At 37.6% G+C, this 57,671-nt stretch carries 56 protein-coding genes and 5 tRNA genes; 35 read left to right on the top strand and 26 right to left on the bottom strand.

Going from position 1 to position 57,671, the window contains the following annotated elements; all coding sequences use genetic code 11:
• Positions 1–11 precede the first annotated feature (11 nt).
• The gene (gene gloB / locus E2R67_RS11305) at positions 12–779 is read left to right on the top strand and encodes a hydroxyacylglutathione hydrolase (protein ID WP_134291065.1); all 768 of its coding nucleotides are present in this window, start codon (positions 12–14) and stop codon (positions 777–779) included.
• A 56-nt stretch (positions 780–835) separates the two neighbouring features.
• On the top strand, positions 836–2,437 hold the full coding sequence (locus tag E2R67_RS11300; protein ID WP_134291064.1) for a LysM peptidoglycan-binding domain-containing protein: 1,602 nt from the start codon (positions 836–838) through the stop codon (positions 2,435–2,437).
• A 52-nt stretch (positions 2,438–2,489) separates the two neighbouring features.
• Here E2R67_RS11300 and E2R67_RS11295 read toward each other — a convergent pair whose 3' ends face one another.
• From E2R67_RS11295 to E2R67_RS11250, 10 genes are all read right to left on the bottom strand, one after another.
• Positions 2,490–3,008: a hypothetical protein gene (locus tag E2R67_RS11295; RefSeq protein WP_134291063.1), complete on the bottom strand. Its 519-nt coding sequence runs from the start codon at positions 3,006–3,008 to the stop codon at positions 2,490–2,492.
• A gap of 55 nt (positions 3,009–3,063) precedes the next feature.
• A complete protein-coding gene (locus E2R67_RS11290; RefSeq protein WP_134291062.1) occupies positions 3,064–3,687 on the bottom strand; it encodes a tetratricopeptide repeat protein in 624 nt (207 codons plus the stop codon).
• 120 nt (positions 3,688–3,807) lie between these two features.
• Positions 3,808–4,572 carry a phosphoadenylyl-sulfate reductase gene (locus E2R67_RS11285; protein WP_134291061.1) on the bottom strand — a complete coding sequence of 255 codons (765 nt, stop codon included), beginning with the start codon at positions 4,570–4,572 and terminating at the stop codon, positions 3,808–3,810.
• Positions 4,565–6,316, bottom strand: a complete 1,752-nt coding sequence (gene cysI / locus E2R67_RS11280) for an assimilatory sulfite reductase (NADPH) hemoprotein subunit (RefSeq protein WP_134291060.1) — start codon at positions 6,314–6,316, stop codon at positions 4,565–4,567. The genes E2R67_RS11285 and cysI overlap by 8 nt, the downstream gene beginning before the upstream one ends.
• On the bottom strand, positions 6,316–8,115 hold the full coding sequence (locus tag E2R67_RS11275) for an assimilatory sulfite reductase (NADPH) flavoprotein subunit (RefSeq protein WP_134291059.1): 1,800 nt from the start codon (positions 8,113–8,115) through the stop codon (positions 6,316–6,318). Before E2R67_RS11275 ends, cysI begins: the two co-directional genes overlap by 1 nt.
• 243 nt (positions 8,116–8,358) lie before the next feature.
• Positions 8,359–8,979: a porin family protein gene (locus E2R67_RS11270; protein WP_134291058.1), complete on the bottom strand. Its 621-nt coding sequence runs from the start codon at positions 8,977–8,979 to the stop codon at positions 8,359–8,361.
• Positions 8,980–8,997: 18 nt separating this feature from the next.
• Positions 8,998–9,444: a copper chaperone PCu(A)C gene (locus E2R67_RS11265; protein ID WP_134291057.1), complete on the bottom strand. Its 447-nt coding sequence runs from the start codon at positions 9,442–9,444 to the stop codon at positions 8,998–9,000.
• A complete protein-coding gene (locus E2R67_RS11260; protein WP_134291056.1) occupies positions 9,441–9,650 on the bottom strand; it encodes a hypothetical protein in 210 nt (69 codons plus the stop codon). Before E2R67_RS11260 ends, E2R67_RS11265 begins: the two co-directional genes overlap by 4 nt.
• A 77-nt stretch (positions 9,651–9,727) precedes the next feature.
• A complete protein-coding gene (ilvN, locus tag E2R67_RS11255) occupies positions 9,728–10,228 on the bottom strand; it encodes an acetolactate synthase small subunit (RefSeq protein ID WP_134291055.1) in 501 nt (166 codons plus the stop codon).
• Positions 10,221–11,945, bottom strand: coding sequence for an acetolactate synthase 3 large subunit (locus E2R67_RS11250; RefSeq protein ID WP_134291054.1), 1,725 nt, complete (start codon positions 11,943–11,945; stop codon positions 10,221–10,223). The genes ilvN and E2R67_RS11250 overlap by 8 nt, the downstream gene beginning before the upstream one ends.
• A 501-nt stretch (positions 11,946–12,446) precedes the next feature.
• Here E2R67_RS11250 and prfB point away from each other — a divergent pair.
• The 4 genes from prfB (at position 12,447) to E2R67_RS11230 (ending at position 16,555) form a co-directional block, all read left to right on the top strand.
• Positions 12,447–13,545 (top strand): peptide chain release factor 2 gene (gene prfB, locus E2R67_RS11245; protein WP_134291053.1). Its coding sequence is split into 2 segments (ribosomal slippage): positions 12,447–12,521 and positions 12,523–13,545, totalling 1,098 coding nucleotides; the frame shifts between segments, so codons are not numbered across the junction.
• A 39-nt stretch (positions 13,546–13,584) separates the two neighbouring features.
• Positions 13,585–15,102, top strand: coding sequence for a lysine--tRNA ligase (gene lysS / locus E2R67_RS11240; RefSeq protein WP_134291052.1), 1,518 nt, complete (start codon positions 13,585–13,587; stop codon positions 15,100–15,102).
• Positions 15,103–15,381: 279 nt separating this feature from the next.
• On the top strand, positions 15,382–15,678 hold the full coding sequence (locus E2R67_RS16770) for a hypothetical protein (RefSeq protein WP_208379514.1): 297 nt from the start codon (positions 15,382–15,384) through the stop codon (positions 15,676–15,678).
• A gap of 97 nt (positions 15,679–15,775) precedes the next feature.
• The gene (locus E2R67_RS11230) at positions 15,776–16,555 is read left to right on the top strand and encodes a DUF6969 family protein (protein WP_134291051.1); all 780 of its coding nucleotides are present in this window, start codon (positions 15,776–15,778) and stop codon (positions 16,553–16,555) included.
• A gap of 71 nt (positions 16,556–16,626) precedes the next feature.
• Here the strand turns inward: E2R67_RS11230 and E2R67_RS11225 are convergent, their stop codons facing one another.
• Together E2R67_RS11225 and msrC are read right to left on the bottom strand one after the other, a co-directional pair.
• The gene (locus E2R67_RS11225; RefSeq protein WP_134291050.1) at positions 16,627–16,938 is read right to left on the bottom strand and encodes a zinc ribbon domain-containing protein; all 312 of its coding nucleotides are present in this window, start codon (positions 16,936–16,938) and stop codon (positions 16,627–16,629) included.
• Between the two features lie 107 nt (positions 16,939–17,045).
• Entirely contained in the window at positions 17,046–17,507 is a 462-nt protein-coding gene (gene msrC / locus E2R67_RS11220; RefSeq protein ID WP_134291049.1) for a free L-methionine (R)-S-oxide reductase MsrC, read from the bottom strand.
• A gap of 303 nt (positions 17,508–17,810) precedes the next feature.
• On the opposite strand from msrC, the gene E2R67_RS11215 reads away from it, so the two are divergent.
• From E2R67_RS11215 to E2R67_RS11205, 3 genes are all read left to right on the top strand, one after another.
• Positions 17,811–18,095 (top strand): EF-hand domain-containing protein, encoded by a 285-nt coding sequence (locus E2R67_RS11215; protein WP_134291048.1) that lies wholly within the window; start codon positions 17,811–17,813, stop codon positions 18,093–18,095.
• Positions 18,096–18,239: 144 nt separating this feature from the next.
• Positions 18,240–19,724, top strand: a complete 1,485-nt coding sequence (locus E2R67_RS11210) for an ATP-binding protein (protein ID WP_134291047.1) — start codon at positions 18,240–18,242, stop codon at positions 19,722–19,724.
• Between the two features lie 36 nt (positions 19,725–19,760).
• Positions 19,761–20,438 (top strand): response regulator, encoded by a 678-nt coding sequence (locus E2R67_RS11205; protein WP_134291046.1) that lies wholly within the window; start codon positions 19,761–19,763, stop codon positions 20,436–20,438.
• 91 nt (positions 20,439–20,529) lie between these two features.
• Here the strand turns inward: E2R67_RS11205 and rplI are convergent, their stop codons facing one another.
• The 6 genes from rplI to rnr all read right to left on the bottom strand — a co-directional run bounded on the left by rplI (position 20,530) and on the right by rnr (position 26,188).
• Positions 20,530–20,982: a 50S ribosomal protein L9 gene (gene rplI / locus E2R67_RS11200; protein ID WP_134291045.1), complete on the bottom strand. Its 453-nt coding sequence runs from the start codon at positions 20,980–20,982 to the stop codon at positions 20,530–20,532.
• Between the two features lie 16 nt (positions 20,983–20,998).
• The gene (gene rpsR, locus E2R67_RS11195; RefSeq protein ID WP_019613652.1) at positions 20,999–21,226 is read right to left on the bottom strand and encodes a 30S ribosomal protein S18; all 228 of its coding nucleotides are present in this window, start codon (positions 21,224–21,226) and stop codon (positions 20,999–21,001) included.
• Positions 21,227–21,235: 9 nt separating this feature from the next.
• Positions 21,236–21,541, bottom strand: coding sequence for a primosomal replication protein N (gene priB, locus E2R67_RS11190; RefSeq protein WP_134291044.1), 306 nt, complete (start codon positions 21,539–21,541; stop codon positions 21,236–21,238).
• Between the two features lie 14 nt (positions 21,542–21,555).
• A complete protein-coding gene (gene rpsF, locus E2R67_RS11185) occupies positions 21,556–21,954 on the bottom strand; it encodes a 30S ribosomal protein S6 (RefSeq protein ID WP_134291043.1) in 399 nt (132 codons plus the stop codon).
• A gap of 885 nt (positions 21,955–22,839) precedes the next feature.
• The gene (rlmB, locus tag E2R67_RS11180; protein WP_134291042.1) at positions 22,840–23,580 is read right to left on the bottom strand and encodes a 23S rRNA (guanosine(2251)-2'-O)-methyltransferase RlmB; all 741 of its coding nucleotides are present in this window, start codon (positions 23,578–23,580) and stop codon (positions 22,840–22,842) included.
• A gap of 91 nt (positions 23,581–23,671) precedes the next feature.
• Positions 23,672–26,188 carry a ribonuclease R gene (rnr, locus tag E2R67_RS11175; RefSeq protein ID WP_134291041.1) on the bottom strand — a complete coding sequence of 839 codons (2,517 nt, stop codon included), beginning with the start codon at positions 26,186–26,188 and terminating at the stop codon, positions 23,672–23,674.
• A gap of 207 nt (positions 26,189–26,395) precedes the next feature.
• Here rnr and E2R67_RS11170 point away from each other — a divergent pair.
• The 11 genes from E2R67_RS11170 (at position 26,396) to E2R67_RS11125 (ending at position 32,320) form a co-directional block, all read left to right on the top strand.
• A tRNA-Arg gene (locus tag E2R67_RS11170) sits at positions 26,396–26,472 on the top strand.
• Positions 26,473–26,548: 76 nt separating this feature from the next.
• Positions 26,549–26,624 (top strand) — tRNA-His (locus E2R67_RS11165).
• A 27-nt stretch (positions 26,625–26,651) separates the two neighbouring features.
• Positions 26,652–26,728: transfer RNA gene (locus E2R67_RS11160), tRNA-Pro, on the top strand.
• A gap of 417 nt (positions 26,729–27,145) precedes the next feature.
• Positions 27,146–27,241, top strand: a tRNA-Met gene (locus E2R67_RS16650).
• A gap of 71 nt (positions 27,242–27,312) precedes the next feature.
• Positions 27,313–27,408: transfer RNA gene (locus E2R67_RS16645), tRNA-OTHER, on the top strand.
• Positions 27,409–27,945: 537 nt separating this feature from the next.
• Positions 27,946–28,494, top strand: a complete 549-nt coding sequence (locus E2R67_RS11150) for a hypothetical protein (RefSeq protein WP_134291039.1) — start codon at positions 27,946–27,948, stop codon at positions 28,492–28,494.
• Between the two features lie 85 nt (positions 28,495–28,579).
• On the top strand, positions 28,580–29,218 hold the full coding sequence (locus tag E2R67_RS11145; protein ID WP_134291038.1) for a hypothetical protein: 639 nt from the start codon (positions 28,580–28,582) through the stop codon (positions 29,216–29,218).
• Positions 29,208–29,915, top strand: coding sequence for a class I SAM-dependent methyltransferase (locus E2R67_RS11140; protein ID WP_134291037.1), 708 nt, complete (start codon positions 29,208–29,210; stop codon positions 29,913–29,915). Before E2R67_RS11145 ends, E2R67_RS11140 begins: the two co-directional genes overlap by 11 nt.
• Positions 29,916–30,245: 330 nt before the next feature.
• Positions 30,246–30,536 carry a type II toxin-antitoxin system ParD family antitoxin gene (locus E2R67_RS11135; protein ID WP_243837003.1) on the top strand — a complete coding sequence of 97 codons (291 nt, stop codon included), beginning with the start codon at positions 30,246–30,248 and terminating at the stop codon, positions 30,534–30,536.
• Complete coding sequence (locus E2R67_RS11130) at positions 30,523–30,813, top strand: type II toxin-antitoxin system RelE/ParE family toxin (protein ID WP_166739374.1); 291 nt, start codon at positions 30,523–30,525, stop codon at positions 30,811–30,813. The genes E2R67_RS11135 and E2R67_RS11130 overlap by 14 nt, the downstream gene beginning before the upstream one ends.
• A 451-nt stretch (positions 30,814–31,264) precedes the next feature.
• Positions 31,265–32,320 (top strand): hypothetical protein, encoded by a 1,056-nt coding sequence (locus tag E2R67_RS11125; RefSeq protein ID WP_134291035.1) that lies wholly within the window; start codon positions 31,265–31,267, stop codon positions 32,318–32,320.
• 145 nt (positions 32,321–32,465) lie between these two features.
• Here E2R67_RS11125 and E2R67_RS11120 read toward each other — a convergent pair whose 3' ends face one another.
• Positions 32,466–33,368 carry a LysR family transcriptional regulator gene (locus E2R67_RS11120; RefSeq protein ID WP_134291034.1) on the bottom strand — a complete coding sequence of 301 codons (903 nt, stop codon included), beginning with the start codon at positions 33,366–33,368 and terminating at the stop codon, positions 32,466–32,468.
• A 93-nt stretch (positions 33,369–33,461) separates the two neighbouring features.
• Here E2R67_RS11120 and E2R67_RS11115 point away from each other — a divergent pair, with 93 nt between their 5' ends.
• The 3 genes from E2R67_RS11115 (at position 33,462) to E2R67_RS11105 (ending at position 35,521) form a co-directional block, all read left to right on the top strand.
• Positions 33,462–33,941 carry a GNAT family N-acetyltransferase gene (locus E2R67_RS11115; protein WP_134291033.1) on the top strand — a complete coding sequence of 160 codons (480 nt, stop codon included), beginning with the start codon at positions 33,462–33,464 and terminating at the stop codon, positions 33,939–33,941.
• Positions 33,942–34,347: 406 nt separating this feature from the next.
• Positions 34,348–34,683 carry a hypothetical protein gene (locus tag E2R67_RS11110; RefSeq protein WP_134291032.1) on the top strand — a complete coding sequence of 112 codons (336 nt, stop codon included), beginning with the start codon at positions 34,348–34,350 and terminating at the stop codon, positions 34,681–34,683.
• Positions 34,684–35,029: 346 nt separating this feature from the next.
• On the top strand, positions 35,030–35,521 hold the full coding sequence (locus E2R67_RS11105; protein ID WP_134291031.1) for an outer membrane beta-barrel protein: 492 nt from the start codon (positions 35,030–35,032) through the stop codon (positions 35,519–35,521).
• 239 nt (positions 35,522–35,760) lie between these two features.
• On the opposite strand, the gene E2R67_RS11100 is transcribed toward E2R67_RS11105, so the two are convergent.
• On the bottom strand, positions 35,761–36,582 hold the full coding sequence (locus tag E2R67_RS11100; RefSeq protein WP_134291030.1) for a 2-keto-4-pentenoate hydratase: 822 nt from the start codon (positions 36,580–36,582) through the stop codon (positions 35,761–35,763).
• 352 nt (positions 36,583–36,934) lie between these two features.
• Here E2R67_RS11100 and sbmA point away from each other — a divergent pair, with 352 nt between their 5' ends.
• Both sbmA and E2R67_RS11090 read left to right on the top strand, forming a co-directional pair.
• Positions 36,935–38,197: a peptide antibiotic transporter SbmA gene (gene sbmA, locus E2R67_RS11095; RefSeq protein WP_134291029.1), complete on the top strand. Its 1,263-nt coding sequence runs from the start codon at positions 36,935–36,937 to the stop codon at positions 38,195–38,197.
• Positions 38,198–38,319: 122 nt separating this feature from the next.
• Entirely contained in the window at positions 38,320–40,170 is a 1,851-nt protein-coding gene (locus tag E2R67_RS11090; protein ID WP_134291028.1) for a cation:proton antiporter domain-containing protein, read from the top strand.
• Positions 40,171–40,247: 77 nt separating this feature from the next.
• Here the strand turns inward: E2R67_RS11090 and E2R67_RS11085 are convergent, their stop codons facing one another.
• The 3 genes from E2R67_RS11085 to E2R67_RS11075 form a co-directional block, all read right to left on the bottom strand.
• Positions 40,248–41,591 (bottom strand): MATE family efflux transporter, encoded by a 1,344-nt coding sequence (locus E2R67_RS11085; protein WP_134291027.1) that lies wholly within the window; start codon positions 41,589–41,591, stop codon positions 40,248–40,250.
• Between the two features lie 227 nt (positions 41,592–41,818).
• On the bottom strand, positions 41,819–42,187 hold the full coding sequence (locus E2R67_RS11080) for a diacylglycerol kinase (protein WP_134291026.1): 369 nt from the start codon (positions 42,185–42,187) through the stop codon (positions 41,819–41,821).
• 18 nt (positions 42,188–42,205) lie between these two features.
• Entirely contained in the window at positions 42,206–44,173 is a 1,968-nt protein-coding gene (locus tag E2R67_RS11075; RefSeq protein ID WP_134291025.1) for an LTA synthase family protein, read from the bottom strand.
• Positions 44,174–45,020: 847 nt separating this feature from the next.
• On the opposite strand from E2R67_RS11075, the gene E2R67_RS11070 reads away from it, so the two are divergent.
• From E2R67_RS11070 to E2R67_RS11060, 3 genes are all read left to right on the top strand, one after another.
• Positions 45,021–45,290, top strand: coding sequence for a bacteriocin immunity protein (locus tag E2R67_RS11070; protein ID WP_134291024.1), 270 nt, complete (start codon positions 45,021–45,023; stop codon positions 45,288–45,290).
• 169 nt (positions 45,291–45,459) lie between these two features.
• On the top strand, positions 45,460–45,681 hold the full coding sequence (locus E2R67_RS11065) for an SDR family NAD(P)-dependent oxidoreductase (protein WP_166739373.1): 222 nt from the start codon (positions 45,460–45,462) through the stop codon (positions 45,679–45,681).
• Positions 45,682–45,692: 11 nt separating this feature from the next.
• Entirely contained in the window at positions 45,693–46,010 is a 318-nt protein-coding gene (locus E2R67_RS11060) for a hypothetical protein (RefSeq protein ID WP_134291022.1), read from the top strand.
• A 92-nt stretch (positions 46,011–46,102) separates the two neighbouring features.
• On the opposite strand, the gene E2R67_RS11055 is transcribed toward E2R67_RS11060, so the two are convergent.
• Positions 46,103–47,740 (bottom strand): methyl-accepting chemotaxis protein, encoded by a 1,638-nt coding sequence (locus E2R67_RS11055; RefSeq protein WP_134291021.1) that lies wholly within the window; start codon positions 47,738–47,740, stop codon positions 46,103–46,105.
• 256 nt (positions 47,741–47,996) lie between these two features.
• Here E2R67_RS11055 and mobB point away from each other — a divergent pair, with 256 nt between their 5' ends.
• Entirely contained in the window at positions 47,997–48,548 is a 552-nt protein-coding gene (gene mobB, locus E2R67_RS11050; RefSeq protein ID WP_134291020.1) for a molybdopterin-guanine dinucleotide biosynthesis protein B, read from the top strand.
• Here the strand turns inward: mobB and E2R67_RS11045 are convergent.
• Positions 48,539–49,276 carry a tRNA-uridine aminocarboxypropyltransferase gene (locus E2R67_RS11045; protein ID WP_134291019.1) on the bottom strand — a complete coding sequence of 246 codons (738 nt, stop codon included), beginning with the start codon at positions 49,274–49,276 and terminating at the stop codon, positions 48,539–48,541. The two genes, mobB and E2R67_RS11045, sit on opposite strands and share 10 nt — an antisense overlap.
• Positions 49,277–49,487: 211 nt before the next feature.
• On the opposite strand from E2R67_RS11045, the gene ansA reads away from it, so the two are divergent.
• The 6 genes from ansA to E2R67_RS11015 all read left to right on the top strand — a co-directional run bounded on the left by ansA (position 49,488) and on the right by E2R67_RS11015 (position 56,725).
• Complete coding sequence (ansA, locus tag E2R67_RS11040) at positions 49,488–50,507, top strand: asparaginase (RefSeq protein WP_134291018.1); 1,020 nt, start codon at positions 49,488–49,490, stop codon at positions 50,505–50,507.
• A gap of 287 nt (positions 50,508–50,794) precedes the next feature.
• Positions 50,795–51,754, top strand: a complete 960-nt coding sequence (locus E2R67_RS11035; RefSeq protein ID WP_134291017.1) for a sensor domain-containing diguanylate cyclase — start codon at positions 50,795–50,797, stop codon at positions 51,752–51,754.
• Between the two features lie 217 nt (positions 51,755–51,971).
• Positions 51,972–53,120 carry an iron-containing alcohol dehydrogenase gene (locus E2R67_RS11030; protein WP_134291016.1) on the top strand — a complete coding sequence of 383 codons (1,149 nt, stop codon included), beginning with the start codon at positions 51,972–51,974 and terminating at the stop codon, positions 53,118–53,120.
• Positions 53,121–53,603: 483 nt separating this feature from the next.
• Positions 53,604–54,011, top strand: coding sequence for a hypothetical protein (locus tag E2R67_RS11025; RefSeq protein ID WP_134291015.1), 408 nt, complete (start codon positions 53,604–53,606; stop codon positions 54,009–54,011).
• Between the two features lie 459 nt (positions 54,012–54,470).
• Positions 54,471–56,099: a methyl-accepting chemotaxis protein gene (locus E2R67_RS11020; RefSeq protein ID WP_166739372.1), complete on the top strand. Its 1,629-nt coding sequence runs from the start codon at positions 54,471–54,473 to the stop codon at positions 56,097–56,099.
• 206 nt (positions 56,100–56,305) lie between these two features.
• Positions 56,306–56,725 carry a hypothetical protein gene (locus E2R67_RS11015; protein ID WP_134291013.1) on the top strand — a complete coding sequence of 140 codons (420 nt, stop codon included), beginning with the start codon at positions 56,306–56,308 and terminating at the stop codon, positions 56,723–56,725.
• 79 nt (positions 56,726–56,804) lie between these two features.
• Here E2R67_RS11015 and E2R67_RS11010 read toward each other — a convergent pair whose 3' ends face one another.
• Positions 56,805–57,443, bottom strand: a complete 639-nt coding sequence (locus E2R67_RS11010; RefSeq protein WP_134291012.1) for an NAD(P)H-dependent oxidoreductase — start codon at positions 57,441–57,443, stop codon at positions 56,805–56,807.
• Between the last annotated feature and the right edge of the window lie 228 nt (positions 57,444–57,671).

The raw sequence follows: 57,671 nt of genomic DNA, 5'->3' as shown, positions 1-57,671 counted from the left end.
TGAGATAGATTATGTTTAGTGTTTTAACCATTCCAGCATTCGATGACAACTATATTTGGCTTATCAAAGATAGTCAAAGCCAAGGATGTATTGTTGTTGACCCTGGCGATGCAACTCCCGTTTTAGCTATTTTAGCGTCTCAGAAATTAACACTTGAAGCGATACTTATTACACATCATCACCATGATCATACGGGTGGAGTTAAAGGTTTATTAGCGGCTAACCCTGAGTGCCAAGTTTTTGGTAAAAATGCATTGTTTGATAATGTGAATTTAGTTGATGAAGGAGACTCGCTTCACTTCTTTGATAACAGATTAACATTTAATGTTTGGCAGGTCGCTGCTCATACATTAGATCATATTGCTTATTTTAATGATCAAATGCTTTTTTGTGGCGATACTCTGTTTTCTGCTGGATGTGGCCGTGTTTTTGAAGGCACGCATGAACAAATGCATACTGCGTTATCTCGATTAGCGAGTTTACCGCCAGAAACTAAAGTCTACTGTGCGCACGAATATACACAAAATAACCTTGTTTTTGCTTTGCATGTTGACCCAAACAATTCGGCATTAATTGCTTATGTTAAAGAAGTTGCTAAATTACGTCAGCAGGGGTTGCCTTCGATTCCAACAACAATCAAAAATGAAATTGCTATCAATCCCTTTTTAAGATCTTCTGATGAACAATTAACCAATAACTTACAAAATTTATTGGCGAAGCCTATTACCAAGGGAATGCAGTGTTTTAAAGAATTACGCGTTTATAAGGATAATTTTTGATTGATTTCATAAAAAAGAATAGAATGTGCGGCTTACTTTTTACAAATGGTCGTACTATGAAATTGCTTTCGTCTTTGTTTTTGATTTTATCTTTGACAGCCTGTCAAAGCATTATGCCTCAAACAACTGAAATTCAAGAAGTTTCAGAAGTGCCTGAAGAAATTTTAATTTCAGATGAGCTCTTAGTCGACGAAGAAGAAGGTCTAATTCACCTTGTTGAAGAAGAAGTTATCAGTGAGCCTGAACAGGAAATCCCTAAAGGCTATGACAATTTATGGCTTAAATTAGCAAATGAATTTACCTTTGAAGTGCCAGATAACGCTCGAATTATCAAACAACGTAACTATTACTTACGTCACCCTAATTATTTAAAGAAAGTATCAAAACGCGCAGAACCATTTTTATGGTTGATCGTAGAGCAAATCGAACAAGGAAATATGCCATTAGAGTTAGCGTTATTTCCTGTCGTAGAAAGTACATTTGATCCCTTTGCTTTTTCCCCTGTAGGTGCCTCTGGTTTATGGCAATTTATGCCAAAGTCAGGCGCACGTTTCGGTTTACATCAAGACTGGTGGTATGACGGTCGTCGAGATGTTTATGCCGCGACGCGTGGTGCGCTTAACTATATGCAATTCTTACATGGTTACTTAGATGAAGACTGGTTATATGCCTTTGCGGCTTATAACTCAGGAGAAGGGCGAGTAAGACGAGCAATTAATAAAAATAAAAAACATAAAAAACCTTTAGATTATTGGAGCTTGAGCTTACCTAAAGAAACAGAAAACTATGTACCTAAGCTTTTAGCGCTGATTGATATTTTGCGTAACCATGAAAAATATGGCGTTGAACTACCTTATATCCCGAATAAAAAGGTACTAAGTTATGTTGATATTGGTTCGCAAATTGACCTCGCTTATGCGGCTGAATTGGCCGATTTAACCGTTGCTGAAATTCAATTGATCAATCCTGCTTTTAATCATTGGGCAACGTCACCATCTGGTCCACATAAGCTTTTAATCCCAACTGTGTCAGCTGATCAATTCTCTGAAAAACTAGCGAATGCTGATAAAGATAAGCGCATTCAATGGGATCGTTACACTGTTAAATCCGGTGATAGTTTAAGTGTGATTGCTCAGAAACACGAAACAACTACCAGTGTTTTAAGACAGATTAACGATTTAGATGGCTCTTTTATTAAAATTGGACAACCTCTTTTAATCCCTATAGCAAGTAAATCTCAGCAGCAATATTTATACAGCCAAGCAAAACGTTTTGAACGTCAGGAATCTAAATATGGCGTCGGTAAAAAGAAAGTTGTCTACACCGTTGTCGAAGGCGATACACTTTGGGATATTAGCCGTGCTTACAAAGTGACATCAAAGCAAATTGCAAAGTGGAATGGTTTTCAACCTAAGAAAACGTTGCGTCTAGGCCAGAAATTAACGATTTGGAAAACAGCACGTGTTGTTAAAACCAACGTAACCACTCGTCGAGTGACTTATCACGTTCGAACGGGGGATTCCTTGGCTCGTATCGCTAGTAAATTTAACGTTAAAACCGCTGATCTAGTACGTTGGAATGATTTAGAAAACACAAAATACATTAAACCTGGACAGAAAATTAAAGTTTACGTTGATGTATTAAAATCTCGGACTTAATAGAGAAATTTTACTTCGGCTTTTTAGTTAGTTTTGTCGAGTGTAAGTCTTTTTACTCTTTAAATTCTTCAGGTAAAACCACTGTTAACTTAATACCAGCGTGTTTGTAGAGCTGCACAATTTTCTCTATGTTATAAGCAACATTATCTGACTCTCTGATATTTTCAATCCCAATTATATAGCCTAAGTCAAGCATTCCTGCATCTTCTGCTGGATGAAAGTATATAATATAAGACCTATGACTGTGATTATCCTTTTGTGTATGCTCCACCACTTTAATATTATCATTCTCAGACATCGGAGTGCTCTTTGAATAAGTATAAAATATATGTTTGTTAGATGTTGACCAGCTCTTTGTATCCAAATCAAATGTGAGTTGTGGTTTACGCTTAATTAACCATAATGCAATTATGCCAGTGATAAAAGCTGTTGGTGGAATACTCAAACTGAGTAGAAAACCAATAAAAATAAACCAGCCAAAGACTTTAGTGATACTAGTGAGGTTAATTACAACTTTATTTTTAGTTACTTGCCAGGATTTAAAGTAATTAAGGCTCATGGTATCTTCCATTAGTTATCTGTTTTTAAGTCTCAGTAAATATTGTTAGGTTGGGTCGTTTATATTTTTAATTATTGTCTGGTTTTTGTGCTCGCTGAATCACGTATTCTGGCATGTTTTTACTTAAGTTAGCTAATAACACTTTTGCCTTTTGCTTTGTTTGTGAGTTTGAGATGACATTATTATAAAGCACTCTGTAGGCATCTTCATAATCATGTGGGCTACCATAACCTTCATTTAATAATGTGATGTAACTAATTTGTGCCTGTAAGTGACCTTGTAAAGCAGCTTCTCTAAAATAGGTAAGGGCTCTGTGCTTATCTTCAAAAACTAAGATACCTTTATTGTAATAGCGGCCTAGTTGCTCAAGGGCAGCCAGTAAACCTTGCTCTGCAGCTTGGTTTATATAATACATTCCTAATTTTGCATCACGCTCAACACAAACGCCCCAAGCAAGCATATCGCCCCAAAGGAAAACGTAAGAGGGTTCTTGGACTTTTAAGGCATGGGCTTCAATATCTTGAACTAACTGACACTCATCGGCCTTTACGCGCTGTAGATGCTGGTTCTTGCTTATTAAAAGGTTAAGTTCATCTTGAGTATAAACCTGTATCACTTCGTATTCTTCAGCGATCGCATTGATATTACTTAATAAACTAAATGCTAATAGTGTTTGTATTATCTTTTTCATAAATAAACCCTTGATGTAGATATTAAGTTATCGGCAGAAATTTGCTTTTCTTAAACAAAAAATGAGCAAAAAAAAGCCTCTAATGAATTAGAGGCTAGTATAGTTCGGTAAGATGGTAAATTAAATACCGCTACCTTGTTCTTCAATAGGATCTTCATGTAATCCACATTCACGTTTAAGCCCGAAGAAACGTGTTTCTTCTTCACTCATTCCCACTTCAAGTGGACGTGATGTTTGCACATCTCCTACAGAAACATAACCTTGTTCCCATAAAGGGTGGTAGCTTAACCCATTCTCTTCAAGGTAATAATGTACGTCTTTATTACTCCAATCGATGATAGGTAAAAACTTAAAGCAGCCATTTTGTAGACTTAAAACAGGTAGATCGCCACGACTTGAAGATTGTGAACGACGCAATCCAGAGAACCATGTTTTGGCATTTAATTCCTTTAATGCACGTTTCATTGGCTCTACTTTATTGATCAAGTTGTACTGTGTTAACCCATCAACGCCTTGCTCCCATAATTTTCCATAGCGTGCTTCTTGCCATGCAGCGCTGTGCTCTGCGCTATAAATTTTTAGGTTCAAGTTAAGTTGTTTAGTTAAGTCATCAATAAACTGATAGGTTTCAGGGAATAAATACCCTGTATCAGTCAAAATAATCGGTGTATCTGCTTTTACTGTGGTGATTAAATGTAAACACACAGCCGCTTGAATACCAAAGCTTGATGACAATACAAATTCACTTTCTAAGTTCTCGACAGCCCATTGAACACGTTCTAATGCAGTCATTGTTTCCAATGATGCATTAATTTCTGTCAGCGCAGCAGTTTGCTCCGCCTTAGAAAGTGTTAATAAATGAGCAAGATCTAACTTATTAGGCATGGAAATCCCTAGCTGAAATGACGACTTCAGCAACAATACCTGCGCGGATAACAAAATCACCGAAAGCTTCACCTTCGTTACGTTCTGCTGACCAACGAGCGCTTAATGCATCTATTTCGGCTAAAATTGTGGCTTCATCAACATTCTCTTTATAGATTTTAGGTACACGCGTACCGGCTAAATCTGCACCTAGGTACATGTTGTATTTGCCTGGACCTTTACCGACTAGGCCGATTTCTGCCAACATCGCGCGACCACAACCGTTTGGACAACCCGTCACACGTAGAATGATACTTTCGCCAGCTAAATTGTTCTTTTCTAGAATCGCTTCAACATCATCAACAAGACCTGGTAAATAACGCTCTGCTTCAGCCATGGCTAATGGACAAGTAGGGAAAGCAACACAAGCCATTGAACTCATACGTTGGTTCGATACTTTATCGCTAATTAAGCCGTGTTCACGTGCGATTTTTTCGATTGTCGCTTTGTTTTTAGGATCAACGCCAGCAACAATTAAGTTTTGGTTTGCTGTTAAACGGAAATCACCTTCGTGAATTTTAGCGATTTCTCGCATACCTGTTTTTAGCTGCTTACCTGCAAATTTATCGGCAGGGAAGTCAAGAATACGACCGTTTTCGATAAATAACGTTAAGTGCTCTTTACCATCAATCCCTTTTACCCAACCAAAGCTATCGCCACGGTGTGTAAATTTATACGGACGAGAATCTTCAAATTTAATACCGGCACGCGCTTCAACTTCTTCGCGGAATGCATGTGCTCCTACACGGTCTAATGTGTATTTAGTTTTAGCATTTTTACGGTTAACGCGGTTACCCCAGTCACGCTGTGTCGTTACAACAGCGGCAGCGATGTCTAATGCTTTCTCTTTAGGAATAAAACCAAAGTCATCAGCACAACGTGGGTAAGTGGCATTATCACCATGCGTCATGGCTAAGCCACCACCCACAAGTACGTTAAAACCAATTAATTTACCGTCTTCACTAATGGCAACAAAGTTTAAATCGTTAGCATGAAGATCGATGTCGTTATTTGGTGGAATAACAACCGTTGTTTTAAATTTACGCGGTAAGTAATTACTACCTAAAATTGGCTCAATCACTTCATCTTCAGTAGTTTCAACACGTTCTTCGTCTAGCCAAATTTCAGCGTAAGCACGTGTTTTTGGTAGTAAGTGTTCACTTAGTTTCGTTGCCCACTCGTAAGCTTCTTGATGCAGTTCAGACTCAACTGGGTTAGAAGTACAAAGTACGTTACGGTTAACATCACCCGCTGTTGCAATTGAATCAAGACCCACACTATTCAGTGTTTGGTGCATTAATTTAATGTTTGGCTTTAATACGCCGTGAAACTGGAACGTTTGACGCGTCGTTAAACGGATGCTGCCGTAAGATGTGTAATCATCTGCAAACTTGTCAATTGCTAACCATTGCTCAGTATTAATAATACCGCCAGGTAAACGCGCTCTTAACATTACGTTGTGTAATGGTTCGAGTTTTTGCTTTTGACGCTCAGCACGAATATCGCGATCATCTTGTTGATACATACCGTGAGTACGAATCAATTGGAAGTTATCTGCTGTGAAACCACCTGTCATACGATCTTGAAGATCTTCTAAAATAGTACCGCGCAGATAATCACTCTCAGCTTTTAAGCGCTCATTGTCGGCGTGTTTACCTTCAACAATCAGTACAGGGTTTTCAACTTTTGGTAAATCGTTGCTCATTAGTAAACATCCTTCTGGTAACGCTTGTTAGATCTAAGTGACTTTAAGTAGTCTTCTGCTTGTTCTGTGTTTAATTGACCGTGCTCAGCAATAATGTCTAATAAAGTTTGGTGAACATCTTTTGCCATACGGTTTGCATCGCCACAAATGTATAAGTGTGCACCACGCTCTAACCATGCAAACACTTCGCTAGCGTTTTCTTTTAAACGGTCTTGTACGTAAATTTTTTCAGCTTGGTCGCGCGAGAAAGCCACGTCCATTTTCGTTAATAAGCCCGATTTTAAGTAATTCTGCCATTCAACTTGATATAAGAAGTCTTGTGTAAAGGTTTGGTCACCAAAGAACATCCAGTTATCACCTGTTGCGTCACGTGCTTCACGCTCTTGCATGAATGCTCTAAACGGCGCAACACCAGTACCAGGACCAATCATAATAACGGGAGTGTCATCTGACGCAGGTAGACGGAAGTTATCGTTATGCTCAACAAACACGCGTACTTTTTGACCTTCTTCTAAGCGGCTCGCTAAGAAACCAGAAGCGCCACCAGTGCGTGTTTTATCGTTAGCGTCATAGCTAACAACACCAACGGTTAAATGTACTTCTTCTTCAACTTCCGCTTGTGCAGAAGCGATTGAATATAAGCGCGGTGTAATTTTACGTAATGCGTCAACGAATGTTTGTGCGTCGACATCGGCTTTGGCTTGGTTAACGACATCAATAATTTGATGGTTACCCGAAAATTCACGAGCTGTGTTTTTATCACTCGCAATCGCTTTTAATTTATCGTCACCAGACTTTTCTGCCCAGAATTCAACAAATGAAGGCGCTGTTTGGGTAATTTCTAGTTGCGTCAATAAAGCTTCTTTTACGCTAAACTCTTTGCTTTCACCTGAAATGGTTAAATTGACTTTTTGATCGGCGTTGTAACCTAATTCTGCAATGAGTTCATCAACCAACGCTTCATCGTTTTCAAACCAAACACCTAATGCATCACCTGTTTGATAAGTTAACCCTGAGTCACCTAAATCAATTTCGATGTGGCGAACATCCTTCGCTGAATCACGCCCGGTAATTTTTTGGCTTAAAGAAAATTCAGCCGCATAAGGGTTTTGTTTAGAGTACTGACTTGTTGAACTTGCAACAGTCACACCTGCAGCTGGCGCTGCTGTTGTTGCTTGTGTCATGTCATCTTTTAAGGTTGCCACAACACTTGCGATCCAAGCTTCACTGTCGCTTTCATAATCGACGTCACAATCCACGCGAGGGGCTAATTGATTCGCGCCTAAGGCTTTTAAACGCTCGTCAAAATCTTTACCTGTTTGGCAGAAGAATTCGTAACTACTGTCACCTAACGCTAATACGCTATATTTTAGTTCAGGTAATTTAGGGGCTTTTTTGCCTAATAAGAATTCGTGGAATTCAATCGCATCATCTGGAGCTTCACCTTCACCATTAGTACTTGCAACCATTAATAGGTGAGTTTCATTCTTTAATGCTTTTGCTTTGTAGTCAGCGGTGTTTTTAAGCACGACGTTAAGACCCGCTGCTTTTGCGCTCTCAGCAAGTTTACTTGCAACGCCTTTCGCGTTACCTGTTTGCGATGCGTAAAGAATAGTTAACGTTTGACCTGCACTTTGCGTAGGCGCTTGTGCTGTTACGGGGCCTTGGCTTACGCCTGCTAGATAACCACTAACCCATGCAGTTTGTACTGCATCTAGACCAGCCGTTGCTTGTTGCAATTGAGCCAATTGAGACTCAGATAAAGGCGATGTTAAAGCCGATAAATTGTTAAGTGCCATGAAGTCATTTCCACTATTTCATTAAGATAAGCGGAGTTTACGCGACCTTTTTCATGTGACAAAAGATTAAAAGCTAATCTTTTATAACTAAATGGCATTTAAAAGGTGTGGTTAATAACCATTATCATTTATAAGAAGAGAAAGGTGTTTTTGAAGTGGAGGTAATATGGCACCTTATTGATTAACTTTATTCATCCGATGGTCTGGTAAGAAGTTATTTTACAAGATGCCTTTAGGCTCGTGTTAGAAGAGTGTTTTTACACCAATGAATAACCCTTCGCTAATACGGTCGGTTGAAGCGTTATCAAATTTAACGGTTTGTGAATAATAGCCTGCTCTTACTGCTACTTTAAGTAATATGTTGCGAGGAATAAAACGGTAAGCAACCCCAATTTCAGTTTGCGATGAACCATCGTTAACCAATGAACCTTGTACGACTTCACCGAATACATTCATTTGAGTATTAGGGATAAAAAAGCGACCTGAAAAATAAGTTTGCGGAATCGAAGCGTTGTCATCTGCTGTTTTTATATTGGTGTAAGCAATACCAGCATCCGCTTCAATAAAGCCGTTGTCATAGAATCGGTAATATAAAATGGTATTGGTCGCTGAATTACCATCGCTATTACCATTTAAAAATGCAGTTTTAAACTTTAGGTTCGGCACCATCGGGATATAGTTTTCAAATGCGATATAACCAGAAAGATGATTGGTATCAGTTTCATTAAAGTCACTACTCATGGTGCGAAAATCAACGCCCACATAAACATCAATGGGTTCAGAACTTCCATTAATATTATCAGCCATGCTCGCCATGCTGATACTGATAGTTACAAAAGCTGTTAATATCTTTTTTATCATCATAAAAGTTTCCTTTATAGATTAATGATGCATTGTCTTATGTGACATACTTATTTTTTGTACGGGTGCATCAATATTGACTTCATTACCGTTGTCAAAATATAGCGTAATGTTAACATTTTGGCCTTCTTTTAAGTCATTTTTTAAGCCTAAGAACATAACATGGTAGCCACCAGGTTGTAATGTTACCTTGCTATTTGCATTAATAACCACTTCTTTTACTTGGCGCATTTTCATCAGGCCATCTTCTTTAATATGGTTATGTAATTCAACACGATCAGCAATATCGCTGCTCGCTGCAATTAACTTAACAACTTTATTGCTATGATTTGAAATACTTAAAAATGCGGCACTATTTTTTGCATGAGGCGGTGTCGCTCGCACATATTGTCCACTTACCATGAGTTCACTCGCCATACTATTTACAGAGAATATTAATGAAAATAGTAAAATAAATAACGATTTCATGACTTATCCTTATTGTATTGAAAGAAGTAGTAATAGATAAGATAAGCTAACAATATCCAAAATCCAAACTTAAATATAAAAGATAAGGTGCTTATCAAAATAAAACTAAGGATCATAATTGCAGCAATGACCATTAAGCTCATTACTGAAACGCCAAACATAAACAGTACAAAAGCAGACATCAATAAAGCAAATAGTTCGAACATTTTATTCTCCTATAAATAAAAAATGCAAAGCTCAGGTTACCAAACTTTGCATTAATAGTGATTACGACATGATAATTTTAGCCACGCAGTGCTTTATCACCACGAGCAATACCACAAACACCCGATCTTACTACTTCGACTATTTCGCTAGTTTCATCCATAGTTGCAACAAATGCATCTAATTTTGAACCTGAGCCAGTAAGCTGAATCGTGTAAAGGGATTGTGTGATATCAACAATTTGACCACGGTAAATATCACAAGTACGTTTTACTTCTTGGCGTGTTTCCGCATTAGTAGTACGTACTTTTAATAGTAATAATTCACGCTCAACATGCGCACCTTCAGTCAGTTCTGATACGCGTAAAACATCAACTAGTTTATGTAGTTGCTTCATCATCTGTTCAAGCGTTGCTTTGCAATCTACTTCCGTTGTAATTGTCATTCTTGATAAAGTGACATCGTTAGTAGGTGAAACTGTTAATGATTCAATGTTATAACTGCGTTGAGCAAATAAACCAACAACACGTGCCAGTGCACCTGCTTCATTTTCTAATAATACTGAAATAATACTACGCATCAGTTCTCTCCGTTTTACTCAGGTACATATCTTCCATACTGCCAAACTTAACTTGCATTGGGTAAACGTGCTCTTCAGGATCTATCGCTACGTCAACAAATACAACGCGCTCTTTTAATTCAAAAGCACGTACTAATGCAGGTTCAAGTTCGTCAATAGTATCGACCTTAATACCAATATGGTTATAAGCTTCAGATAACTTAACAAAATCTGGCACACTATCCATATAAGAGTGAGACTGACGGCCACCGTAAAACATTTTTTGCCATTGTTTTACCATACCTAACGAGCGGTTATTTAATAATAAGATAACCACTGGAATGTTGTATTGCATACAAGTTGATAGTTCTTGAATATTCATTTGAATAGAACCATCACCGGTTACACAAACAACAGGGCGATCTGGGTGCGCTATCTTACAACCCATTGCCGCAGGTAAACCAAAGCCCATTGTGCCAGCGCCACCAGAGTTAATCCATTGGCGAGGCTCTTTAAATGGATAGTATTGCGCAGCAACCATTTGATGTTGGCCAACATCAGATGTCACAATCGCATCACCTTTAGTCACTTTATATAAACACTCAATAACTTGTTGCGGTTTAATATGCGTATCAGAAGTTTTGTAAGCAAGGCAATCTTTAGCGCGCCATTCATTAATCTGATCCCACCAAGCATTGATGCTTTCACTGTCATTGGTGGCTTTAGTTTCTTCCATCAGATCTAACATCTGCTGTAATACCACTTCAACACTACCTACAATCGGCAAGTCTGCATGGATATTTTTTGAAATCGAAGTTGGGTCAATATCAATATGCATGATTTTTGCGTTTGGACAGAACTTCTCTACATTATTGGTTACGCGATCATCAAAACGTGCACCACAAGCAAAAATCAAATCTGCATTATGCATTGATTTATTGGCTTCATAAGTTCCGTGCATGCCTAGCATACCGATGAATTGTTTGTGCTCACCTGGGAACGCACCTAAACCCATTAATGTATTGGTTACAGGTAAGTTTAATTTTTCAGCTAACGCTAATACTTGCTCTGATGCATTAGCAATAATGGCACCACCACCTACATATAAAACAGGTTTTTTAGCACTTGTTAATGCAGTCACCGCACGTTTTATTTGCCCTTTATGCCCACTTAACGTTGGGTTATATGAACGTAAACTGACACTTTCAGGGTATTCATAAGGGAATTTGTTTAACGGGTTTTGTACATCTTTTGGCAAGTCGATAACCACAGGGCCAGGTCGACCTGTTGATGCAATGTAAAATGCTTTTTTAATCGCAATTGGAATTTCTTCAGCGGTACGACATGAAAAACTGTGTTTTACAACTGGGCGAGAAACACCAATCATATCAGTTTCTTGGAAGGCATCGTCACCAATCCAGAATGTCGGTACTTGACCTGATAAAACAACAAGAGGGATGGAATCCATGTAAGCCGTTGCAATACCTGTAATACAGTTTGTTGCACCTGGACCCGCTGTTACTAATACACAGCCTACTTTGCCAGTTGAACGAGAATAAGCATCTGCCATGTGTACTGCAGCTTGCTCGTGGCGTACTAGATAATGCTCAATTTTATCAGATTGAAAAATCGCATCGTAAATATCTAAAACTGAACCGCCTGGGTAGCCAAAGATATGTTCTATACCTTCGTCCTGTAGAGAGCGCACAACCATTTCTGCGCCTGAGAGCATTTCCATAATTTGTATCCTTATACAATCGGTTAATTGCGTCGTTTTCTATCTGTATCGGATAGAAGCGAACCTTTGTGTAAAACGAGCTTTTAACTTTACGTTATTGAAAATAAAATGCACCCCTAAAAGATTAAAAAAAACGCTTTTTTTAGTACTTATTTATCACTTATCTCATTTTTAATGAACGAAGTGCCTCTAAACACCTATTTCAATGTTGGCTGCTATTTTAAATGAGCATTTTTAAGCACGAGTAAAAACAAAATTATGATGACTTTTGTTGATGATATTTACTTTAAATAAACAGACAGACAATGAAGAAAAAAGGCTTCTGAATCTCGAATTACCCTTGAAAAAGCACTCCTTATTTTGTTTAAAAACAATAAAGACATGTAAAGCCGTTATTTTTACACTAGATCCAATGAATAATTGCAAATGCTCTCTATTTATTTGGTTGATAATTGGTTAAAATTCGCCTCCTTTTTATGAATAAACAAATAGCGAGTCTTGATGTTTGAAGTAAATCCAATTCTGAATCAACTTAAAGATCTAACTGAGCGCGCAGAAATGCTTAGGGGGTATCTTTGACTATGATGCAAAAGTTGAACGACTTGAAGAAGTAAGTCGAGAGCTTGAATCGCCAGAAGTATGGAATAATCCAGAACACGCGCAAGCATTAGGTAAAGAGCGTAGTAGCCTTGAGTTAGTAGTAAAAACAATTGATGCCTTAACAGAAGGCACAGAAGAAATTGAAATGCTGCTTGAGATGGCGGTCGAAGAAAGCGATCAAGATAGTTTTGATGAAGCGATCAAAGAAGCCAATGATCTTGAAAAACAATTAGAAGTATTAGAATTTCGTCGTATGTTTTCAGGACAACAGGACGCTTGTTCTTGTTATCTTGATATTCAATCTGGCTCAGGCGGTACTGAAGCGCAAGATTGGGCCAATATGCTATTACGTATGTATTTACGTTGGGGTGAAGCAAACGGTTATAAAACCGAATTAATGGAAGCGACACCGGGCGATGTCGCTGGCATTAAAGGCGCAACGATTCGTTTTAGTGGTGAATATGCTTACGGTTGGTTACGTACTGAAACAGGCGTGCATCGTTTAGTGCGTAAATCGCCGTTTGATTCATCAGGTAAACGCCATACCTCATTTGCTTCTGCGTTTATTTATCCAGAAATAGATGACAATATTGATATTCAAATTAACCCTGCTGATTTACGTATCGATGTGTATCGTGCATCAGGTGCTGGTGGACAGCACGTTAATACAACAGAATCAGCGGTACGTATTACTCACGTACCAACCAATATTGTGGTGCAGTGTCAAAATGACCGCTCACAACATAAGAATAAAGATCAAGCAATGAAGCAGCTTCGTGCAAAACTTTACGAGCATGAATTGCAGCTACAAAATGCTGAAAAACAGATTAATGAAGACGGAAAATCAGATATTGGATGGGGGAGTCAAATACGCTCCTATGTTTTAGATGATTCTCGTATCAAAGATCTAAGAACTGGTGTTGAAAACCGCAATACACAAACAGTATTAGACGGTGATTTAAACAAGTTTATTGAAGCGAGCCTGAAGTCAGGCTTATAAAAAGTTATAGTTACAGAAATTAAACCGATAGGAACTATCATGTCAGAGCAAAACCAAGCAGAAGCACCGCAAGAAGAGTTGAACGATATTTTAGCTGCGCGCCTAGAAAAACTAGATGCAATGCGTGAAAAGGGACAAGCATTCCCAAATGACTTCCGTCGTAAGAATATCTCAGATGAACTGCATAAGCTTTATGGTGAAAAGAGCAAAGAAGAGCTAGATGAATTAGCTGTTGAAGTAAGCGTTGCTGGCCGCATGATGACTCGTCGTATTATGGGTAAAGCAAGTTTTGCGACTATCCAAGATATGGGCGGTCAAGTTCAGGTTTACGTAGCACGTGATAACCTAGCCGAAGGCTTTTACAATACTGAATTCAAAAAATGGGATTTAGGCGATATCGTTGGTGCAACGGGTGTTTTATTTAAAACTAAAACCGATGAACTAAGTATCAAAGTGTCTGAGATTCGTATTCTAACCAAAGCATTACGTCCTTTACCTGATAAATTCCACGGTTTATCTGATACTGAAGCATGTTACCGTCAACGTTACCTTGATTTAATTGCTAATGAATCTTCTCGTAAAACATTTATTTTACGTAACAAAATCGTGAATGCGATCCGTACTTACTTAAATGATCGTAACTTTATGGAAGTTGAAACGCCAATGTTACAGGCGATCCCAGGTGGGGCGACAGCTAAGCCATTTGAAACATTCCATAACGCTTTAGATTTACCTATGTTTTTACGTATTGCGCCAGAATTAAACCTTAAACGTTTAGTGGTAGGTGGTTTTGAACGTGTATTCGAAATTAACCGCAGCTTTCGTAACGAAGGTGTTTCAACGCGTCATAACCCAGAATTTACTATGATTGAATTCTACCAAGCGTACGCTGATTACATCGATCTAATGAACTTAACAGAAGATATGTTACGTACCATTACAGAAAACGTATTAGGCTCAAGCATTGTTAAATACGGCGAAGAAGAGTTTGATTTTGGTAAACCTTTTGTACGTCTTACAATGAAAGAATCAATCCTTGAATACAATGAAGGGATTGAAGCGTCTGAATTAGAAAGCATGGAAGGATTAAAAGCCTTAGCGAAACGTTTAGATATTCATTTAAAAGATAGCTGGGGCGAAGGTAAAGTGTTAACTGAAATCTTTGAAGAAACGGCTGAGCATAAACTAATGCAACCAACATTCATTACTGCTTACCCTGCAGAAGTTTCACCATTAGCACGTCGTAATGATGAAAATCCAGAAGTAACGGACCGTTTTGAATTCTTCGTGGGTGGACGTGAATTAGCAAACGGTTTCTCAGAGCTAAATGACTCACAAGATCAAGCGCAACGTTTCATGGATCAAGTTGCACAAAAAGAATCGGGTGATGATGAAGCAATGTTCTACGATGCCGATTACATTACGGCACTTGAGCACGGTTTACCACCCACTGCCGGTGAAGGTATTGGTATCGATCGTCTAGTCATGTTATTTACTGACAGCCACACTATCCGTGACGTTTTGTTATTCCCACACATGCGTCCACAAGCTAAATAATTGTTAGTTTAACTACTAACTATTAGTCAATTTGAAGCCTCGTTTTTAACGGGGCTTTTTTATAAGCAAAAAAGACATTTTTTAAACCTAAAAGTACTAATTAACGCTGATATGTTTTTGTAAACAATATAAAAAACACATGGCAAATTTATCTTTATTCATGTTTTTTCTGAAATTTTACATTAATGCTATGGGTCTGTTGGAAGGACAATAACTTGAATTAACGCTGAGATTATTGTTCGAACTTACTTTTAATCCATTACATTGAGGTCAATCATAATGAAAAAGATATTAAAGAATAAACCTGCAGTTATTGCAGCTAGCGTCGTTACTGCCATGTTAGCAATCACTCCTGCGCACGCTTCTTGTGATGCTTCTTGCAGTGCTTCTTGTGATGCCCATAAGACTAAAGCTTACCAATTTGTAGCGAATCCATGTGCCGCTAAAAATCCATGTGCCGCTAAAAATCCATGCGCAGCAAGTAATCCATGTGCAGCAAGTAATCCGTGCGCTGCGAAGAATCCTTGTGCAGCAAGTAACCCTTGCGCAGCAAAGAACCCATGTGCTGCTAACTAAAGTATTTTAAACCGTATTGATAAATGGCGTATTCTAATAAGAATTTACCAGAATACGTTTTTTTATTTATTTCATCTCTAATATTAAGCTTTATATTATGAATAAAATTTCTTGGTCTGCTTGTGAAACTGATGTTCCCCTTGAAGCCCCATCAATTGATTCGATTGATAATATTGATGAGCTACTAACCGCCGCCAAAAAAGTGCAAGAGTGTCATCGATTGCTAACCAAAGCGGGTATAAACGTGGTGAGTGAATTATTAAAAGGGCAGGGGACATTTTATCAACTAAATCATTATCCAGAAGATGATGTTTATGATGATGAAACTCATAGCCAATATTATTATCATAATCACCGTGGTGTCGATTTTGAGCATGGGCATTTCCATACTTTTTTACGCTCTCCAGCTATACCTGAATCAATCCAACCTATGGATGGGTTTATGCAAACAGAGGCATGGCCGTCAGGTGATAAAGCTTTAGCGCATTTTGTGTGTATTTCAATGAATGATGAAGGTTTTCCGATCGGCTTATTTGCTATTAACCGATGGGTTTGTGCGCAAACTTGGTATTCAGCAGAGGATACCATTGCATTATTAGACCATTTCTATATCGATCATGCTTATCCTAATTTAGTGGTAAATCAATGGTTATCGGCAATGTTTGTTTTATTTCGACCGCATATTGTTGCGTTACTAAAGCATAGAGATAAAGTCATTGAGTTTATGCAGCAAAAAAATCCACAACTTGATGTATTAGAAGATCGTTCGTTAGATATGACGGGCTCATTCTCTATTACTGCAGATGAGTGGATAGAGCAAATAATTGAAAAGGCAGGGATCACAGATAAAAGCACAAAACTTAGATCAGCTATTTAATACAATTGCTATAACCTGATAAGTCCCGTTATATAACGAGGCATCGAGTTAATAACCACTAAGACTTGAGTCTATGACTTTGGTGGCGCTGGGATTTTTTCTTGTTGGCCATAAAAAGTGATGATCAATGCCATTAAAATGCCTACAAAACCAGTCGCCGATAATAAAAGATAAGTATTACTATCAGTGACCATAAAGTTGCATAAGCTTGTCATTAATAGCAACACTATGCCTACTATTTTCAATTTATTTTGTAATGGTTTTAAACGAAACCATGCTTGGCAAGATGTGCATTGCCTTTGAATATGTATGCCTTGAGGTATGGTCACCGGAATTTTTTTAACGTCAAGATTCACTTGGCAGTGCGGGCATGTGACTTTCATATTATCCTTGCAGAGCTTTGCTCTATTATGCGCTTTCAGCTTGTTTATTGAGAATAGTGTTAGTTACATAACTAACACTATCCATCATGATCAAAGAGGGATAATAACTAGAAGTTAAGTTTCTCTTCTATTTGCTTAACGAACTCATTTAAACCTGCTTCATCAATTTCATTAAAGCGATTTGTTATTGGACTATCAATGTCTAATACGGCAACCGTTTTGCCTTTATTGTTCATTGGCACCACTATTTCTGATTGGCTGGCTGCATCGCAGGCAATATACCCTGGGAAGTCGTGTACATCGGCAATACGTTGAGTGCTATTGGTACTAAAAGCTTTACCACATACGCCTTTATCCAAGTCGATACGTACACAGGCAACATTACCTTGAAAGGGACCCAATACAAGTTGCTCATCTTTTAGTAAATAAAAACCGACCCAATTGATATTATCTAAGTTCATATTCAGTAATGCACTAATATTAGAAAGGTTAGCAATCAAATCTTTTTCATCTTCAATTAATGCTAATGCTTGCGCTGTCAGTAATTGGTAATCTTTTAATGTTTTCACTGTTATCTACCGTTTTAAGTTTTCTTGTTTGTTGGAAGCTATAAATCATACCGCGATTTAAAAAAGATTAAATCATTAAATAAAGGCAGCGTAAGAAAGAACTGCCATAAAGATTGAATTCGCTTTTACTTCTCTCACTTAAGCATAAATAATCGCCATCTTTTTCGTGGAAATTAATCTTTTAATCAATACGTTAGTGAGTAGTAAAACTAATTGTTTATCTTCCCTTTTTCTTACACATTCGCTGCACATTCAATTGCTATCTTGCTGCTACTAATATTAATTAACTAGGAGCATTACTTCATGAAAAATAATTTTAAAATCGCTTTAATCAGTACATTATTTGTAGGACTCGTTGGTTGTTCTCATGCGGATGATAGACAAGGCCCACCTCGAGGTGAACGTCCTGATTTTGCATCGGTTGATACCGATGGAAATGGATATATTGATCTTGAAGAGTTTTCGGTACAGAAATTACCAGGTGGCGATCACCAAACTGTATTTGATAGTATTGATACAGATAGCGATGGGCAAATTACAGAACAAGAGTTTAATGATCATAAGCCACCGCGTCCTCCTCGCGACTAATGTTTTTTGAAGACAGGCGTTATTTAACGAATGTCTAAAGAAATGATTTGATTAGCCTGCTATTCTCTTTACTAAGAGGTAGCGGGCTATTTTGCTTTTTATCAAACTGTTTATTTAATATAAGTATATTGCGAGATTCAATTCATGAAGATTCATAACAAACTTTTTCTCATACTATTCAGCTTCAGCCTCGTATTGGTGACCGCGCTTGTGTTATTGATCCAGTGGAGTATCGGTAAAGGCATGATTGAGTATGTGAATAGCAAGGAATCTGAAGCTTTAAAACCCGTGATAGTACAACTTAAAACTGAATATAAAAAAAATAACAACTGGTCGACAATGCAAGATAGGTCTAAGAAATTTGCTGACTTATTATTTTCTAAATTAAAAGACAGTGAATTTATAATGACACCGCCTTTACCTCCACAATTTGACGATTCTAAGCCACCGCGTAGAGATCCTCCCGCTGATTTTTTTAATGATGCTAAACAGCCTGAAGGTGATCTTGCTAATCGTAGACCAATACGTCCGCGCTTTAGAGAGCAAATAAACTATGTGCTGTTTGATGCGACGGATAATATTGTTGTTGGCGGGCAAATTCGAGAGCCGGATTATAACAAAGCTGAGATCATTATTGATCACGTTAAAGTCGGGTGGTTGGCTGTCCCTAAACATAAAAAAATAATAGATGGTTATGAGTTAGAGTTTATTCAACAGCAGCAAAGTTACTTATGGATCATTGCGTTAGTCACCATGTTTTTGGTTGCATTAATCACCTTATTTCTCGCTCGCCACTTAGCAGAGCCGATTAAATTAGTCATGTCGGGAATGCACAAACTAACGCAAGGCGACTATAACCAAAAAATTGATATTCAAAGAAAAGACGAATTAGGAGAGCTAAGTCGAGATTTTAATGAGCTTGCCGTGACCTTAGGAGAGAATGACAGCGCTAGGAAGCGTTGGCTAGCTAATATCTCACATGAATTAAGAACGCCGATAGCCATTCTACGTGGAGAGCTTGAGGCAATGTTAGATGAGGTAAGGCCGCTTAATAAAGAGAACATAGGATCTGCAAATGACGAAGTGAAACACCTGCAACACTTAGTAAATGATTTACAGCAATTAACCAGTGCAGATGTAGGCGGAATGCATTACCGCAAAAAAGTGAACGATCTAACAAAATGGCTATCCAAAGAAGTGGATAAATATAGAAGCTACTTAGCCGCGGCAGATGTCTCCTTGATTGTTGAAATTGAAGCAAACCAAGCGAATATCTTTTCCGATAGCACGCGTTTATGCCAGCTATTTGAAAACTTAATTAATAATTGCATTAAATATGCAGAAGCTAGCGTTGTTAAGATTTCATTGGTATTAGATAAGGATGAAACAGGCAAGCTAGTTAGAGTCGTTGTAGAAGATAATGGTGTTGGTGTTTCTGACATGCATTTACCGCATTTATTTGAGCACTTATACCGCGTTGATAATTCAAGAAATCGTAAAACAGGTGGATCTGGATTAGGTTTGTCTATTTGTGCACATATTGTCGCTGCGCATCAAGGCAGCATCTCTGCAGAGCATTCTGATTTGGGTGGGTTAGCGATTACTATTGAGTTCCCTCTAAGTAAATAAAGTGATCGGAAAATATAACAAAAAGGATCGTGATTAATGTCAAAACTAATATTGATCGTAGAAGATGAAATAAAATTGGCTAACCTATTAGCTGATTATTTTAAAATGGCAGACTATAACCCTCATTTAATTCATGATGGAGAGCAAGTTATTTCATGGGTTAAAGATCATGATCCTTGTGCAATTTTATTGGATATTATGTTGCCCGGTAAAGATGGAATAGAACTTTGTAAAGAGATCCGAAAATTTTCTGATGTACCTATATTAATGGTAACAGCTAAAGTTGAAGAGATAGACAGATTATTAGGGTTAGAGCTAGGCGCGGATGATTATATCTGTAAACCTTTCAGCCCAAGAGAAGTGGTTGCTCGTGTTAAAACCGTACTCAGAAGAACTCATGCTAAAGGTCTAATAAGTTCAGATTTGCAGCTCGATGAAGACCGCCTATTAGTGACTTTCAATAATACCGAAGTGGCATTAACCTCTGTGGAGTTTCAACTCTTAAAGCCTTTGTTTGCCAAACCTAGCTGCATTTTTACCCGAGAACAATTAATGCAGAATATGTATTCAGATCATCGAATCGTCAATCATCGCACTATTGATAGTCATATTAAAAAATTAAGAAAAAAATTAGCTGATATAAGCCAAGGAGAAGAATTGATTCAATCTGTGTATGGGGCAGGTTATAGACTCGTTATGCCGGAAGCGAAATAATACCTTTTACATTAACTACCGTTATAAATCTTAGATAAAAAAATACCCGCTCGAAAGCAGGTATTTTTTAACATCAAGTTATTGTTACTGATTACTCAGCTTCAACAATCTCAAGGTTTACAACTGAAGTTACTTCAGAGTGTACTGTAACAGTAATCTCGTAAGAACCAGTTGTACGTAAAGCGCCTTCAGGAAGACGAACTTCACTTTTAGCTACAGCTACACCAGCAGCAGTGATTGCATCAGCAATATCACGCGTACCGATTGAACCGAATAGTTTACCAGCATCACCAGCTTTAGAAGTGATAGTCACCGCTTCTAATGCAGAGATAGCAGCACCACGTGCTTCAGCAGCAGCTAGGTTAGCAGCTTGCTTAGCTTCTAATTCAGCACGACGTGCTTCGAAAGCTTCTAAGTTTGCTTTGTTTGCTGGTACAGCTTTTTGCTGTGGGAAAAGGAAGTTACGTGCGTAACCTGCTTTAACATTAACTTTATCGCCAAGTTTACCAAGGTTAGCAACTGTATCTTGTAGAATAATTTCCATAATATATAGCTCCTATTTACTTGTGTAAATCTGTGTATGGTAAAAGTGACAAGTAACGTGCACGTTTGATTGCGCGCGCTAGTTGGCGTTGGTATTTTGCACTTGTGCCAGTAATACGGCTAGGTACGATTTTACCACTTTCAGTGATGTAGTTTTTTAATGTAACAACGTCTTTGTAATCAATTTCGCTAACACCTTCAGCAGTGAAGCGACAGAATTTACGACGGCGGAAGTAACGAGCCATGGTAGTTCCTTAAATTTGTTCTATGTACTGAGCATGCAGCACCAATTTACCAAGATTACTCTTGCTTTGGTGATAAGTGATAAAACCACTTACTTTAATTTGCATACCTTTCGATAATTTATTTTTCAACTGACTTGCTAATGGTCCACTTGTTGCGATTGGCATATAACAATATGCTTCACGTGGTAATCCAGCTTCTTCTTGCACTGAACGATGTTCTATCGTCAGGTTACAGTGTTCAATACCACTAGGGCTTGTTTTGTGTATCGGCTTTTCAGTTACGATACCTGTAAGTTGCAAAAAGTTATCAGTCACTAAGTTTCTTATGCTTATGCTTCAGCTTCTGCTTCAACAGGTGCAGCTTCTGCTTCTGGGCGCGGAGCACGAGGAGCACGTTCAACACGTTCTTCTTTTGCTTTTGCTACTACAGATGCTTCAGTTACAGCAGTTTTAGTACGCATGATCATGTTGCGGATCACAGCATCGTTGAAACGGAAAGCAGTTTCCAAATCATCGATTACTTTTTGCTCAGCTTCAATGTTCATAAGAACATAGTGTGCTTTGTGTAGTTTGTTAATTGGGTAAGCCAGTTGACGACGGCCCCAATCTTCTAGACGATGAACTGTACCGCCAGCTTCTGTGATAGAAGTAGTGTAACGTTCGATCATACCATTAACTTGTTCACTCTGATCTGGGTGAACCATAAATACGATTTCATAATGACGCATATAAAAATCGCTCCTTACGGGTTAGTAGCTTCTTAATTTGGCTCAGCCGTACCAATAGAAGCAAGGAACAAAAAGGGTGGCTGATTTAAGGCGGCAAATTGTACAGTTTACAACCGGGATAAGCAAGCAACAAAAAGAGGAATCAACAATGTATTTAAATAGGCTAATTAATCAATGAGTTAGCTTAATATATTCGTGTCTTAAATAATGCTTTTAAGTATGTAAGATCGTTCTTATCTTGATTGCTGTCGAGCAAGTGTTTTTGGAACATCATATTTATCGCAGTTTGATTAGTTTTCGGGACGTCGGATTTATCCGACCTTGTTTTAGGTTGTTAACCGAAGGTAGCTTAAAAGCTACATCCCAGAAAGATTAACTTAAGACTTAGAATGGTTCCTGGCATTGTATTTATTGTGGTTTGATTAGTTTTCGGGACGTCGGATTTATCCGACCTTGATGTAGGTTGTTAACCGCAGGTAGCTTAAAAACTACATCCCAAAGTATTAGCTTCAGGACGCGGTATTCACACTAGCTTGCTTGGTTTCGGGACGTCGGATTTATCCGACCTTGATGTAGGTTGTTAACCGAAGGTAGCTTAAAAGCTACATCCCAAAGCATTATTCTCAGGATGCGATACTCACACTGACTTGTTTGGTTTCGGGACGTCGGATTTATCCGACCTTGTTTTAGGTTGTTAACCATAGATAGTTTAAAAGCCACGTCGCAGAGATATTAATTTTGTGGTTTAAATGGTTTCGGTGAGTTGGACTCACACTGACTTGCTTGGTTTCGGGACGTCGGATTTATCCGACCTTGTTTTAGATTGCTAACCGCAGGTAGCTTAAAAGCTACATCCCAAATAAGACTTAATAGTAAACTTGTTACTTATCGACGTTGACGAACCACTTCAAATAAACAAATCCCTGTTGCAACAGAAACGTTCAAACTTGAAACCGCACCGGCCATTGGTAGTTTAATTAACTCATCACAATGTTCACGTGTCAAACGACGTAAGCCTTTACCTTCTGCACCCATTGCTAATGCCATGCCGCCAGCTAGTTTACAATCGTAAATACTTTGTTCCGCTTCACCAGCAGTACCGTAAATCCAAATCCCTTTTTCTTGTAAGCTGCGCATCGCACGTGCCAAGTTTGTTACATGAATCAATGGAATCGATTCTGCCGCGCCACAAGCCACTTTACGTACAACAGGCGTTAAACTTGCTGAATTATCTTTAGGAATGATCACCGCGTGCACACCAGCGGCTTCTGCGCTTCGTAAACATGCACCTAAGTTATGTGGATCAGTTACACCATCTAAAATCAATAGAAACGGCGGAACGTCTAATGCGGCTAAAATTGGCTCTAGATCGTTATCAGTTAACGTTTTTGTCGCTTTAACACGCGCAATAATACCTTGATGTTGTTCGCCATCGGATTTTTCATCTAATGATTTACGTAACATTAACTGTACTGAAACACCCCATTCTTTGGCTTTGTTCAATACATCATTCAAACGTTCATCATCACGGCCTTTTAATGCGTAGATTTCAATAACACGTTCAGGTTGTTTTTCTAATAAAGCATCTACAGCGTGTATGCCGTAAATAATTTCACTTTTACTCATTTTGATTCTCTAATTATCGATATTAAGGGCAGGGGATGGTTTACTGCATTAGCCAACCATTCACTCCCTTTTTTAAGTTTAAACGCTAAAATTAATCTGCTTTTTTAGCTTTGTTACGAGTGCGCTCAGCGCGTCCCGGACGGCTTTTTTTGGTTGCCGTTGTTTTTTTCTTTTTAGACGAAAGCGTATTTTTCACCCCTTGCTTAATAGGGCGTTTCTTTTTCCCAGCCGTTGCAGGTTTCTTTTTCTCATCAGTTTTCTTTTCTGCTGCATCAGACCCTTTAGCTGGCGCTTTCTTCTTTGCTTTAGGTGATTTTTTATCATCTGAGCGAGCTGACTTATTGCGTGAACGTTTGTCGATAGGGCGATCTGAACCCTTACCTTCGGGTTTACGACCACGCTTACGTTGGCCTGCAACCGCTTCGTCAGCTAGTTCAAAGTCAATTTTCTTATCGTCTAAATTAACAGACAACACTTTAACTTCTAACACATCACCAATACGGTAAACACGACCTGTACGCTCACCCGTTAAAGTTTGCTTACCTGCATCAAAGATATAGTAATCAGAGATCAAGCCAGTGACATGTACTAATCCATCAATATGGATATCATTCAAACGTACAAAGAAACCAAAGTTAGTCACCGCGGCGATTGTACCCACCATGGTATCGCCGATATGATCTTGCATATATTCACATTTAAGTGCATCAGCAACATCACGCGTTGCATCATCAGCACGACGCTCAGTCATTGAACAATGTTCACCTAATTGGCTAACTTCTTCACTTTGGTAGTTATAACCGCCAGTTTCAGTCCATTTCGCTTTTAATTGATTATTCGCTTGGTGCGCGACTAAATACTTAATCGCACGATGTAAAATCAAATCAGGATAACGACGAATTGGTGAAGTAAAGTGAGCATATTCTTCTAAGGCTAAACCAAAGTGACCTAAGTTCTCATCTTGGTAAACCGCTTGCTTCATAGAGCGAAGTAACATGGTTTGCAATAATTCTTTATCATCACGTTCAGCAAATGATTCTGCTAAATCAGCGTAATCACGCGGCGCTGGTTTTTCGCCACCATTAAGACTTAAACCTAACTCACCTAAGAAAGAACGGAAGTTAGCGAGTTTTTCTTCACTTGGTGTTTCATGAACACGGAATAACGCAGAAGCGCCCGCAGATTCGATGAAACGTGCTGAAGCAACATTCGCTTGGATCATACATTCTTCAATGATCTTATGCGCATCGTTACGAACCAATGGCACAATCGCATCGATCTTACGGGCTTCATTAAATAAGAAACGCACTTCTAATGTTTCAAATTCCATTCCGCCACGAATTTTACGTGCTTTCTTGAATGCTTTATAAAGATTTTCTAACTCTTCTAAATGCGGCACTAATGGCTTGTATTGCTCACGTAGCTCTTGATCGCCTGCTAGAATTGACGCCACTTTTGTATAAGTAAAACGCGCGTGCGAATTCATTACCGCTTCGTAGAATTTATAATCTTTTAAGTGACCATCTTTACCAATCACCATTTCGCTCACCATACATAAACGGTCAACTTGTGGGTTTAGCGAACATAAGCCATTTGATAGCACTTCAGGCAACATTGGGATAACTTGATCAGGGAAATAAACAGAGTTACCGCGATTAACCGCTTCTTTGTCTAAAATAGTGCCTTTACGAACATAAGCACTTACATCCGCAATCGCTACCCATAAACGCCATCCGCCACCTGGTTCTTTTTGACAGAATACAGCATCATCAAAGTCACGCGCATCTTCACCATCAATGGTAACTAATGGTAAATCACGTAAATCAACACGACCTTTTTTAGCTTCTTCTGGAACAGATTCGCCATAATGTTCGATTTCTTTATCTAACCCTTCAGGCCATTCATGTGGAATATCATGCGTACGTAACGCAATTTCAACTTCCATACCTGGTTCCATGTCTTGACCAAGTACTTCAGTGATTTTACCGGTTGCAGTAAAACGAGCTTTAGGACGTTGTAGAATTTCAACAACGACAATTTGTCCGTGGCGAGCGCCACCATTGTTTTCTTTGCTAATAGTAATTTCTTGATTGATGCGAGAATCATCAGGCACCACCATTGAAACACCGTCTTCTACAAAGTAACGGCCAACAATGGTTTCTTTGCGTGCTTCAACTAAACGCACAAAACGAGCTTCAGTACGGCCACGCGAATCAACCTTAACAGGTTGCGCTAATATTGTGTCTCCGTGAAATAGGAAACGCATTTGGTGATTAGGTAAGAAAAGATCTTTACTATCATCTTCTGTTTTCAAGAAACCAAAGCCATCTTTATGGCCGATCACTTTACCCGTAGCAAGGTCAAGCTTGTCAGGTATTTGATAGGTGGCATTACGACACCAAATTAATTGGCCATCACGTTCCATCGCTTTTAAGCGGCGACGTAGACCTTCAGCTTCTTCTTCGCTGCTCAATGAGAATGCTTTAAACATTGCATCACGCGTGATTGGTTTACCGTGTTTTTCAATGAAAGCTAAAATAAACTCGCGGTCAGGTACGGGGTGTTCATAAACTGTGGGTTCTTGATCTACAGTAGGATCTTGGGTCATATTTGGAACTCTTTTTAAGGCAATTAGTTAAAGTATATCTGAAAATTGGACAAAGCTTTGGATTAATCTGGAAAAGGTCGTTTTTTTATTTTTTAGACGAATTGGTTATGGATTAAGCAAGCAAACCTATTTTAGCAAAAAAAACACAAAAAAGACTAGACAGATTTTGCTGTGTTCAGTATTATCCGCGCCACGCTAAAGACGTGAGCACCCGTAGCTCAGCTGGATAGAGCGTTGCCCTCCGGAGGCAAAGGCCACAGGTTCGACTCCTGTCGGGTGCGCCATAGTTTCGGATTGCAATTGTTTTAGTCTTATTTTAAAAGTTAGTTTTAAAATGAAACCAGTTCTTTAGTCATAGTGGCGGATGTAGCTCAGTTGGTAGAGCCCCGGATTGTGATTCCGGTTGTCGCGGGTTCAAACCCCGTCATTCGCCCCATCTTTTCTTGATGTAAAACTAGATTCTCGGTGATTAGCGCAGCTTGGTAGCGCATCTGGTTTGGGACCAGAGGGTCAGAGGTTCGAATCCTCTATCACCGACCACATTTGAATAATCCGCTTAGCTCTTAGAGTTAAGCGGATTTTTTCGTTTCTGAACCTCTGATTTTTAATACTCGGTGATTAGCGCAGCTTGGTAGGGCATCGTCGCGAAGCGGGTAGGGAGTTGGACCAGAGGGGCAGAGGTTCGCGGAAAAGACTGCTCAGACATCAAGCTGTCGCTTGTTCGCTCCGTCTATCACCGACCACATTAGAATAATCCGCTTAGCTCTTAGAGTTAAGCGGATTTTTTCGTTTTAGAGAACCTCTGAGCGAGGTTCGAGGAAAAGACCGTTCAGACACCAAGCTGTCGCTTGTTCACTCCATCTATCACCGACCACATTTAAGAAGCCCGTAGCATTTATGATGTTACGGGCTTTTTGCATTTCTGACCCTTGATTCTAAAATACGAATAACAATACTCGGTGATTAGCGCAGTTTGATAGCGCATCTCCATGGTTTCATAAAAAGTTGGACCAGAGGGTGGGTTTTTAGGTTCGGATCTTCTATCACCGACCACATTTAAGAAGCCCGTAGCATTTATGATGTTACGGGCTTTTTGCATTCTAGAACCTCTGACCGTTAATACTCGGTGATTAGCGCAGTTTGGTAGCGCATCTCCATGGTTTTCATAGAGAGTTGGACCAGAGGGGGGTTTTTGGGTTCGTATTTTCTATCACCGACCACGTATTTGCCATTTTTAGTTACGGCTCGTCTGCGCTCGTCCAGCCAGTTTGATATTTCATTACTTGGTGTTTCGCCCTTGCGGCGACCAAACTTTCTCTGAACAGCAGAGAAAGTTGGCAAAGAGACTGTCACCGAATCACTTTCTAATCCAAACCATGTAGAACTTTCTCAACGCACCAGTTCATACTGCACATCCATGTGCAGGATGAACTTACAGCAAACGTCCTGTTTGCTGTTGCTGAAAGTTATTCATAGTTTGGGAAAGTTCAACGGTGGCGTTGTCGTAGCCATGTTGGTTAATGTTTTGTCATAACTATTTGATATTGTTTACTTCAAGGAATAATCAATACTTTATTATATTAGAAATAGCGTCACAGTGATTGTTTTTTCATAAAATTTATAAAGCACAATGGAACTATAAGTAATTCGATTAATTTAATTTTTAAGGTTATATTGATATTATTTTTATTGAGTATATACACTGTTTTTTAGTTCACTGTGATATGTATAAAGCTGTTATGTTTCAAAGAGGTATTATGCTAGATAGTATTCAATTTACCGCTCCATTGCCTATAGCTGCAGTATTAACAGCAATAGGTGGTGCAATTTACACCGTTTGGAAGTTTAGAAATGTCGTAAAGCAAATAAATGAAGTCAAAGGTAAGGCAATCCATCAAGCCTACAATAATTACTTTCGTGCTGATTCTGAGTCATATCAACCTTCCTATTTTCCGATCGATCCCGATAAAGAAATGGAAAGGCTTAGTAATAGTCTCATTGTAAAATTATACTCTAGAAAAAATGCTAATTTAATATACGCGAGAATTACTGAATGTATTGAGAAGCATAGGTTTTTATTAAATAGCTCATTAATTGATGAATCGTTAACGAGCAACAAGCATTTTAATGTTAATTTTTTAAATAATTCTATTTTGTATTTTTTTCTCGTAGATATTCTTCAAAAAAGTAACTCTGAGCGAATTAAAGAGTTCAAAAAATTTGATGAAGATAATAGTTATATTTATTGTCGCTATGACGGCTACTTTAAGAAATTTACAACTATAAGCTATCAACCAGAAACATAACAAAGCATCAAATCGGTGAAGGGATCACGCATTACGGCTTTAAAGCTTTAGTTATTTCAATTTTTATTATCATTAAAGGGTACGAATGCAAAACTTAGTAAAACATACTTTATATCTTTTTTTATGGATTACAGGTTTAACAGCTGCTTTGACTTTAGTCGGCATTGGTTATGCTTGGTTTTTCACGGAAGCAAAGGAACTAGCACATTTAGAATGGCTAATAGGATCCGTAATTATTGAAGTAGTTGCGGTTATCTTAATGCTTGCAAAAAAAGGGATGAAATACCTCCCTGACTCACAAACAGATAAAGAACCGAAAGATACCCTGAAATTTATGGAAAAATTTATTACTACTGGCACAAGTGCAACTGTTGTAAGTAGCAGGGTTTCTTGGCTTGCTGGTGATAATAATCTGATTTCAATACTTCAATCTAAAATTGAAAAAGGAAGTCGCATTGAAATTATTACGCCTAATGAGGTTTCAAAAGCTCTTAGAGAAAATTTGAAAGGCGCATCTTTTATTGTCACAAAGGAAAATACACCGCCAGAGGCAAGATTTACCTTAGTTAATAGTGACCGGAGTGGAGCTGAAAAACTTGCGATTGCTAGAGGTGTCCATCCTGAGCATGAAATAACAATCTTTGATAATAATTCTGGTCCACAAATCATTGCGATGGCTAAAGATATAATTAGAAAATCGAAGGAATTATCTAATGCCGAATAGGTGGTGCAGTTCAGCACAATTACGTCGAGAGCAAATAGAGTCTGGTGCAGACCTTACATTTAATGAAGTATTTAAACCTCTGATGATAAAAAATATTTACAATTTCTCACCAAGTAGGATTTTAGAAGTTGGTGCAGGTACTGGGCATATTTCTAGAGAATTGTTCAATTTAGGCTTATCTGTTACTGCAATCGAACCTTCAATCGGCATGTACGAAGTGGCTAAAGATGTATTGGCATTGACTGACGTTAGACTAATTAATCATACTTCATTTGAGTTAGAGCATGATACAACTTACGACGTTGCGTTTTCTCATCTTGTGGCTCATACCGTTGAGGATCTATTATGTTTCTTTAATTCGATTGCTCTGCACATTGAAAAGAATGGTCATTTCATATTCTCTATACCACATCCTTGTTTTTATAATGAATATAAAAAATTCTTCGGTGACGAATATAATTATATGGTACCAATGAAAAAGGATGTGTCATTTACTATTACCAACGATCCAAAGAATATAATAAGTGGTGTCCCATACTATCATCGACCATTAACTGAGTACTTTAACACATTGTTGCAATCTGGCTTTGCAATTGATGGATTTGATGAAATATTTCCAGATGAAAATATACAAGAGAAATACGGTTCTAAATGGGAATCACCTAGATACTGCTTATTCATCTGTAAAAAAATCTAAAAATCTAAAAATCTAAAAATCTAAAGAGCTACTGTGTAGCTTACCTTTTACTTTTCCAATATCAAAACCTATTTTGAATCGTTTTATTTAATGCGTAAATGAGCGTTCATCGTATTATTCAACGCATTTATCACATAATGGCTGCAATTCGAAAAACTATCAGACAGCGACTTGTGAATTCAACAATATCAAGTAGTTAACATAAAACTTTACCCAACATAGATCTCGAGCTCAGAGCTTACCTTTACTCTTATTTGTTAGATTACCAATAAATTTGAATTATGCGCATATCGTGCGCATAATATGATCGTTGTATTAATTGGAGTGTTGATGATGAATGTTACTTTAGGTAAAGAATTTGAGCGAAGAATTACTGAAAAGGTGTCTGATGGCTTATATACGTCGGCAAGTGAAGTTATCCGCGATGCATTAAGACTGTTATTTGAAAAAGACGCTGCAAGAAACGAGCAACTTGAAATATTACGAGAAGAAGTTGCGAAAGGTTTTGCACAGCTAGATGCTGGCGAAGTATCAAATCATAGTGTGATGGATATATTTGAACAAGCTTCCCTCTCAGTAGAGAGCAAGCTTACAAGCAAGTCTGCTGATGCCGATTTATAGATTATCTCCTTTAGCAGAAAAGGATTTATTCAACATCATTTCAACGACTATTGAATCTTGGGGAAATGCTCAAGCAAAAGAATATGCTCAAACCATGGATGCAGCGTTAATTAAATTAGCTCAATATCCTGAGTTCGGTAGGGAAAGAAATGATGTTTATAATGGTGCTAGAAGCTTTCCTGTCGCAAAACATATCGTATTTTATCAGGTAACTGAAACTGGCATTGATGTTGCCCGTATTCTTCATCAACGCATGGATCTATCAAAACACTTCTAATAATAGAAAGTAAAGTCGTCAACAAGCTGAAAACGCTGTTAGTAAATATCAATCTGATGAGATAAGCGGAGGCGAATTAAGTTCACACTCCTAAAATATTGAACAGTCACTTGTTGCACTCAGCCATATAGAGCTCTCGGGCTCAGATCTTGCCTTTTTCCTTTCCAATACCAAACCCAATTCTGGTTCATTTTATCTAACTCGTAAATGAGTGCTCGTCGTATTATTCAACGCATTTATCACATAATGCCTGCAATTAGCTACACTCTTAATCACATAAGGTTTATGTTGTTAGTGCATGCCTTTTTTTTGTTGTGAAATAAGGGTAAAGTTATAAGCATTTTTTCATCATTAAGTTTTGATGTGTTTGCAATTGACTGATGGTGGATCAAGCTAGGTTATCGATTTTAGTGTCATTCTATATTTTAAAATTTAAATTAGGAAAAAGTAAATGAGACGAGATGTCATGTACTCAGCATCAAAAAATATAATGAATGCGCTAAGTGCATCAAATATTTACAAAGTTATTTTTAATCATCGACTAGCAAATAAAGACGGGCGAGGCAGCTATTCTGAGACGCTTAAGTCGCTTAACAGTTATTCCTTATTGGCTGCAAAATACGGTGATGCAGAAAAAGAAGTCTGCAAGTTCATGAATATTGGCGAATTGAATAACCCTGCTATGTGGCATCAATTAATTGAAATAAAATCCCCTGAGGATGAAAGTTTTGTGGTTAAAACATTACAAAACATCCGTTTCGCGCAAATTCATCTTCCTAAATTATTAAAACTGATACAGCAGGGGCTCGTTGAGGACATTAAACAAGGGAGCGCTGATCTACCCAGCCATTTTAAAGAGAAAGCCTTGCTGAGTATTATTCTTATTGAAGAAGAGGGGCATTTTTCAAGCCCTAAAAGATTAAGTAAAGTGCTTGACTGTATTGATGTTTTTTATGAGGTGATCGCATCAATTAATAAACAACCAAGTAATGATTTAATGGTGTTAGCGATTGATTCTGGGAATGATAAATTTATTGATTTTCTTGGTATGGAAAAAACAATTAATGGCATAAAGGATCTTATTATATCAATCTGGGATAGGAAAGTTTTTCATCGAAACGATCAAGCTGGCGCCGATATCAATTTAATTGCGCAGTCACTGCCTGTCATAGAAGACATCAAAAGGTTGAAAAATGAAGGCGAACTTGAATCTGATATTGCTGAGAATTTAATAGAGAATATTGTCAAAGCGGCTACCCAGTTTATTGAATCAGGTGTGATCATTCCTGAAATAAATGCGCAAGCAAGCCATGATCCTAGAGAATTAATGAAGCCAGAGCCGGGTTTGTTGATTTCTCAAGACCAAAATGAAGATGCAACCACCAATCTCGAGGAAGCTGAATTAAGTGAAAAGGATGAAGTAAGCGAACAGTTAGGTGAAGATGAATTAGAAAAAAGATCTCAGTTATTAGGCTTTGATAGTGCGAGTGACTTAGTCCGAAACTGATCAATATGCGCGAGTAATTCCTGTGGTATTAAAAGGAATTACTTTGTGTAGGTTTTACTTTTTTTGCTTTTAATCTAACCAATAACCCAAACTCAACACGACTTCAGCTTCAACAATATTAACAACCCAAACAATCCCAACAACCTTACATTAATTCTTTAATGATATTACGTAACCAGTTATGACTGGCTTTGCTGCTGTTTATCTTATGCCAATAGAGGTTGAGCTGATAATCAGGTACTGCTAATGGTGTCTCAAAAATAGTAAGCAATTCTTGTTGAGCGAGTTTTTCTGCCATTAATTTAGGCATGGTTAATAACATGTTGGTGTTTGTTAATGTATAAGGTGCAACTAATAAGCTAGGCAGTTGTAAGGCGATATGACGTGCTTTGTTTATGGCTGCGAGTGACTCATCTACAATACCTTTTTCCTCTCCCCAAGGTGAAATTAATACATGCGGTAACGTTGTGAAGGTTGCTAATGTTAAACCTTGTTTTAAATGTTTATTGTTTTTACAAGCCACAGTGCAATAGCTATCACTAAACCAAGTTTGATGTTCAATTAAATGTGATGCTTCTAATTGATGGCTAAAACCTAGCGCAAAATCTATTTCGCCACTTTCTAATTCTTGTAAGGGGAGTTTTTGTTGTGCAGGGTAAACAATTATTTTTACTTTTGGCGCTATGCTTTGGACCTTTGCAACCAATTTAGGCAATAAGCTAAATTCGGTGTAGTCCGTGGCGACGAATGTAAATTCAAGTTCACTCGTGCTCGCTTCAAATTCCATTGAATCATTTAATGCTGAATGCAATAACGGTAGGGCTGTCGTTAGTTTCTCTGCGATGAGTATTGCTTTATCCGTCGGTTGCATCACATTGTTAATGCGAATAAATAAGGGATCGTCTAAGCGGACTCTAAGGCGAGACAAACCATGACTAAATGCAGATTGGCTTAAGCATACTTCTTTGGCTGCAATACTCACTGAACGATGTCGATATAATGCATCGAATAGGACTAATAAATTTAAATCGATTTGGTGTAGGTTCATTATGCACAGTATACATAATGGCATTAAAAATATGCATTATTATCACAACAAAGATTTCGTTATTATCATTACCTTATTTTTAAGGAGATCATAATGAGCCAGATAAACATTCGAGAAGCGGTTATTAATGATACAAAAACCATTTTGCATTTCATTACCGAATTAGCTATTTACGAAAATGCAGAACATGAAGTGTTAGCGACAGAGCAAACACTTAAAGACACTATTTTTAATGAAAAAGGCCATGTGCATGCATTAATCTGCGAGCATCAAGGTGAAGCGATTGGTATCGCTATTTACTTTTATAATTATTCAACGTGGCTTGCACAACCGGGTTTATATTTAGAAGATCTTTATATTGCAAAAGCTTCTCGTGGATTAGGTGCTGGAAAGTTGTTGCTACAATATTTAGCCAATGTTGCGCTTGAAAATAATTGCGGACGCTTTGAATGGAGCTGTTTAGATTGGAATAAACCATCGCGAGATTTTTATGAAGCCGTTGGTGCAGTTGCTCAAACAGAATGGATTGGGTATCGCTTAAGCGGAAAAGCATTGCTTGATTTTGCTAAATAGTTAGCAAGGTTTCGGGGAAGAGCTTGCCTTGTATCTTCAAATGCTTGATTGTTCGTTGACATTTAAGTGTGTAATATTCTTTGCTTATATTTACTATCCAATTTGGCATTTTTAATGCGGGCAAGAAGTGATCAAAAATCTAATTAATATAATAGCCAGTATATTCTACCTCATATTATCTGTGGGCATGATAATAATTCAAGGTTCTAATCTGAATATTGAATTAGATAATACGCTCGATAATGGATGGTTGATCTGCATATGGGGTAGTATTGCTTTGTTGCTTACTGTTGTTATTCGTTTTTTGTGGTGTAACGTACGCCCAGAGGGAAGAAGGAACCGTAGAAGGCGCGAGTTATATTTAAATAAACCAAAAAGAAATTATTGGCCTTTTATGTGGACATTAATGTTCATATTCCTTCCTTCTAGCATCATTGTAGAAGCTGTGAATTATGGCTTTGCCTCAGATAATGAGATTGTAAAACCTTTTATCATTGTCTCCTTCGAAAAAAGGAGCACAGTTTATAGAGGTGGAGGCAGAGATTACCATGAGATTCATGTAACTGATGGATTAGTTGAGGCGATTGTTTTTGCTAAGAAGGATGCGGTTACAGCTGATTATATGAGTGGCCGAGTTAATGTCTCTATACGTCGTGGTGGTTGGGGGTTTAATATTTATAAGTTGAGCGAAAACTGGAAGATTGAACACTCTAAAAACAGTATTGGACTGCAATTTTTTTAATTCAATAATATCAGGTCGTTAACAATAATACTTTCTTCGTAAAATTTAGATAACATATTTAATGCAATCGGTATAACCAACCAAATTCAATACAGCTACAACCTTACCGCCGTTGATCTTACCAAAGAATAAAATATTAGGGGCAGATTTTTCCGTTTGTCTTTAATCACTAACGCTTTACCCCATCTCCCCACTCTCAATGAACTCTCTCGTCTAAACCGAGTCATAACTATCCTGAGTGGGCGATCTATTTATTAAACGCTAAACCTCAAATCTTCATTTTCCCATTAGTTAACATTTTATTTTTTAAAATAATTAAATGGTTTAACAAAAAATAAGGCACAAAATGACTAATACAATTAAAACGTTAACGGGTTTCCTGTTATTGGCGGCTGTGTATAACCCTGTCTTCGCTGAGACTGAAAAAACACAGATTGAAAAAGACTTGTCGGCATTGGGTGTTAAAGCGGGGGGCGCTTTTGATCAAGGCTTTGGTATTACTGCGCAATTTGATAATAATATTAATGCCTTTATCGGTAACGATGGGGTGTCTGCGGATTACATTTTAAAACAAGGGCCGCTTGATCTTGATGTTGTGGTTAATTGGTATGTTGGTGTGGGTGGTGCAATCAATTGGAGTGACCATGGCCGCAATAACAGTAACGATAATTCCTATTCAGTACGTGTTCCTTTAGGTGTTTCATTACCTTTAGCAACAGGTTGGGATGTTTACGGACAAGCCGCTCCTGATTTAGCATTCATCGATAGACATGATGACAACGACAATGATGTTGAATTTGGTGTCGATTTCGCTTTAGGTGTTCGTTACGGTTTTTAACTATGTCTAGGGTCGTATAGCAAGGGCAATAAAAAAGGAGCACAATGTGCTCCTTAATATTAAACGCGGCTCATGTTGAAGCCGAGCCTTTAGGCATCGTTACAAAATAACTTGCTCTAAATTGTTTCCAAAAAACCTTAAACACTGGCTATTTTGAAAACAAAAGTGCAAGTAATCTTGAAGCCGAGTCTTTAGGCATCGTTACAAAATAACTTGCTCTAAATTGTTTCCAAAAAGCCTTAACCGTTTGAAACAAGTTCCATGCTAAATTTACCTAGGCCAGCAAATTCAACATCTGCTTTTGAACCAACACCCACGTTAATATCATGAACACCTGTGATTGCGCCAGTAGAAGCTAATGTGCCAACTGGAAGTTCTTTACCGTTTGCTTTCATGTGCTCAATTAAGAATTTAACTGCACCGTATGCGCCAACAAAACCTGGTTTTGCTTTAGTTGGACCAAATACGTTGCCATCGATATCGATTGAGATATCAATATCAAATAGATCTACGTTTTTCCAATCTTTGATTTCAGGACCAATAATACAACCTTCGTTAATACCAAAGTCAGAAATAATTGCCATTGAACCAATTTTATTCGCGTTTTGAATCGGTGTACTTGCCATTTCAAAACCAATAAATACGCGGGTAACAACACTTCTGATTTGCTCTTCTGTGATGCCTGTTGCTGGAAGGTGCGAGGTATCCCCTAATTCCATGATGTATTCAACTTCGTATGCACTGTAACCATCTTTAAAAATAGGCATTTTTAGTGGCTCGCTGCCGTCAGTGTATTTCACCATTTTTTTGAAAATTGGGCCACATAAACGAACTGCGTTTAGTTTTTCTTGTAAGTCTGGCGAGATGCCACCGATTTTCCAGCCAACAATTTCATCATCGATTTTGCTGATACTACGATCTTGGATCTTGTAAGCGGCTTCTAATGTCGTCGGTAATTCGCCTGGAAAAGCGGTTAAACCAGTGCTTGTTCTACGTGCTTCAAGTAATTTATCTGAGATTTCTGCGATGTAACTATCTGACTGTGTGTCGATCGACGTCATGGGTAAACCCTCTAATTTTAAGAAATGAATTGCGATATATAGTATTACATTATTCCCTTATTTAAAATAATGTTTAGTGCAAATACTAGCGCGAGTAACGCTTTTATTTTGTGCAAAAGATTCCATATTTACTTATACATAAAGTTAATCATCGTATTAATGTGTTTTATCAATACGACTTCAATTATTCGATTATCTACATGATAAAGATGATAATTATTTGGTGATTGATGTGTATTTGTTTGATTGTCGCTTAAGTTGTGACTGGTTTACACTCGTAATCGGATGTCATTATTTATTTCCCTTTATATAGTGGCTTGATAGCAATCTATTAATATAGAGATAACAAACTATGTTTCGATCCTTTTTCCCCAACCCTAAATTCTTTTTTATTAGTTTTGCTCTCTGGGCGTTAGCCTCTGTTATTGGATGGTATTCCATTATCCAAGATATAGGGAGCAGTTTAAGTTTAGGCTCCTTATTCGGTGTTGATTTCCCTGAAGCATTACTTGAAGGTGCTGATTCTGCCGCTCAAATGGCGTTTACAGAAGCACAACAAAGCGCTTTGGATATTTGGCTCTATCAATACATGTTTTATTGTTACGCTATTTTTGTTGGTATTTGGATGGTGTATGGCGGACAACAATGGAGAAAATGGTCTGTTCTTGGATCTGCATTAATTGTTTTCATCACTTGGTTTCAGGTACAAATAAGCGTGATGTTGAATGAGTGGTACGGTACTTTTTATGATCTTATTCAAAAAGCATTAGCTGAGCCGCATAGTATTACGCTATCTCATTTTTATGGGGAGTTAGCTGGTGTTGCTGTGATCATCGGGGTTGCTGTGACTGTTTCTGTATTTAGCAATTTTTTTGTCAGTCATTACGTTTTTAGATGGCGTACTTCTATGACCACTTATTATAGTTCTAAATGGCAGCAGGTTCGTCACATAGAAGGGGCTTCACAACGTATTCAAGAAGACACCATGCGTTTTGCTACTATTATTGAAAGTTTGGGGGTTAGCCTATTACGTTCTGTTATGACTCTTATTGCCTTTTTACCTATTTTGTGGGGATTGTCCGGTTATGTGAAAGAGCTACCTTTAATTGGTGAAGTGCCACAAGCTCTGGTTTTTGTTGCTATTGTTTGGTCTATCGTGGGAACAGCTTTACTTGCAGCAGCCGGTATTAAACTTCCGGGGTTAGAGTTTAAAAATCAAAAAGTTGAAGCGGCCTACCGAAAAGAATTGGTTTACGGCGAAGATAGTGAAAGTCGTGCTCAACCAGAAACGCTAGCAGATTTATTTGAGAATGTGCGTAAAAATTATTTTACGCTATACCTACATTATGCGTACTTTAATGTGGTTCGTTATGGCTATATCAATGTAGGGCAGTTTGTTCCGCTTATTGTTGTCGCTCCGTCGATCGTGGCAGGTGCATTTACATTAGGTGTGATGCAGCAAGTACTTAATGCATTTAATCAGGTAGAAAACTCTTTCCAGTATTTGATCAATTCTTGGACCACGATCGTAGAATTACTGTCTATCTATAAGCGTTTAAAAGCGTTTGAAGTCACAATCCAACAGCAACAAACATTAAATCTAAATGACGTTTAAATAAGTAGCACTTACGAGCACTCTTTTAATCTAACCCAATATTAATGTCTCGGTGTTAATATTGGGGAATCACAAGCGCGAAAACTAAATCATCCCCTATTTGCTAGTAAAGAGTTAACCCTATGACTTCTTATTTTATCCAAGCTGCTATCTACTTATTTGTTGCGGTATTCTGTGTTTTATTGGCCAAACGATTGGGACTAGGTTCGGTATTAGGTTACCTTATTGCTGGTTTGATCATTGGGCCTATCACTGGAATAGCAGGCGATGAAACGGAGACGATTCAACACTTTGCTGAGTTTGGTGTGGTGATGATGTTGTTTGTGGTTGGGTTGGAGCTTTCACCTAAAGCCTTATGGAATATGAAGCATCAGTTGCTTGGATTAGGTGGACTACAAATTACGTTAACCACTGCCATTATTACTGCGCTTGGTGTGGCTTTAGATTTTCCTTGGCAAACCTCTTTAGTCGTCGGATTGATTTTATCGCTCTCCTCAACGGCGATTGTGATACAGAGTTTTGCTGAAAAATCTTTGAATAAAACCGAAGGTGGTAAAGCCGCATTTTCTATTTTGTTATCGCAGGATATTGCAGTGATCCCTATGCTGGCGATTATTCCTCTGTTAGCTATTCCTGCTTATTTTGGACTGCCAGAAGTCACTACTGTTGTTGCAGAGCATGCTTCGAATATTTCTTTAGTGGATCATTTATCTGGCTTGGAATATGTCGGTGCAATTATTTTGGCAATTACCTTAATTATTGTGTTGGGGCATTATACTTCTAAACCGTTATTTACCTTGATTGCCAAATCTGGCTTACGTGAAATGTATACAGCAACGGCTTTGTTATTAGTTATCGCTATTGCTGCATTAATGAGTGTGGTTGGTTTATCGCCTGCATTGGGGACATTTTTAGCGGGTGTTGTATTGGCAAATAGTGAATTCCGCCACGAGTTAGAAAGTAATATTCAACCCTTTAAAGCGTTATTGTTAGGTTTATTTTTTGTTACCGTCGGTGCCGGCATTAGCTTTGCGGTAGTGTTTGAAAATGCGTTATTGATTGGTAGTTTAACTTTGGCTGTTATTGTCATTAAAGCGCTTGTATTGTTAGCTTTAGCGGTTATTTTTAAAATAAAAAAATCAGATGGTTGGTTATTGGCTTTAAGCTTGGCACAAGCGGGGGAGTTTGGTTTTGTTGTGCTTAGTTTTTCATCTCAAAGTCAGGCATTACCAGAACAGTGGGTGGCAATACTTTCTCCTGTGATCACCTTATCTATGTTTTTCACTCCTTTGCTGTTTATCTTTTATGACAAGGTGATCACTCAACAATATTTAACCAGTCAACAGAAGAAAGAAGCGGATCCTATTGATAAAAAAGGGCAGATTATTATTGCAGGGATTGGTCGTTTTGGCCAAGTCATTAACCGTCTATTAACGGCGCATGGTTTTGAAACCACTGTGATTGACCAATCGACAGCGATTATCGACCGAGTAAAAAGAGTGGATATGCATGCCTATTATGGTGATGCAACTAACTCTGCACTTTTGGATACTGCTGGTATTGAAGATGCCTCGTTATTTGTGATTGCTATTGATGATAAAGAGCGTGTTGTTGATTTAGTTAAATATATTCGACAGTTTCATCCTCATTTACCGATTGTTGCGCGTGCTTATGACCGTGGTCATGCCTATGCTTTGGAAGCGGCTGGTGCGGATCATGTCTTTGTTGAGACTTATCATACCGCGCTGGAAATGGGCAAAAGGGCATTACAATTCTTAGGGTTAGAAGAAAGTCAGGCTGAGAAGTCAAAGGATCTGTATTTCCAAGCAGGTAAAGAGCACCATCAAAAATTGCGTGAAGCTTGGACGAAAGCAAATGAGAAAAGCGATTTGTTTAATAACTATATTGAAATGTTTATCTCATTAGAGAAAGAGATGCGAATTGCGTTACAAAAACGCTTTAATGAAAAATAGAGATAAAACAAAGCCCATTACAACTCTCTGCAATGGGCTTGGTCGTTTTCGTTTTGTGAACGCTTAACTAATTATTATTAGACTAAACTTTTCTTCCATTTTCCACCTAACATGCGGATATGGAAGGGAATACTTTTAATTGTTTCTTCCAATAACGTTAATCCAAATACCCAAACTGCACTTAACTCCCAATATAAAACGAATAAAGCAGATAACGGCAAAATCACAAACCATTGTGTGTAGGCGTGTATTTTAAACACATGTTTTGCATCGCCTCCGGCACGCAGCACATTACCGCAGAAAGTATTGGTGGTGCGGATGAAAGCGATGATGAATAAAATAGGGACAAACTGCCAAAGTGTATCCACGGTTTCTTGTTGTAACTCTGGATAAATGAGTTTAAATAAATAGAACATACTGACATAAGCAATGGCAATCACGATGCCGATATAAAATGAAATTCGCCATGCTTTACTAATGAAGGTATCAAGTAATCCCCATGATTTATTCCCTAATAATTGCCCCACGATAATGCTGGTGGCTTGCGCCCAAGCAGTTGAAAGGTGAGCAGATACTTTTACCCAAGGGCCGATAAGCGTTAACGCCGCAAATTGATTAACACCTAATTTTGCATAAATCAGCATACAAATACTGCCTACAATCACCGCACTTACAAAGGTTCCAGCTATCGGCGTTGCATATTTAAGGTGGTATAAAACGTCTGCTTTAGTTAATTTTGCTGGCTTATTTGCTTGTGTATTCCCTTGTTTAGCTTGTTGTTTTGAATAGAAAGTAAGTAGGAATAAGGTGCGACATAGGATTGCCACAGCAGAGCCCATTGCAGCGCCTACCAAGCCCAATTCAGGAAAGCCCAAGAAGCCATAAATAAGAATGGCACTAATAATCACATTAACTGGAATTTCAACAATATTTGCATAGAAAGGAATACGACTGTTACCTGTCGCATTAAAATATACGGTAATGTTTTGTGAGAACGCAACACCGACAGTCACTAACGAGAAGACTCGTAGGTAATCAAAGGCCATTGCTGCAACGACATCGGCATCAGCAATTACTGCAATAAGATGCTTAGCCACTGTAAAAATTAATAATATACCGATAGCGACAATGGTGACATTAACAAATCGGCCTGAACGAAATCCACGGCTGACCAATTGTGTATTTTTAGCGCCAAATGCTTGTGCTATCACCAACTGTGTACCATTTGAAAACGCAAATAATAAACCAAGAATAATGCCTGCAATACTCGCTGCAATCCCCATTGCTGCCAAAGACTCTTCACCTAAAGGGGTAACAAGGACGGTATCAATTACTAAAATTAGTTGTAATAAAACGGCATTCATACCAATTGGCCATGCAAGGCCAAAGTTCTTTCTCATACTCGGTGCTGTTTGGGTCATGTGTGTCTCTCTGAGGTGCTACTATGATGCTTTTAAGATAACAAACTAAATATGTGCGCATTATATGCCTTTAAATAAGCATTAACTGTTAGGTGAATTACAAAAAAAATAAGATCCTGTGGTTTATAAGAGAGTTGTAGTTATTACTTAAATTCAATAAATGTAAAATAACCGTTTAATGCTTTTGCCTTAAACGGTTATTGAATTGATGATTTACCAATGAATGTTTACCAATAATGGGCCACAAGAACCGTTATCCAAACAAAAGCGACATATAGCAGAGCAATAAAAACGGCTGCGGAGCCGATATCTTTCGCTCTACCGCTTAGCTCATGTTTTTCTGCACCAATTCTATCCACAACCGCTTCAATTGCAGAGTTAATTAACTCAACAATCACAACCAATAATAAGCTCGTAATAAGCAGAATGCGTTCGATATGCGTAACAGGTAAGAGTATCGCTACTATGGAAAGTAATATCGCAGCAATTACTTCTTGGCGAATTGCTGCTTCGTGTGCCCAAGCTGCCTTTAGGCCTTGTAACGAATAACCCGTTGCGGCGATGACTCTGCTAAATCCTGTCTTTCCTGGTTTCATTTAAGATCCTTATTGTCTTTATTTTGGGAGTATTTGGTAAGTTTCTTGCTCGCAATAATAGTCTTTACTAAAAGCGAGGCTACCCCATAATGCATTGGCATGTGCTCGTTTGATGATACTTTCATCTAGTTCTTTGCCCGTTAACGTATCAAGTTTTGCATCGTATTGATAAGTGATTACTTTCTCACCTGGTTCAAAAATAACAACCTCATTATCGTTAGTCATCCAAGCAAAGTTGTTACCACGTTGCATCATTGCTCTTTGTTTCTCAACGGGAACTGATTTTGTTAAATCATGACCAATCATTGGATTTTGACTGCTAATGCCTGCCAACGATAATAGCGTCGGAATTAAGTCGATATTACTTATTAAACGGTTATCACTTTTATGTTCAATTCCTCCACCAAAAATAACACCTGGGATTTTGAAATGACCAATTGGAACCGCTAAAGAACCACTTGCTCTAGAGTCGTGATCAGCTACGGCTATAAAAATAGTGTCGTTCCAATAGTCTGATTTCTTCGCTTTTTCTATAAATTTTCCTAAAGCATAATCTGCATATTTAACTGCGTTTTCTCTTGTTGCGCTAGGCTCGTTATAATGCTCTATTGTATTTTCAGGGTATTCAAAAGGGCTATGGTTTGAAGATGAAAAAACAAGACTAAAGAAAGGTTTCTTCTGCCTTGTTAATGAGGAAAATTGTTGATCTGCTTTATTATAAAGATCTTCATCTGATGCGCCCCATGAGCCAACAAATGATGGTTTTTTAAAGGTAGGTAAATCTTGCATATCTACAAAACCATTGCCTAAGAAGAAGCTTTTCATATTATCAAAATGGCTTTCTCCACCATAAATAAATTGTGTGTGGTATTGCTGCTCTTTTAATAAATGAGCAATAGTGAAGAAGTTGGTTTGGCTTTTACCTAGTTTAACGACGGCGCGTGAAGGTGTAGGAGAAAAACCTGTAGTCATTGCTTCAATACCACGCACAGAGCGAGTGCCTGTTGCGTAAAGACGTTCAAACCCCCAGCCTTCTTGATATAACTTATCTAAATTAGGAGAAAGGTCTTGTCCACCAAGGCTTTTCACATAGCGCGCCCCATGGCTTTCTAATAATAAAATAACAATATTTTTTGACTTGCCTTGGTAAGAAGCAACATGATTAGCAAGCGTTGGATAATCATCGTTAACATAAGCTGCTTGGTCGAGATTGATTGAAGATTTTATTTCCGAAATAATGTTCTCTTCATCCATCTCAGGATAAAAATCCTCAGCACTTTGTTCGCTTTTCATTTGTTTTGCAGCAAAAGCAAGTGAATAAGTTGAGTTGAGTGTAATATCATTAATCAAAGGATCACTTGCAAAAGCTACCATTGCTGGGTTTAACGGGCGGTGACCCAATGTCGATCGTGCGCCAGCCAAACCAATCGCTATTACTAATAAAGCAATCACTGGGCGCCAGTACCATTTTGGGTAGGTGAGGTTTGTGGTAATAGCGCCACTTAATTTCCAGCCAAAAATCAATGTTAGTGTTGAAGCTAATAAACCGATGAACAATTCTGTTTTATAACCCATCCATAACATACTAAAAACTTCTTTAGGGTAAATTAAGTACTCGATGAATAAACGATTTGGACGTAAATCATATTCAATAATGAAAGCAGGAGTAGCTACTTCCATGTAAACAACAAGCCAGAGTCCAATTGTGATCCAAATCCTTAACCCTAAGGTACAAATTCTACCGATAATATGCCCACCTGAAAGTAAGCTAAAAATTAATGAAGGCAAAACAAAAAGGTAACAAACTGAAGCAATGTCTATTCTTAGCCCACTAGTAAAAACACGAATCCACCCATTTGCTTCTGAAACTCTATCTCCTTGCCAAATTGCTAGCCCCAAGCGCGATAAAGTATAGGTAAATAATATAACGATACTTGCTATAACGATGGGATACAGGGGGCCTAACTTATTTTTTAAATGTTGCATTTTTTATGTCTCTTATTTTTAGTCGTTATATTTTAAAATGAGATTTATCTGACCTGTTGATTTGTGTTTTTTTTATTAAAAAAATGTTAACTGATGTAGTTGTTATTGATTTTACATATTTTTTTGTAATAGTTAAGTGCGGCTTTTTATATATGTTACTTAAGTTGCTTTATTTTAGTTTGATCAATAAATTTAAATGTTTGATTTAACTGCTGAATAAAATAGCAACTTATTTAAAGTTGTTTGTTATGCAGAAGCAGTGGCTAAATTATAAAGCTGAGCTGTATATTAATTTTTGAAACTTAAGGTTTACTTAAGAAGTGCTGAAAGTTAACTGAATGTTGATGAAAGCGGAATAATCGCGGACCTTTGCAAATCCGCTAGAGCTGTTAATAATAAGGACTGTTTTACAAAATATTTAAAGTAAATAGAAGCGTAATTATATTGAGTAAATAATTTTCTACATTTTATCTCGTAACTCCTGTAACAAAGTTTGTCTTGCATGTGCTACTCGGACTCGGTGCCCAAATGAGATAATAGTGGATCTCGTTATTATAGGGACTGCAATAAAAATTGTGTAACTGCTTATTTATGATCCTATTATTTGAATATTGATAAACGATTTTATTGTAGAGTTAATTCAACAATCACAATCAATAATAAACTTGTAATTATTAAAGCGAGTAACAGGTAGAGTATCGCAACTATGATAGTGATATAGTAGTAATCATTTTTGGTGAATCGCCGGTTCGAAGATCTTTGTTGACTGTCCTGTAAATTATTATATGGTTGGATTTATTATTTAAATCAAAACTTATAAATTTAACTTAACTGTAAAGAGGAAGTCATGGTTGAAAGGCTTTTACAAAAAACAACATTAAGTGAATATAGTAAAGATGAATTTACGTTATTACTTGATGAAATAATCTCAGCTAAAGGCGGAGATGAGTACCAAGAAAAGTTAATAAAACATTTTTCAAAAATAATTTCACATCCCAGTGGAACAGATCTTATTTTTTGGGCTCCTGATGACGAAGCTAATCCAGCGGCAATTATCAAAAAAATCGAAGAACATTGCAGAGAAAATGAATTAGCGTCTTTTAAAGTATCAATATAGGGAAAACAGCATTAGTCGCCGGCGGAAATAAAGTCATTGGTTTAGAGGCTACACGCGTACTGATTGAATTAGCTTATAAAGTGTTTGTGGCTGAACGAACGTTTGATGATTGTGCACTTTTAAGTTCTGAAAATGTTATTCAAAAGCAATTCGATTTAACCCAGTTGAATTGATTCCTAAGTTAGTCTCTGAAATTGGTGAGCTTGACATTTTGATGAATAATGCGGGCTTAATGCATGCGATTCCCTTTGATGACTACCCTCAAGATAAATTAAATCAAATGCTTAAATTGAACATTGAGGTGTCTGTTGCATTGATAGGTGAAGTATCAAAGGGCATTGTTAAAAAGGGCTATAGTCATATTGGGAATAATGGTTCGTTCCCACGTTAATTGGAGTTGTTATGAAATATTTTTTGTTGTTTTTAGTGATTGCGGGAGCTTATATTTATTATGAGAGAAGTCGAGCTTGGAATGATGCTGACTTAGAAGGGTTAGTTATTGAAAAAAATGAAGATCTTTGTGTGATGCCAGAGTTACTTGAACAATATAATATTACACCAACGCAATGTGAAGAAGCTTTCACTGCTAATATCGATTATTGTTTAGCGCAAACAGAGCAAAAATTTCCCGGTGAAGAGTTTGAGTCTAAAGCTGAAATTCTTGAAGCCTTTAATCAAACATTAAATTGCATTGTAGTGAATATGGAAAGAGTAGAGTAATTAGTCGACTTATAACTTGAGTGCAACAGTTATAGAAAAGGCCGTTATATTGAAAAATATAACGGCCTTTTTGTTATGACTATAAGGTTAGTTTAAACTTTAAAGGTTTTAATTAAGTCGGTTAATTGAACACCTAACTTACTCACTTCGTCACTTCCTGAATTAATTTCTACTGAGCGATCCGTTGATTCTTCAGATAACTGAGCAATCGCCGTCACTCTTTCATCAATTTCTTGTGTCACTGTCGATTGCTCATTAGATGCCGTTGAAATATGATGATTCGCATCAGAGATAGAAATAATCGCATCTGCAATTGAATCTAAAGAGTCGCTAGCTGCATTCGCTTGTGTCACCGCACCTTCTGCGATGTCAGCACTTTTAGACATCGCACTTACCGCTTCATTGGCTTTATTTTGTAGTTGCGCAATGATTTCATTAATTTCAAGTGTGGCAACTTGTGTTCTACCTGCTAAGGTTCTCACTTCATCTGCAACCACCGCGAAACCGCGTCCTTGTTCGCCTGCTCGTGCGGCTTCAATCGCGGCATTTAAGGCTAGTAAGTTAGTCTGTTCCGCAATCGCTTCAATGACCGATAAAACAGAGTCGATGGATGCACATTCGTTATTTAATTCTGTAATAACAGTGGTGGCACCAGTTATCTCTCCTGATAACTCTTGTACTGAATTAACTGATTTATTAAAGATTGATTTACTTGTTTTTGCTTCAGCACTTGCGCCTTCAGCTAAATTAGCTGCTGTTTGTGCGCTGTTTGCGATTTCATTAATGGTACTTAGCATTTCATTTGAAGCTGTCGCAATTTGTGCCGTCTCTGCATTTTGTTGCTGATTACTTTGTAATGATTTTTGCGCTAATGCAGATAAATTCAGTGATGAGACTTTGATCGATTCTGCTGATTCTTGAACTTTCTCAACAACCCCTTGAATTTTTGTAATAAACTCATTGAATGAATGCGAGAGCTTAGACATTTCATCATTACCGTTAATAGGAAGGCGTTGCGTTAAATATCCCTCTCCTTGTACTAAATCGCCAAGCGCTTCAGTGGTTCTTTTGATCGGAGCGATAACGCTACTACCAATTAAGAATGAAAGAATAATAATAAGAAAGGTGATCACCACAACTTCAATAAGAAGTCCTTGTACCGAACTCCACATCGATGCTTTTACATCATCAATATAAATGCCTGTACCCAATACCCACTTCCATGGTGTGAAGCCTTTTACATAAGAAATTTTTTCAACGGGTTGATCATTGCCTGGTTTTTCCCATAGGTAATCAACCACGCCACCTTCTGGTGTTTTTTTAATTAGATTGACGAATTCAGTAAAGAGAAGTTTTCCATTTGGATCTGCTAGCTTAGATAAATCTTTGCCATTCAATGATGGCTTGACCGCATGCCCAATCATAACCGCCTTCATATCATTGATCCAAAAGTAATTACCATTGTCATATCGTATTTTCATCACAGCGGCAATCGCTTCTTGTTTGGCTTGCTCTTCTGTTATTTTTCCATCTTTAAAATCTTTATAACTAGCGTCTATAAGGCTATGTGCGACTTCAACTAAATGTTGGGTCTGCTGTTGTTTTTCAGAGAGTAAAATTTCATTGGTTTGTATTAATGATTCAGCAGCAATCGCTAACATACCTACTAACCCTAATACGGCTAAGATAACTAACCTAACTTTGATTGAATAATGGTTTAATATTTTCATAACATACCTGTTTTTCTTATTATTAATTTAATGGCAAAATAATCTTATTAATCTCTATTTAGCTTAAATAGAGTAGTATTAAGTGGTAAAGATGAAAGTATTTGCGTTTGAATTCGAGAGTCATTCCTTGTATTAACAAATAATTAACATGGAAATGAGCGTTTCATCATATAAATAAACTTATCCGCTAAAGTCTTTAAACTTTTTTTTATAATGTGGTTATAAAGCTTCCTTCATTCGTTTTTAAGGTTAAATCATGTCTTCTGTTATTTCATTACCTGTGCCTTTATTGGGATTTTCTGCCTATAGTGGAACAGGTAAAACAACGCTTTTAGAAAAAATTATTCCTTTGTTAGTTGAGCAAGGTTTAAAAGTGGCTTTGGTGAAGCATAGCCATCATGATATTGAAATGGATAAACCAGGAAAAGACAGCTACCGATTACGTAAAGCAGGGGCATCACAGGTTGTGTTAGCGGGAACACATCGTTCTATTTGCTTTCATGAACATAAGCCGCATGATAGTGACCTTAGCGAACAGCTTGCTTTGTTAAATATGCAGGAATTGGATTTAGTGCTGGTGGAAGGATATCGAGATCAGGATTTTCCTAAAATTGAATTGCATCGAAATGAACTAAACAAACCTTTTCTTTATCCGCAAGATAACCAAATTATTGCTTTGATATGTGATTTAACCACTCAGCAGAATATTAATAATGGAGTGATTGAATGTGATTTGCCTTTATTTGATTTCGATGCCTTAAATTTACTCACTGAGTTTATTATAAAGTATGTCGCAGATTATAAATGAGCTAAAGCGCGAGTCAGTGCATGCTGACTGCTTTCTTCTGTTAACTGTTGGCGTGACTTCCCAAGTAAATAATTTTCTTTAAAAGTTGAAAAGAATAATGCTAATAAATCGGCATTTTTTTGCTCACCAATGGAGGCCAATACTAAGCTTGCTACTTCTGCCGTTGCGAGTTGATTCTCTTTAGTCGCTTTTCGAACTAGATACTGAGATAGTTTTTCAGGAGAAAAAGAAAGCACGGGTAAAGTATCTAGATAAGGGCTTTTACGGAACATTTTTTTAGCTTGTGCCCAAGTACCGTCTAATAGAATAAACAAAGGGCGTTTATTACCGACAGAGGTGTCTGGTTGTGCTATCGCAGATTGTGTTAAGACCCTTTCTACCTGAGTATATTCTTCAGGAAATACCACAATAGGTTGCCATTTGGGATCATTAACCAAAGCTAACATACTTTCATTAGGCTCGGTTCTTGACCAAATATAAGCAAACGTATCTGGAATTAAGTCTGCAATTAATCGACCTGTATTGCTCGGTTTTAATATTTCATCGTCGTACATCAACAATAAAAAAGCACTTTGTGTTTTAACCGTTTTTTTAATTGAACAAATACAAAGGTAGGGTAATAACATGCAGTGTTTACAACGTGAAATACTACCACCACGCGCTAGAAATGGACGTGTGCTTTGACTCAGACGGTGATCATATAATTTGTGAACAGCATGGATACGCATTGTTTACTCATTTTATAAATGCTGTTCAAGGATGCTTGAACTTAAAGATTGAATGCTCAATTGATATGGCGCTTATAATAACAAGTTAGGTGCAATTGAGGAAAGTAATGTTTTTAGAAAACATTTTGTTACTTATGTTTTAACGCATTACTTCAAAGACTTTGATATGGTTAAATACAATTTATAAATTAACTTATGCAACGAGAACCTAATGGCTAATAAAAAACGTATTTATATCGCTTATACAGGCGGGACTATTGGGATGAAACCTTCGCAAAATGGTTTTGTGCCTGTTGCTGGTTATTTATCTGAAACCATTAGCAATATGCCCGAATTTTATCATGATGATATGCCTGAGTTTGAGATCCACGAATATGAACCGCTCATTGATTCTGCTGATATTTCCCCTCAAGCTTGGCAAGGCTTGGCTGAAGATATTCAACAAAAATATCAAGACTTTGATGGTTTTATTATTTTGCATGGTACCGATACTATGTCTTACAGTGCTTCTGCACTTTCTTTTATTTTTGAAAGCTTAAGTAAACCAGTGATAATTACTGGTTCACAAATACCACTTTCACAATTACGTTCAGATGCGCGTGCTAACTTATTAAACTCGCTTTATATTGCTGCACATTATCCTATTAATGAAGTCTGTATCTTTTTTAATAATCAATTATTTAGAGGAAATCGAACCACTAAGCAACATGCCGATGGTTTTAGTGCTTTTGTGTCGCCTAATTATCCTATTTTATTAGAAGCGGGCATTGAAATAAAAAATGTAGCAGGCAAAAAACAGAAAACAGTTAATACACGCTTAACCATTGGAAAAATAGAAAAACAGTCTATTGCGATACTTCACCTTTTTCCTGGACTCGATTGGCAAGTGTTAGACAACTTATTAAAAAGCCCATTGCAAGCTTTGGTTTTATTAACCTATGGTGTAGGCAACGCACAGCAAGATCCGCAATTATTAAATACTTTAAAAGAAGCCAGTGAACGCGGGATTTTAATTGTAAATTGCAGCCAATGCTTAAAAGGCAGTGTCAATATGGAAGGCTATGCAACAGGTCATGCGTTGAGTGAAGTCGGTGTGATTAGCGGTTTAGATATGACCACTGAAACTGTGATTGCAAAGCTACATTATTTACTCAGCCAAGATCTAGCGGTGAACGTCATCAAAGAATTATTAACCACTGATTTACGAGGTGAGCTTAGTAAACCTGCATAATGTTTATATTCAATTCTGGAGTGGTGAAATAAGCTGACTTTTTTATTTTATTTCACCGATTCGCTCTACCTTCTTATCTACTTTAAAATGGATAATTATTTATTATCTATATCAGTACAAAAAATAAACAAGTTATACCACACACTTTCTGTATAAAAAACGTACAAAAATAAACTGTGTAGGTTATTCTTCCTCTGTTTAAGCTCAGTAATTCCACTGAGTGCTGGTTTTGCATCGTTCTTATCATAAACGACTAGTCAATCGTTTTATAAAGGAGGTTAGTAAACATGAATTTAGAGGAGCTTGATTTCATTAAAACGTTTCAGCATCTAAATTGCTGCGCGTTTATGAAAGATAAAAACGGTCATTATACTTTTGCCAATGATGCTGCTTGTAAAGCTTTTTCTGTTGAAAGAGAGGCGATCATTGGTCGATCTGATAGCGATCTATTTGTTGTACTCCCCGACCAGCACAACGTCAAAAAAGAAATAAAAGCCCTGCAAGGTAAACTCGTTAGTAGAGTTGAAAAAAAACAAATGAAAGATGGAGAAATTAAACATTATCAAAGTGTTCGCTCGCCTATGTATTCAAAAAATGGGGAAGTAGTGGGTCTGATTGGCATTGAAATCGATATTAGCGATACCATCGACAAATGTAATAGTTTACAAGAGCTTGCATTACGAGATGCGGTCACTGGATTATATAATCGACGCTTTCTAGAGGCGCAATTAACCGCTGAAGTTTCTTTACACCACAGAAAAAAACAACCTCTTTCCCTCATTATGCTAGATATTGATGACTTCAAAACGATTAATGATCAATATGGTCATGAAATTGGAGATGATGCGCTCGTTATTGTTAGTCAACTGATTCAGCAGGCTTTGCGTAGTGAAGATATTTGCTGCCGTTTTGGTGGAGATGAATTTTCTATATTATTGCCTTTTACTGAGCAGCCTAGAGCTTTTTTATTAGCTGAGCGCATTAGAGAGTTAGTTTCTCAACACTTATTTACAGCAAATAATGGGGGGCGTTTTACTGTCAGTATTAGTCTTGGTGTTGGATGTTTATCTGAAAACATGCAATCAGAGGATCTTAAACGCAGTGCGGATCAAGCGCTTTTAATGGCGAAAAAACAACATAAAAATAATTGTTTAGTAAGCTGTAACCTTAAAGGAAAAATAGTGTCTTGTTATCAAGAATGCTCTCCTGCTTTATCTGCTTGTCCATTATTAAAAGAGGTGAACTAAAATCTTATTATTCTGTCTGTAAATAACACTTAAACTCAACAATAGCTTGGTTTTTAAGCGAATCAGTAAAAGCCTAGAGTAATCTTGTTTTAAGTATTTCAAGATGAAAATAATAGGCGTACCATTGATCTATTAATACATGATCCATATATACAAACTATTCGTATTAAGTGTGCATTTGTATTATTCATTTTTATCGATTTATTAAGGACCCCCCATGAACTTTAGTTATGTAAATCCAACAAAAATCCAATTCGGCCAAGGCCAAATTGCAAGCATTAAAGATCTTATCACTCAATCTTCAAAAGTACTGGTTATGTACGGTGGTGGATCAATCAAAAAGAATGGCGTTTATCAGCAATTAAGTGACGCGTTAAGCGGACATCAGTGGATTGAATTTAGCGGCGTAGAGCCAAATCCAACTGCAGAGCAGTTAGAGCAAGCAGTTATTATGTGTAAAACTGAAGACATTGACTTTATTGTTGCCGTTGGCGGTGGTTCAGTGATTGATGGTGCAAAATATGTTGCAGCAGCAGCGTGCTACGAAGGTGATGGTTGGGACATTTTAATTGGCCAACATGCCATTCAAAAAGCCATTCCATTGGGCGCTATTTTAACTTTACCTGCAACGGGATCTGAATCGAACTCAGGTGCCGTGATCACTAAAGCTTCAACAAAAGACAAACTTCCGTTTATGCATCCTTTAGTACAACCTAAATTTGCAGTCATGGATCCTGATGTAATGAAAACATTACCAGAGCGCCAGTTAATTAATGGTTTAGTTGATGCATGGGTACACGTTTGTGAGCAATACTTAACCACTGCTGCAGGTAACATGGTGCAAGATGGTTACGCTGAAACTTTACTGAAAAATCTATTGGCTCTTGGTAAGGATTATGCAAACCGAGATAATGACCAATGGCGTGCAAACTTAATGTGGACTGCAAACCAAGCATTAAATGGTTTAATCGGAGCGGGTGCGGCACAAGATTGGGCAACACATATGATTGGTCATGAATTGACTGCTTTATACCACGTTGATCATGCGCGTTCTTTAGCGATTGTTCAGCCTTCATTGTTACGTAATCAAGCTGCGAATAAAGCGCAAAAATTGAAACAAATGGGAATGAACGTATTTGGACTCGCTGATAGCGAAACATTAGTAGCAGATACGATCAATGCAATCGAAGCCTTCTACGTTAGCTTGAATGTACCAGTGCAATTAACTGAGCACACTAATGCTAAAAGTGAAGCGATTGAAGATATTATCAAGCAACTCGAAAAGCACGGCATGGTTGCTCTAGGTGAGTCACAAGCGATCACACTAGATGTTACACGCGCTATCTTAGAAGAAGCTGTCGCTTAACTTTGAGTGATATAGTTGGCTCAATAGTAAGTAGATAAATTTATTTTTGTCATTATTTTAAAACCTCATTAGCCTAGCTGATGAGGTTTTTTTTCATCTATTATTTGCTTGAATATACTTACTTGGTTATTAATACCAATCATAGTAAGTAACTGATCTATTTTACTTGTTAAAATAACTTATTTTTTTGTTGTTCAACTTACGCCTCAAACTAAGCTATTTTTCCAGCGCAAAATTTAGAGCAGTTATTTAATACAATTGGTATAAGGCTGTCAGTTAAAGTAAGCGGCAAAAAAAGGATATAAAAGCTTCGATCTTGCCGCTTTTTATATTAGCTTTGCCACATTGTGTTTCTATTAAGTTATTGTTTTTTAATTGGTTATTTGATGATCTTTAGTTGGCATCGTAATTGCTTTTAACTTGTTATCTATAACTTGTCAGTATGAATTGTTTTATCTGGCACATAAACCAAGGAATATCATTATGATTAAAAGTGAAATGGCAGTAAATGCGCAAGCAAGTGCAGAAACCAATCAATTTGTTTTAAATAGTTTAGGTCTTGAAGAGCACGAAGGTCATATTCAATATATGGTTATTAAAAGTAAATTCTCTCAAGAAGAGATTTATTGTGCGATAGCTGGCGGTCAAGTGACTGATACTGATATCAACCTAACACCGGTTGGCACTGGTGCTTATGAAGCGCTTTGTTCTATTCCTGGTGATGAAGTCGCAATGTATGCATTAAGCGAAGATGATGACGTGATGGCTGAACAAATCCCAAGTATCATTGCACAGCACAAAACAGGTAGCCGACTTTGTTTTGTAAGCGACAATCTTGTTGAACGTCAAACGCAAATTTTAAATGCTTTTGCATTAGATAACGCTGCATAATAAGCAGCGTCATTCTTTGCTCCATAGCAATTCCTAACAATAGGGCTTAGTAAATTAGAGTGAAGCGAAGTGCTATACCACATAGCGTACCAGCTAACAGAGTGGAAACATAAAGCATAAACAAAAGTCATTGCTATAACAGCATCAAACTGTGATGCTGTTTAGTTTAAATTTCCTTAATCTTCAACCTTGTTGTATCTCGTTTATTTGATAGCAACAAATTAACTTAAACTTCATTCTTTTCATTGTGTAAGTCCATTTATAGCTCACAGACACGATGAAAAGTGCATGCAAAATAAAAGTTTGAGTCTATAGTTGTATTTCATCCTAGTAAAAAAACATTAATATCAGCAATATGTAAAACTTTTTATGGCTAAATTGATATTTTTTTACTTATGATTTTTTACACGAACGTGTACTGTTATCTCTCTCTATTTTGTAATGGGCAATAGATCTATCATGAAATCAAAATTTTCAATAAAAAGTAAGCTTATTAGTGGCTTCGGTTTAATTCTTTTTGGTGTTTTATGGACGGGTGCTGAAAGTATTACCACCATGTATAGCCTTTCTGGATTTACTGAGAAAATGTACAAGCATTCGCTTACTGCTATGCAAGGCTCATTGCAAGCTAACAATGCTATCATCAAAATTGATCGCAGCATGAAAGAAATGGAATTAGCTGAAGGTAATGCCGCAATAAAGAAAACGGAAACGGATATTGACCTTTACAGTGGTGAAGTTTCAACGCAGTTAAATATTGTCAAAGACGCTATTTTAGGCGATCAAGGTGAAGTTTTAATTACCGATACAATTAAATCTTATCAAAGTTGGGGAGCAACTCGTAAGAGTATTGCTAAGTTGATGGCGTCAGGCGAACAGAATGATGCCATCACTAAAGCGAAAGCTGCCGAAGTTTCACAACTGAAAGCACTATCACAACAAATGTCTGCATTAACAGAATACGCTTCTGAGTCAGCGAAAGGTTTTCATGATCAAGCTAAAGCGACTTATCACTATGTATTGATTTGGATAATCAGTACTATTTTTGTGCTTTTTGTTCTTTGCATTACCATTGCTTACTTCTTAATTAAACATATTACTCAACCGCTTAATGGCTTACAGAAAACAATTAACCATATTGAATCGCATTCAGATTTAACGCATAAAACACAAATACATCGGCAAGATGAATTTGGTTCAATTAGTATGTTGTTTAATTCCATGATTGAAAGTTTCAATCGAGCCATCGGTAAAGTAGCCGATTCATCTGTTGAAGTGTCAAAAGCTGCGGAGCATACCGCTAAAATTAACGTTGCGGCTCGCGATAGTATTGCTTCGCAAAATGATCAGTTACATCAATTAGCCGCATCAATTGAAGAAATGTCAGCTTCAATTGCAGAGGTTGCAGGTAATACAACATTAGCCGCAGAGTCTGCTGATAATGCAAGAAAAGAAACCTTATTAGGCGCAGATCTTGTGCTTAAAACATCACAAAAAGTGAATGATGTTAACCAAGAATTCTCTGGTGTAAGAGATAGTGTTAAACAGCTTGAAGAAAAAGGGCAAGAAGTCACAGCCGTATTAGATGTGATTAAAAGTATCGCCGATCAAACTAACTTACTCGCTCTGAACGCGGCAATCGAAGCCGCTCGTGCCGGTGAGCAGGGGAGAGGCTTTGCCGTTGTAGCTGATGAAGTTCGTACGCTGGCTTTACGCACGCAAGATTCAACATCTGAAATTGAGAAAATGTTAGGGTTGTTCTCTACTGAAATCGAGCGCGCAGTTAGTGCAACCGATAGTGGGCAAGAAAAAGTCGCTGAATGTGTAGAGCAAGCCAAACAAGCAACGGAATCATTAACTAACATTACTAATGCTGTTGAAACCATTCTTGAAATGTCTCAACAAATCGCAAGTGCAGCAGAACAACAAAGCGAAGTTACAGGCGAAGTAAGTGTTTACATTACCACTATTTCAGAAGCGTCTAGCGAAACATTAAATAACGTTAATGAATCTAATACAGCCATGGCTCAGCAGAGTAAAATGGCCGATGAATTAAAAGGATTAGCAAGCAAGTTTATCCACAGCTAGAGTGTTATCAATGAATCATACTGCTAACCAGAGTCTTTTTAACAAAAGGCTCTGGTTATCTTTTTAATATTTTAACTCTCCAACCCCGAACATGTAAAAACTCTGCATATGCTTTATCATACCTTCACCATTCTAAAATCAGCTTAGACTATGAATATTATCCATTGCGCTCATTCCTTGACTGTGATTAAGCTTCTGAGGAATTAATGAAATACCTTGTTATTGCTTTATTAATGCTTTCGCCATTTGCTCATGCAGAAAAAATTGCTGCTTTTACTTCAGATGGTTGCAGTGCTTTTCCTGATGGAACTCTCCAAGAAAATGATTTATGGCTTGCTTGCTGCACAAGCCATGATATCGCCTACTGGCAAGGTGGAACATCAAGGCAAAGATTAGCTGCAGATAATCAACTAAAACAGTGTGTTGCTGCTGTTGGTAAACCGAACATTGCCGCGCTTATGTTAAAAGGTGTTCGAATTGGAGGTTCCCCCTATATCCCTACTTCTTTCCGATGGGGTTATGGATGGGATTTCTTTCGAGGATATCAAGCATTAACGGTTGATGAAAAAGAGCAAATTAAAGCAATGGGAATAAAATTAAACAAAGAAATTCAGAGTGAAGAATAGGGCAACTTTATTACCTTAAAAAAAACGCTAGCGACTATGCTAGCGTTTTTACAAGATTTTACATAAATAATGTAAAAGCTTATTTCATTTCAGTAATAAATTTTTCGCTTGAACGGCGTACTTTTTTCAAGTCTTTTAACCAATCACCTTCTTCAGCACGGTAGCCTAATGGCAATAGGATAACAGAACGTAAACCACGTTCTTTTAAGCCTAAGATCTCATCCACTTTTTCAGGATCAAATCCTTCCATTGGCGTACAGTCAACGCCTTCTTCAGCTGCAGCGATTAATGCTGTACCTAAACCAATATAAGCTTGGCGAGCGGCATGTTGGTAATTAACTTCAGCATCACGAGGTGGGTAAGTGCTTAAAATCATTTGGCGGTAATCTTCCCAACCCTGGTTTTTAAAGCCACGTTCATCATTAACAAGATCGAACATTTCATTAATACGATCTTCAGTATAATTATCCCATGCAGCAAATACTAATAGATGTGAGCCATCTGTAATTTGCGCTTGGTTCCATGCATGAGGAACAATTTGCTCACGTAATTCATTATTTGTTACAACAAAAACTTCGTAAGGTTGTAAGCCACTAGATGTTGCAGTAAGACGAGTCGCTTCTAGAATACGGTCTAATTTATCTTGTTCAACAGTTTTAGTTGGATCCATTTTTTTGGTCGCATAGCGCCAGTTTAATTTATCTATCAAAGTGGACATTTAAATTTCCTTAAAGGGAGGGGGTTTCTATAATATGGTGTTATTTCGAGGTTATTCAAGTGCTTGTTTTGATTTTATATTCATGGTTTAGTGAGAATAGATATTTATGACCCTGTAAATAATTCTGTGTAATTACCATTTTTACAGATGTTTTTTCAAGCGGTCTTCAAACTCTATTATAAACCGATTCATGGCAGCTCTCCAACTATGGATCGGTTTTGACCATTT

This window comes from Psychromonas algicola (genome assembly GCF_004378355.1).
Lineage (GTDB): Bacteria > Pseudomonadota > Gammaproteobacteria > Enterobacterales > Psychromonadaceae > Psychromonas.
Note: the sequence above shows the minus strand (reverse complement) of the source record. Positions and strands in the feature narration are given on the sequence as shown.

Bases quoted from the DNA above. Each gene is read 5' to 3' on its own strand.
- gloB (WP_134291065.1), top strand. From the start codon at position 12: ATGTTTAGTGTTTTAACCATTCCAGCATTCGATGACAACTATATTTGG.
- E2R67_RS11300 (WP_134291064.1), top strand. From the start codon at position 836: ATGAAATTGCTTTCGTCTTTGTTTTTGATTTTATCTTTGACAGCCTGT.
- E2R67_RS11295 (WP_134291063.1), bottom strand. From the start codon at position 3,008: ATGGAAGATACCATGAGCCTTAATTACTTTAAATCCTGGCAAGTAACT.
- E2R67_RS11290 (WP_134291062.1), bottom strand. From the start codon at position 3,687: ATGAAAAAGATAATACAAACACTATTAGCATTTAGTTTATTAAGTAAT.
- E2R67_RS11285 (WP_134291061.1), bottom strand. From the start codon at position 4,572: ATGCCTAATAAGTTAGATCTTGCTCATTTATTAACACTTTCTAAGGCG.
- cysI (WP_134291060.1), bottom strand. From the start codon at position 6,316: ATGAGCAACGATTTACCAAAAGTTGAAAACCCTGTACTGATTGTTGAA.
- E2R67_RS11275 (WP_134291059.1), bottom strand. From the start codon at position 8,115: ATGGCACTTAACAATTTATCGGCTTTAACATCGCCTTTATCTGAGTCT.
- E2R67_RS11270 (WP_134291058.1), bottom strand. From the start codon at position 8,979: ATGATGATAAAAAAGATATTAACAGCTTTTGTAACTATCAGTATCAGC.
- E2R67_RS11265 (WP_134291057.1), bottom strand. From the start codon at position 9,444: ATGAAATCGTTATTTATTTTACTATTTTCATTAATATTCTCTGTAAAT.
- E2R67_RS11260 (WP_134291056.1), bottom strand. From the start codon at position 9,650: ATGTTCGAACTATTTGCTTTATTGATGTCTGCTTTTGTACTGTTTATG.
- ilvN (WP_134291055.1), bottom strand. From the start codon at position 10,228: ATGCGTAGTATTATTTCAGTATTATTAGAAAATGAAGCAGGTGCACTG.
- E2R67_RS11250 (WP_134291054.1), bottom strand. From the start codon at position 11,945: ATGGAAATGCTCTCAGGCGCAGAAATGGTTGTGCGCTCTCTACAGGAC.
- lysS (WP_134291052.1), top strand. From the start codon at position 13,585: ATGTCAGAGCAAAACCAAGCAGAAGCACCGCAAGAAGAGTTGAACGAT.
- E2R67_RS16770 (WP_208379514.1), top strand. From the start codon at position 15,382: ATGAAAAAGATATTAAAGAATAAACCTGCAGTTATTGCAGCTAGCGTC.
- E2R67_RS11230 (WP_134291051.1), top strand. From the start codon at position 15,776: ATGAATAAAATTTCTTGGTCTGCTTGTGAAACTGATGTTCCCCTTGAA.
- E2R67_RS11225 (WP_134291050.1), bottom strand. From the start codon at position 16,938: ATGAAAGTCACATGCCCGCACTGCCAAGTGAATCTTGACGTTAAAAAA.
- E2R67_RS11215 (WP_134291048.1), top strand. From the start codon at position 17,811: ATGAAAAATAATTTTAAAATCGCTTTAATCAGTACATTATTTGTAGGA.
- E2R67_RS11210 (WP_134291047.1), top strand. From the start codon at position 18,240: ATGAAGATTCATAACAAACTTTTTCTCATACTATTCAGCTTCAGCCTC.
- E2R67_RS11205 (WP_134291046.1), top strand. From the start codon at position 19,761: ATGTCAAAACTAATATTGATCGTAGAAGATGAAATAAAATTGGCTAAC.
- rplI (WP_134291045.1), bottom strand. From the start codon at position 20,982: ATGGAAATTATTCTACAAGATACAGTTGCTAACCTTGGTAAACTTGGC.
- rpsR (WP_019613652.1), bottom strand. From the start codon at position 21,226: ATGGCTCGTTACTTCCGCCGTCGTAAATTCTGTCGCTTCACTGCTGAA.
- rpsF (WP_134291043.1), bottom strand. From the start codon at position 21,954: ATGCGTCATTATGAAATCGTATTTATGGTTCACCCAGATCAGAGTGAA.
- rlmB (WP_134291042.1), bottom strand. From the start codon at position 23,580: ATGAGTAAAAGTGAAATTATTTACGGCATACACGCTGTAGATGCTTTA.
- rnr (WP_134291041.1), bottom strand. From the start codon at position 26,188: ATGACCCAAGATCCTACTGTAGATCAAGAACCCACAGTTTATGAACAC.
- E2R67_RS11150 (WP_134291039.1), top strand. From the start codon at position 27,946: ATGCTAGATAGTATTCAATTTACCGCTCCATTGCCTATAGCTGCAGTA.
- E2R67_RS11145 (WP_134291038.1), top strand. From the start codon at position 28,580: ATGCAAAACTTAGTAAAACATACTTTATATCTTTTTTTATGGATTACA.
- E2R67_RS11140 (WP_134291037.1), top strand. From the start codon at position 29,208: ATGCCGAATAGGTGGTGCAGTTCAGCACAATTACGTCGAGAGCAAATA.
- E2R67_RS11135 (WP_243837003.1), top strand. From the start codon at position 30,246: ATGATGAATGTTACTTTAGGTAAAGAATTTGAGCGAAGAATTACTGAA.
- E2R67_RS11130 (WP_166739374.1), top strand. From the start codon at position 30,523: ATGCCGATTTATAGATTATCTCCTTTAGCAGAAAAGGATTTATTCAAC.
- E2R67_RS11125 (WP_134291035.1), top strand. From the start codon at position 31,265: ATGAGACGAGATGTCATGTACTCAGCATCAAAAAATATAATGAATGCG.
- E2R67_RS11120 (WP_134291034.1), bottom strand. From the start codon at position 33,368: ATGAACCTACACCAAATCGATTTAAATTTATTAGTCCTATTCGATGCA.
- E2R67_RS11115 (WP_134291033.1), top strand. From the start codon at position 33,462: ATGAGCCAGATAAACATTCGAGAAGCGGTTATTAATGATACAAAAACC.
- E2R67_RS11110 (WP_134291032.1), top strand. From the start codon at position 34,348: ATGTTCATATTCCTTCCTTCTAGCATCATTGTAGAAGCTGTGAATTAT.
- E2R67_RS11105 (WP_134291031.1), top strand. From the start codon at position 35,030: ATGACTAATACAATTAAAACGTTAACGGGTTTCCTGTTATTGGCGGCT.
- E2R67_RS11100 (WP_134291030.1), bottom strand. From the start codon at position 36,582: ATGACGTCGATCGACACACAGTCAGATAGTTACATCGCAGAAATCTCA.
- sbmA (WP_134291029.1), top strand. From the start codon at position 36,935: ATGTTTCGATCCTTTTTCCCCAACCCTAAATTCTTTTTTATTAGTTTT.
- E2R67_RS11090 (WP_134291028.1), top strand. From the start codon at position 38,320: ATGACTTCTTATTTTATCCAAGCTGCTATCTACTTATTTGTTGCGGTA.
- E2R67_RS11085 (WP_134291027.1), bottom strand. From the start codon at position 41,591: ATGACCCAAACAGCACCGAGTATGAGAAAGAACTTTGGCCTTGCATGG.
- E2R67_RS11080 (WP_134291026.1), bottom strand. From the start codon at position 42,187: ATGAAACCAGGAAAGACAGGATTTAGCAGAGTCATCGCCGCAACGGGT.
- E2R67_RS11075 (WP_134291025.1), bottom strand. From the start codon at position 44,173: ATGCAACATTTAAAAAATAAGTTAGGCCCCCTGTATCCCATCGTTATA.
- E2R67_RS11070 (WP_134291024.1), top strand. From the start codon at position 45,021: ATGGTTGAAAGGCTTTTACAAAAAACAACATTAAGTGAATATAGTAAA.
- E2R67_RS11060 (WP_134291022.1), top strand. From the start codon at position 45,693: ATGAAATATTTTTTGTTGTTTTTAGTGATTGCGGGAGCTTATATTTAT.
- E2R67_RS11055 (WP_134291021.1), bottom strand. From the start codon at position 47,740: ATGAAAATATTAAACCATTATTCAATCAAAGTTAGGTTAGTTATCTTA.
- mobB (WP_134291020.1), top strand. From the start codon at position 47,997: ATGTCTTCTGTTATTTCATTACCTGTGCCTTTATTGGGATTTTCTGCC.
- E2R67_RS11045 (WP_134291019.1), bottom strand. From the start codon at position 49,276: ATGCGTATCCATGCTGTTCACAAATTATATGATCACCGTCTGAGTCAA.
- ansA (WP_134291018.1), top strand. From the start codon at position 49,488: ATGGCTAATAAAAAACGTATTTATATCGCTTATACAGGCGGGACTATT.
- E2R67_RS11035 (WP_134291017.1), top strand. From the start codon at position 50,795: ATGAATTTAGAGGAGCTTGATTTCATTAAAACGTTTCAGCATCTAAAT.
- E2R67_RS11030 (WP_134291016.1), top strand. From the start codon at position 51,972: ATGAACTTTAGTTATGTAAATCCAACAAAAATCCAATTCGGCCAAGGC.
- E2R67_RS11025 (WP_134291015.1), top strand. From the start codon at position 53,604: ATGATTAAAAGTGAAATGGCAGTAAATGCGCAAGCAAGTGCAGAAACC.
- E2R67_RS11020 (WP_166739372.1), top strand. From the start codon at position 54,471: ATGAAATCAAAATTTTCAATAAAAAGTAAGCTTATTAGTGGCTTCGGT.
- E2R67_RS11015 (WP_134291013.1), top strand. From the start codon at position 56,306: ATGAAATACCTTGTTATTGCTTTATTAATGCTTTCGCCATTTGCTCAT.
- E2R67_RS11010 (WP_134291012.1), bottom strand. From the start codon at position 57,443: ATGTCCACTTTGATAGATAAATTAAACTGGCGCTATGCGACCAAAAAA.